Origin of the sequence: Streptomyces sp. NPDC007088 (assembly GCF_042869355.1) — a bacterium.
Classification (GTDB): Bacteria; Actinomycetota; Actinomycetes; order Streptomycetales; family Streptomycetaceae; genus Streptomyces.
This window is the reverse complement of the sequence record NZ_JBIAFO010000011.1, coordinates 1-56852: the sequence shown is the minus strand read 5'-3', so window position 1 is coordinate 56852 and position 56852 is coordinate 1. Positions and strand designations below refer to the sequence as shown.

General features: G+C 72.5%; 51 protein-coding genes, 1 tRNA gene, 1 pseudogene and 2 CRISPR repeat arrays (1 of these 55 running past the window's edge). Of the genes and pseudogenes, 28 read left to right on the top strand and 25 right to left on the bottom strand.

What is annotated here, in order from left to right; genetic code table 11:
* Window positions 1-360, top strand: partial view of a transglycosylase domain-containing protein gene (locus ACFYMP_RS18995; RefSeq protein WP_388858493.1) — the end only. Its footprint begins 1908 nt before the window's first position; only the last 360 of its 2268 coding nucleotides appear in the window; its start codon lies off the left edge, out of view; its stop codon occupies window positions 358-360.
* A 273-nt stretch (window positions 361-633) separates the two neighbouring features.
* Here ACFYMP_RS18995 and ACFYMP_RS18990 read toward each other — a convergent pair whose 3' ends face one another.
* Window positions 634-1098: a GatB/YqeY domain-containing protein gene (locus ACFYMP_RS18990; protein ID WP_363145573.1), complete on the bottom strand. Its 465-nt coding sequence runs from the start codon at window positions 1096-1098 to the stop codon at window positions 634-636.
* 126 nt (window positions 1099-1224) lie between these two features.
* On the opposite strand from ACFYMP_RS18990, the gene ACFYMP_RS18985 reads away from it, so the two are divergent.
* The 3 genes from ACFYMP_RS18985 to ACFYMP_RS18975 all read left to right on the top strand — a co-directional run bounded on the left by ACFYMP_RS18985 (window position 1225) and on the right by ACFYMP_RS18975 (window position 3187).
* Window positions 1225-2166, top strand: coding sequence for a metallophosphoesterase (locus tag ACFYMP_RS18985; protein ID WP_388858490.1), 942 nt, complete (start codon window positions 1225-1227; stop codon window positions 2164-2166).
* 254 nt (window positions 2167-2420) lie between these two features.
* On the top strand, window positions 2421-3023 hold the full coding sequence (locus ACFYMP_RS18980) for a Pr6Pr family membrane protein (protein WP_388858487.1): 603 nt from the start codon (window positions 2421-2423) through the stop codon (window positions 3021-3023).
* A gap of 90 nt (window positions 3024-3113) precedes the next feature.
* Window positions 3114-3187: transfer RNA gene (locus tag ACFYMP_RS18975), tRNA-Pro, on the top strand.
* Window positions 3188-3264: 77 nt separating this feature from the next.
* Here ACFYMP_RS18975 and ACFYMP_RS18970 read toward each other — a convergent pair.
* Window positions 3265-3372 (bottom strand): annotated as a pseudogene (locus tag ACFYMP_RS18970) (site-specific integrase); the annotation flags it as partial.
* A gap of 467 nt (window positions 3373-3839) precedes the next feature.
* On the opposite strand from ACFYMP_RS18970, the gene ACFYMP_RS18965 reads away from it, so the two are divergent.
* Complete coding sequence (locus ACFYMP_RS18965) at window positions 3840-7904, top strand: AAA family ATPase (RefSeq protein ID WP_388858484.1); 4065 nt, start codon at window positions 3840-3842, stop codon at window positions 7902-7904.
* Between the two features lie 474 nt (window positions 7905-8378).
* Window positions 8379-8924, top strand: a complete 546-nt coding sequence (locus ACFYMP_RS18960) for a carboxymuconolactone decarboxylase family protein (RefSeq protein WP_388858481.1) — start codon at window positions 8379-8381, stop codon at window positions 8922-8924.
* Between the two features lie 416 nt (window positions 8925-9340).
* Here ACFYMP_RS18960 and ACFYMP_RS18955 read toward each other — a convergent pair whose 3' ends face one another.
* Complete coding sequence (locus ACFYMP_RS18955) at window positions 9341-10447, bottom strand: glutamate--cysteine ligase (protein ID WP_388858478.1); 1107 nt, start codon at window positions 10445-10447, stop codon at window positions 9341-9343.
* A gap of 131 nt (window positions 10448-10578) precedes the next feature.
* On the opposite strand from ACFYMP_RS18955, the gene ACFYMP_RS18950 reads away from it, so the two are divergent.
* Window positions 10579-12486, top strand: coding sequence for a S9 family peptidase (locus ACFYMP_RS18950; RefSeq protein WP_388859016.1), 1908 nt, complete (start codon window positions 10579-10581; stop codon window positions 12484-12486).
* Window positions 12487-12581: 95 nt separating this feature from the next.
* Complete coding sequence (locus ACFYMP_RS18945; RefSeq protein WP_388858475.1) at window positions 12582-13433, top strand: SURF1 family protein; 852 nt, start codon at window positions 12582-12584, stop codon at window positions 13431-13433.
* Between the two features lie 214 nt (window positions 13434-13647).
* On the opposite strand, the gene ACFYMP_RS18940 is transcribed toward ACFYMP_RS18945, so the two are convergent.
* The 6 genes from ACFYMP_RS18940 to ACFYMP_RS18915 form a co-directional block, all read right to left on the bottom strand.
* On the bottom strand, window positions 13648-14832 hold the full coding sequence (locus tag ACFYMP_RS18940) for a hypothetical protein (RefSeq protein ID WP_388858472.1): 1185 nt from the start codon (window positions 14830-14832) through the stop codon (window positions 13648-13650).
* A 386-nt stretch (window positions 14833-15218) separates the two neighbouring features.
* Window positions 15219-15893 (bottom strand): SigE family RNA polymerase sigma factor, encoded by a 675-nt coding sequence (locus ACFYMP_RS18935; protein ID WP_388858469.1) that lies wholly within the window; start codon window positions 15891-15893, stop codon window positions 15219-15221.
* 622 nt (window positions 15894-16515) lie between these two features.
* Window positions 16516-17565, bottom strand: a complete 1050-nt coding sequence (locus ACFYMP_RS18930) for an aspartate-semialdehyde dehydrogenase (RefSeq protein ID WP_388859013.1) — start codon at window positions 17563-17565, stop codon at window positions 16516-16518.
* 119 nt (window positions 17566-17684) lie between these two features.
* On the bottom strand, window positions 17685-18953 hold the full coding sequence (locus ACFYMP_RS18925) for an aspartate kinase (RefSeq protein WP_388858466.1): 1269 nt from the start codon (window positions 18951-18953) through the stop codon (window positions 17685-17687).
* Window positions 18954-19328: 375 nt separating this feature from the next.
* A complete protein-coding gene (locus ACFYMP_RS18920; protein WP_388858463.1) occupies window positions 19329-19727 on the bottom strand; it encodes a hypothetical protein in 399 nt (132 codons plus the stop codon).
* A 199-nt stretch (window positions 19728-19926) separates the two neighbouring features.
* Window positions 19927-20799: an oxidoreductase gene (locus tag ACFYMP_RS18915; RefSeq protein WP_388858460.1), complete on the bottom strand. Its 873-nt coding sequence runs from the start codon at window positions 20797-20799 to the stop codon at window positions 19927-19929.
* A 420-nt stretch (window positions 20800-21219) separates the two neighbouring features.
* On the opposite strand from ACFYMP_RS18915, the gene ACFYMP_RS18910 reads away from it, so the two are divergent.
* Window positions 21220-22116 (top strand): helix-turn-helix transcriptional regulator, encoded by an 897-nt coding sequence (locus ACFYMP_RS18910; RefSeq protein WP_388858457.1) that lies wholly within the window; start codon window positions 21220-21222, stop codon window positions 22114-22116.
* 47 nt (window positions 22117-22163) lie between these two features.
* On the opposite strand, the gene ACFYMP_RS18905 is transcribed toward ACFYMP_RS18910, so the two are convergent.
* Window positions 22164-22400 carry a hypothetical protein gene (locus tag ACFYMP_RS18905; RefSeq protein WP_388858454.1) on the bottom strand — a complete coding sequence of 79 codons (237 nt, stop codon included), beginning with the start codon at window positions 22398-22400 and terminating at the stop codon, window positions 22164-22166.
* 145 nt (window positions 22401-22545) lie between these two features.
* Between ACFYMP_RS18905 and ACFYMP_RS18900 the strand changes: the two genes are divergently transcribed.
* A complete protein-coding gene (locus tag ACFYMP_RS18900; RefSeq protein ID WP_388858451.1) occupies window positions 22546-23328 on the top strand; it encodes a DUF4232 domain-containing protein in 783 nt (260 codons plus the stop codon).
* Between the two features lie 63 nt (window positions 23329-23391).
* Here the strand turns inward: ACFYMP_RS18900 and ACFYMP_RS18895 are convergent, their stop codons facing one another.
* Window positions 23392-24171, bottom strand: coding sequence for an alpha/beta fold hydrolase (locus tag ACFYMP_RS18895; RefSeq protein ID WP_388858448.1), 780 nt, complete (start codon window positions 24169-24171; stop codon window positions 23392-23394).
* 294 nt (window positions 24172-24465) lie between these two features.
* On the bottom strand, window positions 24466-25137 hold the full coding sequence (locus ACFYMP_RS18890; protein ID WP_388858445.1) for a TetR/AcrR family transcriptional regulator: 672 nt from the start codon (window positions 25135-25137) through the stop codon (window positions 24466-24468).
* A gap of 121 nt (window positions 25138-25258) precedes the next feature.
* Between ACFYMP_RS18890 and ACFYMP_RS18885 the strand changes: the two genes are divergently transcribed.
* From ACFYMP_RS18885 to ACFYMP_RS18860, 6 genes are all read left to right on the top strand, one after another.
* Window positions 25259-26419 carry an FAD-dependent oxidoreductase gene (locus ACFYMP_RS18885; protein WP_388858442.1) on the top strand — a complete coding sequence of 387 codons (1161 nt, stop codon included), beginning with the start codon at window positions 25259-25261 and terminating at the stop codon, window positions 26417-26419.
* A 447-nt stretch (window positions 26420-26866) separates the two neighbouring features.
* Window positions 26867-27520, top strand: coding sequence for a hypothetical protein (locus ACFYMP_RS18880; RefSeq protein WP_388858439.1), 654 nt, complete (start codon window positions 26867-26869; stop codon window positions 27518-27520).
* Between the two features lie 55 nt (window positions 27521-27575).
* The gene (locus ACFYMP_RS18875) at window positions 27576-28232 is read left to right on the top strand and encodes a class F sortase (protein ID WP_388858436.1); all 657 of its coding nucleotides are present in this window, start codon (window positions 27576-27578) and stop codon (window positions 28230-28232) included.
* Window positions 28233-28472: 240 nt separating this feature from the next.
* Window positions 28473-29312: a DUF4232 domain-containing protein gene (locus ACFYMP_RS18870; RefSeq protein ID WP_388858433.1), complete on the top strand. Its 840-nt coding sequence runs from the start codon at window positions 28473-28475 to the stop codon at window positions 29310-29312.
* A 293-nt stretch (window positions 29313-29605) separates the two neighbouring features.
* A complete protein-coding gene (locus ACFYMP_RS18865; protein ID WP_388858430.1) occupies window positions 29606-30442 on the top strand; it encodes an alpha/beta fold hydrolase in 837 nt (278 codons plus the stop codon).
* Window positions 30435-31016: a TetR/AcrR family transcriptional regulator gene (locus tag ACFYMP_RS18860; protein WP_388858427.1), complete on the top strand. Its 582-nt coding sequence runs from the start codon at window positions 30435-30437 to the stop codon at window positions 31014-31016. The genes ACFYMP_RS18865 and ACFYMP_RS18860 overlap by 8 nt, the downstream gene beginning before the upstream one ends.
* A gap of 305 nt (window positions 31017-31321) precedes the next feature.
* Here the strand turns inward: ACFYMP_RS18860 and ACFYMP_RS18855 are convergent, their stop codons facing one another.
* From ACFYMP_RS18855 to ACFYMP_RS18845, 3 genes are all read right to left on the bottom strand, one after another.
* Window positions 31322-31777, bottom strand: a complete 456-nt coding sequence (locus ACFYMP_RS18855; RefSeq protein WP_388858424.1) for a VOC family protein — start codon at window positions 31775-31777, stop codon at window positions 31322-31324.
* Between the two features lie 194 nt (window positions 31778-31971).
* Window positions 31972-32193 (bottom strand): DUF397 domain-containing protein, encoded by a 222-nt coding sequence (locus ACFYMP_RS18850; protein ID WP_388858421.1) that lies wholly within the window; start codon window positions 32191-32193, stop codon window positions 31972-31974.
* On the bottom strand, window positions 32193-33044 hold the full coding sequence (locus ACFYMP_RS18845; protein WP_388858418.1) for a helix-turn-helix domain-containing protein: 852 nt from the start codon (window positions 33042-33044) through the stop codon (window positions 32193-32195). Before ACFYMP_RS18845 ends, ACFYMP_RS18850 begins: the two co-directional genes overlap by 1 nt.
* 206 nt (window positions 33045-33250) lie before the next feature.
* On the opposite strand from ACFYMP_RS18845, the gene ACFYMP_RS18840 reads away from it, so the two are divergent.
* Complete coding sequence (locus tag ACFYMP_RS18840; RefSeq protein ID WP_388858415.1) at window positions 33251-33682, top strand: ATP-binding protein; 432 nt, start codon at window positions 33251-33253, stop codon at window positions 33680-33682.
* Entirely contained in the window at window positions 33670-34032 is a 363-nt protein-coding gene (locus ACFYMP_RS18835; RefSeq protein WP_388858412.1) for a hypothetical protein, read from the top strand. Before ACFYMP_RS18840 ends, ACFYMP_RS18835 begins: the two co-directional genes overlap by 13 nt.
* Before the next feature lie 284 nt (window positions 34033-34316).
* Window positions 34317-35870: direct repeats of the CRISPR family, unit length 29 nt; unit sequence GGGACCATCCCCGCACGCGCGGGGAGCAC.
* Between the two features lie 207 nt (window positions 35871-36077).
* On the opposite strand, the gene ACFYMP_RS18830 is transcribed toward ACFYMP_RS18835, so the two are convergent.
* Window positions 36078-36485: a Dabb family protein gene (locus tag ACFYMP_RS18830; protein WP_388858409.1), complete on the bottom strand. Its 408-nt coding sequence runs from the start codon at window positions 36483-36485 to the stop codon at window positions 36078-36080.
* A 134-nt stretch (window positions 36486-36619) separates the two neighbouring features.
* Here ACFYMP_RS18830 and ACFYMP_RS18825 point away from each other — a divergent pair, with 134 nt between their 5' ends.
* Window positions 36620-37276 carry a TetR/AcrR family transcriptional regulator gene (locus ACFYMP_RS18825; RefSeq protein WP_388858406.1) on the top strand — a complete coding sequence of 219 codons (657 nt, stop codon included), beginning with the start codon at window positions 36620-36622 and terminating at the stop codon, window positions 37274-37276.
* 145 nt (window positions 37277-37421) lie between these two features.
* On the opposite strand, the gene ACFYMP_RS18820 is transcribed toward ACFYMP_RS18825, so the two are convergent.
* Window positions 37422-38834: a transcriptional regulator gene (locus tag ACFYMP_RS18820; protein ID WP_388858403.1), complete on the bottom strand. Its 1413-nt coding sequence runs from the start codon at window positions 38832-38834 to the stop codon at window positions 37422-37424.
* Between the two features lie 237 nt (window positions 38835-39071).
* On the opposite strand from ACFYMP_RS18820, the gene ACFYMP_RS18815 reads away from it, so the two are divergent.
* From ACFYMP_RS18815 to ACFYMP_RS18795, 5 genes are all read left to right on the top strand, one after another.
* Complete coding sequence (locus ACFYMP_RS18815) at window positions 39072-39206, top strand: hypothetical protein (protein ID WP_388858400.1); 135 nt, start codon at window positions 39072-39074, stop codon at window positions 39204-39206.
* A 71-nt stretch (window positions 39207-39277) separates the two neighbouring features.
* Window positions 39278-41056 carry an asparagine synthase-related protein gene (locus ACFYMP_RS18810; RefSeq protein ID WP_388858397.1) on the top strand — a complete coding sequence of 593 codons (1779 nt, stop codon included), beginning with the start codon at window positions 39278-39280 and terminating at the stop codon, window positions 41054-41056.
* Entirely contained in the window at window positions 41050-41358 is a 309-nt protein-coding gene (locus ACFYMP_RS18805; RefSeq protein WP_388858394.1) for a hypothetical protein, read from the top strand. The genes ACFYMP_RS18810 and ACFYMP_RS18805 overlap by 7 nt, the downstream gene beginning before the upstream one ends.
* Entirely contained in the window at window positions 41355-41786 is a 432-nt protein-coding gene (locus ACFYMP_RS18800; protein ID WP_388858390.1) for a lasso peptide biosynthesis B2 protein, read from the top strand. Before ACFYMP_RS18805 ends, ACFYMP_RS18800 begins: the two co-directional genes overlap by 4 nt.
* Before the next feature lie 249 nt (window positions 41787-42035).
* On the top strand, window positions 42036-43868 hold the full coding sequence (locus ACFYMP_RS18795; protein ID WP_388858387.1) for an ABC transporter ATP-binding protein: 1833 nt from the start codon (window positions 42036-42038) through the stop codon (window positions 43866-43868).
* A 158-nt stretch (window positions 43869-44026) separates the two neighbouring features.
* Window positions 44027-44788: direct repeats of the CRISPR family, unit length 29 nt; unit sequence GGGACCACCCCCGCACGCGCGGGGAGCAC.
* A gap of 100 nt (window positions 44789-44888) precedes the next feature.
* On the opposite strand, the gene ACFYMP_RS18790 is transcribed toward ACFYMP_RS18795, so the two are convergent.
* The 3 genes from ACFYMP_RS18790 to ACFYMP_RS18780 form a co-directional block, all read right to left on the bottom strand.
* On the bottom strand, window positions 44889-45626 hold the full coding sequence (locus tag ACFYMP_RS18790) for a DUF5063 domain-containing protein (RefSeq protein ID WP_388858384.1): 738 nt from the start codon (window positions 45624-45626) through the stop codon (window positions 44889-44891).
* Window positions 45619-46218: a recombination mediator RecR gene (gene recR, locus ACFYMP_RS18785; RefSeq protein ID WP_363145516.1), complete on the bottom strand. Its 600-nt coding sequence runs from the start codon at window positions 46216-46218 to the stop codon at window positions 45619-45621. Before recR ends, ACFYMP_RS18790 begins: the two co-directional genes overlap by 8 nt.
* A gap of 379 nt (window positions 46219-46597) precedes the next feature.
* Window positions 46598-46942 carry a YbaB/EbfC family nucleoid-associated protein gene (locus ACFYMP_RS18780; RefSeq protein ID WP_388858380.1) on the bottom strand — a complete coding sequence of 115 codons (345 nt, stop codon included), beginning with the start codon at window positions 46940-46942 and terminating at the stop codon, window positions 46598-46600.
* Between the two features lie 646 nt (window positions 46943-47588).
* On the opposite strand from ACFYMP_RS18780, the gene ACFYMP_RS18775 reads away from it, so the two are divergent.
* On the top strand, window positions 47589-48329 hold the full coding sequence (locus tag ACFYMP_RS18775; RefSeq protein WP_388859010.1) for an SLATT domain-containing protein: 741 nt from the start codon (window positions 47589-47591) through the stop codon (window positions 48327-48329).
* 113 nt (window positions 48330-48442) lie between these two features.
* On the opposite strand, the gene ACFYMP_RS18770 is transcribed toward ACFYMP_RS18775, so the two are convergent.
* From ACFYMP_RS18770 to ACFYMP_RS18760, 3 genes are all read right to left on the bottom strand, one after another.
* Window positions 48443-49093, bottom strand: coding sequence for a hypothetical protein (locus tag ACFYMP_RS18770; RefSeq protein WP_388858376.1), 651 nt, complete (start codon window positions 49091-49093; stop codon window positions 48443-48445).
* Window positions 49094-49593: 500 nt separating this feature from the next.
* Window positions 49594-50310, bottom strand: coding sequence for a GntR family transcriptional regulator (locus tag ACFYMP_RS18765; protein ID WP_388858373.1), 717 nt, complete (start codon window positions 50308-50310; stop codon window positions 49594-49596).
* A gap of 378 nt (window positions 50311-50688) precedes the next feature.
* Window positions 50689-52053 (bottom strand): aspartate aminotransferase family protein, encoded by a 1365-nt coding sequence (locus tag ACFYMP_RS18760; RefSeq protein WP_388858370.1) that lies wholly within the window; start codon window positions 52051-52053, stop codon window positions 50689-50691.
* 289 nt (window positions 52054-52342) lie between these two features.
* Here ACFYMP_RS18760 and ACFYMP_RS18755 point away from each other — a divergent pair, with 289 nt between their 5' ends.
* Both ACFYMP_RS18755 and ACFYMP_RS18750 read left to right on the top strand, forming a co-directional pair.
* Window positions 52343-52594: a hypothetical protein gene (locus tag ACFYMP_RS18755; RefSeq protein ID WP_388858367.1), complete on the top strand. Its 252-nt coding sequence runs from the start codon at window positions 52343-52345 to the stop codon at window positions 52592-52594.
* A gap of 274 nt (window positions 52595-52868) precedes the next feature.
* Entirely contained in the window at window positions 52869-54413 is a 1545-nt protein-coding gene (locus tag ACFYMP_RS18750; protein WP_388859007.1) for a substrate-binding domain-containing protein, read from the top strand.
* Between the two features lie 35 nt (window positions 54414-54448).
* On the opposite strand, the gene ACFYMP_RS18745 is transcribed toward ACFYMP_RS18750, so the two are convergent.
* Together ACFYMP_RS18745 and ACFYMP_RS18740 are read right to left on the bottom strand one after the other, a co-directional pair.
* Complete coding sequence (locus ACFYMP_RS18745) at window positions 54449-55480, bottom strand: hypothetical protein (protein ID WP_388858364.1); 1032 nt, start codon at window positions 55478-55480, stop codon at window positions 54449-54451.
* Window positions 55468-56109 (bottom strand): hypothetical protein, encoded by a 642-nt coding sequence (locus tag ACFYMP_RS18740; RefSeq protein ID WP_388858361.1) that lies wholly within the window; start codon window positions 56107-56109, stop codon window positions 55468-55470. Before ACFYMP_RS18740 ends, ACFYMP_RS18745 begins: the two co-directional genes overlap by 13 nt.
* A 228-nt stretch (window positions 56110-56337) precedes the next feature.
* Here ACFYMP_RS18740 and ACFYMP_RS18735 point away from each other — a divergent pair.
* The coding region (locus ACFYMP_RS18735) for a putative T7SS-secreted protein (protein WP_388858358.1) at window positions 56338-56852 on the top strand (515 nt) is incomplete at its 3' end.

Below are 56852 nucleotides of genomic sequence, written 5' to 3'. Positions count from 1 at the left end.
GTCAAGATGCGCGACATCACGATCGGCGGCCGCTACAACGAGCTGGTCTTCGGTGGCGCGGTGCCGGGCCCCATCTGGCGCGACGCGGTGAACGGCGCGCTGGCCGGGCAGGAGGCTCCCGACTTCAACCTGATCGACATCCCGGACCCGAAGAAGAAGGACCCGAAGAAGCCCGGGAACGGCGACCAGCCCGACCAGCCGGACCAGCCCGGCCAGCCGCAGGACGGCGGCGACGAGCACCCCGACGGCGGCCTCGGCGGACTGTTCCCCGGGGACAACGGCGGGAACGACAACGGGAACGGCAACGGCAACGGCAACGGTGGCGACCGGGGCGACGACGGAGGCTGGTTCGGGCACTGAGACCGGGCCCCGGGACGGCGAGCGCGAGCGAGCCGACGCCGACGGCGCACCCGAGGACCCGTGACGAGGACTCGTGGGGGAGGACCCCTGGGGGAGGACCCGTGGGGGGACTCGTGGGGGGACTCGTGGGGGGACTCGTGAGCAGGGCCCCGGCTGGATGATCCAGCCGGGGCCCTGCTTTCCTTCCCGTTCCTCCAGGACGGCCTACCGCTTACCGCCCACCGCCCACCGCCCAAGGCTTGCCGCTGAGGGCGAGGGCTCACCGTTCGCGGCCTACTGGGCGAGGGCCTGCTTGACGGCGGCGGCCACACGGCCGCCCTCCGCGAGCCCCTTCACCTTCGGGTTCACGATCTTCATGACCTGCCCCATGGCGCGCGGCCCCTCGGCGCCGGCGGCCCGCGCCTCCTCGACGGCCTGGGCGACGATCCCCGCCAGCTCCTCGTCGCCGAGCTGCTTGGGCAGGTAGTGCGCGAGCACCTCGCCCTCGGCACGCTCCCGGGCGGCCTGCTCCCCGCGACCGCCCTGCTCGAAGGCGTCGGCGGCCTCGCGGCGCTTCTTCGCCTCCTTGGCGATCACCTGGAGCACCTCCTCGTCGGACAGCTCACGCGCCGCCGTACCGGAGACCTCTTCCTTGGTGATGGCGGTGAGGGTCAGCCGGAGGGTGGCGGAGCGCAGCTCGTCCCGCTTCCGGATGGCGGCCGTGAGGTCTTCGCGCAGAGTGTCCTTGAGCGTGGTCATGCCGCCAGTGTCTCAGGTGGCGGGGCCGATCGCCGCGCGGATTTCCGCTGCCCGGAAGGGCCGTTGCGGGGCGGGCGGCGGCTCCCTGCCGGTCCGTGCTCCCCCCGGATCTGACACGATGGCGCCATGCGCGCGCGATACGGAGTACCCCTGGGCATCACGGCGGGAATCGGGGCGACGGCGGCGGCCGGCCTCGTGTACGCGGCAGGCTTCGAGGTGCGGTCGTTCCGGCTGCGCCGGGTGACGGTCCCCGTACTGCCGGCCGGGATGCGCCCGCTGCGCGTCCTCCAGGTCTCGGACATCCACATGGTGAGCGGCCAGAACAAGAAGCGCCGCTGGCTCCAGTCGCTGGCCGGACTGCGCCCCGACTTCGTGATCAACACCGGGGACAACCTGTCCGACCCGGAGGGCGTCCCGGAGGCCCTGGACGCGCTGGGCCCGCTGATGGAGTTCCCCGGCGCGTACGTCTTCGGCTCGAACGACTACTACGGCCCCAAACTCCGCAACCCCGCCCGCTACTTGATGGAGAAGGCCCGGGGCGCCCACGGCCTGAACGGCAACCCGCCCGCCCAGAACGTCGTGCACAACCCGTGGGAGGAACTGCGGGACGGCTTCGACGCGGCGGGCTGGCTGAACCTGACCAACACCCGGGGCACCCTGAAGATCGACGGCCACGCGATCGCCCTGACCGGCCTCGACGACCCGCACATCAAGCGGGACCGGTACGCGAGGGTCACCGGTGGCCCCGACGCCACGGCCGACTTCTCGATGGCCGTCGTCCACGCCCCGTACCTGCGCACCCTGGACGCCTTCACGGCGGACGGCTACCCGCTGATCCTCGCGGGCCACACGCACGGCGGCCAGCTCTGCATCCCCTTCTACGGCGCCCTGGTCACCAACTGCGACCTGGACACGGACCGCGTGAAGGGCCTGTCGACCCACACGGAGAACGGCAACACCTCCTACCTCCACGTATCAGCGGGCTGCGGCACCAACCGCTACACCCCGCTCCGCTTCGCCTGCCCCCCGGAGGCGACGCTGCTGACGCTGGTGGCGAAGGAAGGATAGCCCTCCGCCCGCCCTCCCTCCCCACGTCTCTCGCCACCGGCCCCGGAACCGGTCCGGCGCTTGGGGACGAGGCGGAGGGACGAAGCGGGGAGGGACGAAGCGGTCCAGTCCCCGGGTGTCCGAGGGGTGTCCGATCAGGTTCAGAATCAGGATCAGGATCAAGAACAAGGTGGGGGCCGGGGGCGGGGCCCCTCGGCCCCTCGGACACCCCCGGGAGGTTCACCGCGGGTAGGTGTCTGCCTACGGTGGACCGCATGGTCGCCCCCTACCCCACCCGAGTCCCCGTGGAAGCGGTGGCCCCGCCGGTACGCCGGCCGGTCGTCGCGACCTGCCGAGCGCTGCTCGCGGCGGCAGCGGCCGCAGGAGTGGCCCTCGCCGTGGCGACGGGCCCGCCCCTGGAAGCGCTGAGCCGCCTCACGGTCCAGAGCAACCTCCTCCTGGCCCTGGTCACAGCGGTCTCGGCGGCCCGCGCCTGGCGCCCCCGCCGCCCGGTCCGCCCCGCCCTCACCGGCGCGGCCCTCCTCTACGTCCTCCTGGCGGCGATCACCTCATGGGCGACGACCGGCCCGTCCCTCTCGCTCCTGGCAACGGCCACTCCCCTGGCCGCCCTCCTCGACTGGCTCCTGTTCACCCGCCCCCGCACCCTGCACGTCCGCATACTCCCGTCCTGGCTCCCCTACCCCGCGGCCTACCTGGCCTTCACCCTGCTCAAGCCCGGCCGCCACCTCCACCCCTACCTGAACCCGGACACCCTCCCCGCCACGACACTGGCCGCCCACTCCGCCCTCCTGGCGGTGACGACGACGGCCCTGGCCCTGCTGCTGGTGGCCACGGACCACGTCCGCCCCACCCTCTGAGAACCGGATTTCGTCTACGGCCTCGGGTCCGCTAAAGTAATCGATGTCGCCACGACGGAATCACCTCCGAGTGACCCGCCAGGCCGACATCGGGGTGTAGCGCAGCTTGGCAGCGCGCTTCGTTCGGGACGAAGAGGTCGTGGGTTCAAATCCCGCCACCCCGACAGTGAAGCATCAGGTCCCCAACCTACTCACGTGAGTAGGTTGGGGACCTGTTTCGTTTGCGTGGCCATCTGGGTGACTACCGCTCCGGACCGCGCTTGAAGATGCCGTCCATGACCACCGCGCCAGTCTGGGTCACGGGGCGGATCTGCTTCCGGTGGACCTCCTCGGTCACGGCCGTGCCGGATCGAAGCCGAGGTTCGCCGTGGCGGTTCGTCGCTGTCTCTTCTGGTCCCAGTGGAGGCCGCCATCGGAGCCGGTTCCGGCCATCAACTGCCCCACGTCCTCCGGTGCCGGTCCCTCCCCTCGTGCGGACCGGTACCGGACGACGCGGGCTGTGCTGCCTCGTGCCGCGTCGGCGGGGCGGCGCGGGGCAGACGGTCTCCGGGGCCGTTTCTCCCAGGGGGAAGCGGTCCGGAGAAGAACGGTCGCGTGAGGCGGTCCGGGAAGGCGCGAGCGCCGGGGACGGTCTCTCCGGGCGGTGGGAGGATGGTGGCCCGGACGCAACGTGTTCGGTTCGCTACTGCGTCCTGATCCTGCCATTCGCGTAGCCCATGGAGGGGGCCGCCGCCGTATCCGGATGACATAAGTGCAGGTCAGGGCTATAGGGTGAGTTTTCCGGTCCGGACGCGCGGGTGTGGCGGAAGTGAGGGGGTGGAGGACTTGGGTGGCGACTCGGGGGCGCGGGCGGCCTTCGCGGAGCGTCTCGCCCTGCTGTACCAGGAGGCCGGCGACCCTCCTCTCAAGCGGGTCTCCGACGCGGTCGCCCGTCTTCAGCGGGTCGACGAGCGGGGGCGGCCCGTGCGGGTGTCCGCGCAGCGGATCAGCGACTGGCGGCGGGCCAGGAACGTACCCGCCCAGTTCGCCGCTCTGAGCGCGGTTCTGCACCTGCTGATCTCCGAGGCCCGGCGCAGGCGGCCGGTACCGGTCTCCCCCGGCCTCTACGACATGGCCCACTGGCTCGCGCAGTGGGAGAGCGCCGTGGCCGGCCCGGTGGCCGACGGCGGGGCGGCGGGTGTCGAGGGGGCGGGGCGGCGCCCGGCCGAGGAGTCGTCCGGCACGGGCGGCGCGGGCGGCGCGGGCGGCACGCCCGGCCCGGGGAGCGCGGCCGTGTGCCCGTACCGGGGGCTGTCCTCGTACCGCCAGAAGGACGCCCAGTGGTTCTTCGGCCGGGAGCGCAGTACGGCGACCCTCATCGGCCTGCTCCGCGCGGCGGAGGCGACGGGTGGGCTGGTCATGCTCGTGGGCGCCTCGGGGGCGGGAAAGTCCTCCTTGCTGAACGCCGGCCTGGTGCCGGCGTTGCGGAAGGGCGCGCTGGAACTGGAAGGGGAGGACGCCCGGGACAGGCCGGTGCTGCAACTCGTCCCCGGCGGCGATCCGCTGGCCGAGCTGACCGGGCGCGTCCCCGAGCTGGGTGACGTGTCGCCGGCCGTGAGGGGATCGCTCTCCGGCGTGTCCGGTACGCCGCCATTCGCCCGGGAGGTGCGGCAGGCCGTCGCCTCGTGGACCCGGCGGGCGACGACGTCCGGGGCCCGCCCCGTCATCATCGTGGACCAGTTCGAGGAGCTGTTCACGCTGTGCCCGGACGAGGCGGACAGGCAGGTCTTCATCCGGCTCCTGCACGCCGTCAGCTCGCCCGGGGACGACGGTGAGCAGGCTCCCGCCCTCGTCGTCGTCGGTATACGGGCCGATTTCTACGAGAGGTGCCTCGGGTACCCCGAACTGGCCGAGGCGCTGGAACGCCGGCACACCGTGCTCGGTCCGCTGACCGCCGCCGACCTGCGCAAGGCGGTGACGGGCCCGGCCAAGGCCGTGGGACTGGAGCTCGAACCGGGGCTGGCGGAACTGATCGTCCGCGAGGTGACCTTCGACGGGCCGCGCGGCGCACACGACGCGGGGGTGCTCCCGCTCCTCTCCCACGCCCTGCTCGCCACCTGGCAGCGACGCAGGTCGGGGCGGCTGACCCTGGCCGGTTACCGCGCGGCGGGCGGTATCCAGGGGGCGGTGGCGGCGACCGCCGAGCGCGCCTGGTCCGTACTCGATCCGGCGGCCCGCGTCGCGGCGAGGCAGTTCCTCCTCAGGCTGGTGCGGCTGGGCGAGGACACCCAGGCCACGCGGAGACGCGAGACGCGGCGCCAGCTGGTGGAGGAGTCGGCGGACCCGGCGAAGACGGAGCAGTCGCTCGAAGCGCTGGTCCGCGCCCGCCTGGTGACTCTGGACGCGGAGACCGTCGAGATCACGCACGAGGCGCTGCTGCACGCCTGGCCGCGGCTGCGCGGCTGGATCGACGAGGACAAGAACGACCATCTGCTGCGCCAGCGGCTGGAGGAGGACGGCCGGGCCTGGGAGGAGTCCGGACGCGATTCCGCGCTGCTCTACCGGGGGTCCCGGCTGGACCACGCCCGCGCCTGGGTGAGGTCCGCCGACGACACCGGTCTGACCCGCGTCGCGGCCGGCTTCCTCGCGGCCTCGGCCAAGCTGCGCCGGCGCACGGTCCTGCTCGGGCGTAGCGCGGTGTCGGCGCTGGTCGTCCTCGCGATGCTCGCCGTCACCGCCGCGGTGATCGCGTGGGAGCAGCGGAACGACGCCGTGTTCCAGCAGGTGGTCGCGGAGGCGGACCGGGCCGCGGACTCCGATCCGTCGCTGTCCGCCCAACTCGATCTGGTGGCGCACCGGTTGCGCCCGGACGACGAGGACACGAGGAACCGGCTGCTCTCCATCGTGAACGCGCCGCTGGCCTCCCCGCTGCTCGGTCACACCGGCGCCGTCTACCTCACCTCGTTCAGCCCGGACGGGCAGGTCCTGGCCACCGCCAGCTACGACCGGACCGTCCGGCTGTGGGACGTGTCGGACCCGAACCTCCCCCACCCGCTGGGCTCCCCGCTCACCGGTCACCGGAGCTGGGTGAGCACCGCGGTCTTCAGCCCGGACGGCACCACGCTGGCCAGCGCCTCGGACGACGGCACGATCCGCCTGTGGGACGTACGGGACGCCCGTCACCCGCGGGCGCTGGGCGCTCCCGTTCCCGGGCACGGGGGTGCCATCTACCTGCTCGCCTTCAGCCCGGACGGCCGCACCCTCGCCTCCGCCGACGAGGACCACACCGTGGGCCTGTGGAACGTGGACGAGCCGCGGCGGCCCAAGGCGCTCGGCAGGCTGACCGGTCATACCGCGGCCGTACGGTCCGTGGCGTTCAGCCCCGACGGGCGGACGCTGGCGGCCGGAGGCGACGACGGCACGATCAGGCTGTGGGACACGGCCGATCCCCGTCGCCCGAAGCCGGCCGGCCCGCGGCTGACCGGTCATACCGGCACGGTGCACTCCGTCGCCTTCGCCCCCGGCGGCCGTACGCTCGCCAGCGGCGGCACGGACCGCACCGTACGGCTCTGGGACGTCGCCGACCCACGGCGCGCGAAGGCGCTGGGCGCGCCGCTGACCGGGCACACCGGCCCGATATGGTCGGTGGCCTTCAACTCCGCCGGGACCATGCTCGCGGACGGCAGCGCCGACAGTAAGGCCAGTCTGTGGAACGTCAGCGACCCGGCCCACCCCTCACAGGTCGGTGAGCCTCTCGCGGGCGGCAGCGGGGAGATGTACGCGATCGGTTTCAGCCCCGACGGGAGGACCCTCGCCACCGGCAGTGGGGACAACAAGGTCCGCCTGTGGTCGGTCCCGACCTCGGACGTGATCGGCCGCATCGGGGCGTTCCGTCCCGACGCGAAGGTGCTCGCCACGGCCGCCGGGGACGACAAGGTCCGGCTGTGGCGGGTGGCGCGCCCCAGCCGACCGGTGGCCCTGGGCGAGCCGTTCACCCCCGGGAGCGGGGCGCCGCGTTCGCTGGTCTTCTCCCCCGACGGCCGCACCCTGGCGGTACTGACGGGGACCCACGCGGTACGGCTGTGGAATGTCACGGACCCCGCCCGGCCGGTGCCCTACGGGCCGGCGATGGCGCTGCGCACCCGGTTCGCGGGCCCCCGCGCCCTCGCGTTCAGCCCCGACGGGCGGCTGCTGGCGACCGCCTGGACCGACCGCACGGTGCGGTTGTGGAACGTCGGCGACCCGTCCCGGCCCCGCCCTGTCGGGCAGCCCCTCACCGGCCACAAGGGGTATGTCAACGCCCTCGCCTTCGGCGCCGACGGGCGGACCCTGGCCAGTGGCAGCGCGGACGGGACCGTCCGGCTCCGGGACGTGTCGGACCCGCTGCGCGCCGCTCGGCTCGGCGGTCCGCTCACCGGACACCTGGGGGCCGTCAACACCCTTTCCTACAGCCCGGACGGGCACACGCTGGCCAGCGGCAGCGACGACGGCACCGTCCGGCTCTGGGACGTGACGAAACCCCGCGAGGCGGCCCGGCTGGGCGCTCCGCTGACCGGGCACACCGACGCGGTGGTGTCCCTGACGTTCAGCCCGGACGGCCACAGTCTGGCAAGCGGCGGGAACGACAACTCGGTCCGGCTCTGGGACGTCTCGCACCCCTCCGAGGTGTCCGCCATCGGCCAGTCGATGAGCCCCAACGCCAAGACGGGCAGCTTCCTGTCCTTCCGCCCGCACAGCAACATGCTCGGCGTGTCGAGCGGCACCGACACCGTACGGCTGTGGAACCTGGACACCGACGCGGCGATCCGCCGTATCTGCTCCACCACCCGGGGGGTCCTGACCCGGGAGAAGTGGGAGGAGTTCCTGCCGCGCCTCTCCTTCGACCCGCCGTGTGACGAGTAGACGGGCAACGGTTCGCGCTCCGCGCCCCACCCCTCACACCGAGTGAAACCGGTCACATCGTGTCGGCACGTTCACCGGAGCCTGCCGCAACACTCCTACGGGCTAGTACCGTTGGTCACGGCCCGATCGCTGACGCATCCCCCGTCGCCAGCGGTCGGGCCTTCTCCCGCTCCCGGCCCGGTCGAGCGGTACTCCTCGCCGGGGCCCTCGCGGTCTCTCGCGGGTGGACGACGCCCGGCGTACGGGCACGGGCCCCGTCCACGGCCCGGCGTGCGGGCCATGGGTCAACTGGCACTACGGGAGTAGCCCGTTGGCCCCGGAGCGCCGAAAATGGCCTTGCTGCCGCACGTCACAGTCACAGTCACACTCGCACGTCACAGTCACAGTCACACTCGCACAGCACACGTCGCACGTCGCACGTCGCACGTCGCACGTCGCACGATTCCGTCATCCGCCTTACGTGAGAGGTCGGTTGTGCCCCACATCGAGATCAGCAACGACGAACCCGGTATCCGAGGGCTCATGGTCCAACGGCCCGATACCGCCGCCCCCCTCAACCACCTGGCCGAGACCCTGCTGCGTTCCCCCCTGTCCCTGGACCGCGGGGAACGCGAGCTGATCGCCGCCTACACCTCGCACCTCAACCGGACGCCGTACTGCTCGGGTTCGCACGGTGCCTTCGCCGCCGCGCAGTTGGACGGCGGTGACGCACTCGTCGCCGCGGTGCTCAAGGACCCGGACAGCGCGCCGATAACGCCGCTGCTGCGGGCGCTGTTGCGCATCGCCGCCGAGGTGCGGGGGGAGGTCGGGCCGGTGTCCGCCGAGGCCGTGGCCGCCGCTCGCTCCGCGGGCGCCGACGACCGGCGGATACACGACACGGTGCTGATAGCCGCGGCGTTCTGCATGTACAACCGCTACGTCACCTGCCTGGACACCCGCTACCCGGAGGACCGGGGCTACTTCGAGGAGTCGGCGAAGATGATCACCACTCGGGGCTATGCGTCCGTAGCGGGAGGCTGAGCCGGTCCGCCCGCCGGAACCACCGGAACCACCCCGGCCGCGCGGGCCCGCCGGTCGCCCGCCCCCGGCCCGGAGGCGGCGGGCGTCCTCGCCTCGCTCCGCCGGGCCGGTCCCCGTCTCGTCCGCTCCGAGCGGGAGGCCGTCCGGCTGCCGCCGGGGATCGGGTGGTGGACGCCGCCGACACTGCCGGCCGTGGGCTGAGGTCAGAGGGTGCGGGGGGCGTGATTCCGGCGCTCAGTGCCTGTCGTCACCGTGGCGGAAGCACCCTCCGACGCCCCGCGGACCAGCCCCCGTCCGCTCAGGAGACGCATCGACGGCAGAACGCGGCGCCGCCGGGGCCGCCCTCGCCTGCGGGGAGCACCCGCACGGAACCGGAGCGCACGGCGTTCGGGAGACCGGGAGTGGGGTGGGCAGGCTCACTCCCCCCTGCGCACACACTCCCCCACCATCTCCCGCAGGCTCCCCGTCTCCGCCAGCAACTCCCGTTGTACGCGGGCGCCGTTGCCGTCGCGCAGCAGCCTGGTGACGCCGTTCTCCACGAGCGTGAGGTCGTCGTTGCTCTTCAGGGCCGGGCGGACGTGGTCGAGGAGGGTGGTGAGCGCCTCCTCCGCGGGGACCGGCGTGTGGGCGGTGGGGTGGAGGAGGTCGCCGTCGAGGCCGGTGCGGGCGGAGCGCCAGGCGGCGAGGCGCAGGAGGGGGACTCCGGTGGTGGGGGCGGGGGTGCCCGCGCGCCACTCCTCGGCGGCCGTGTCGACCAGGGCGCGGGTCAGGGCGGCGAGGACGACGGGGGTGGAGGGGTCGAGGCAGACGTCGGCCACCCGGACCTCGACGGTCGGGTAGCGGTGGGAGAGGCGGGCGTCGAAGTAGACCATGCCCTTGTCGCGGATCACTCCGCTCGCCACCATCGCCTCGACCTCCTCGTGGTAGCGGCGGGCCGAGCCGAAGGGCTCCGTGGGGCCGGCCGAGGGCCAGCGGTTCCACACGCGGCTGCGGTAACTGCCGTGGGAGGTGTCCTCCCCTTGCCAGAACGGGGAGTTGGCGCTCATGGCCAGGAGCAGCGGCAGCCAGGGGCGCAGGCGGTCGATGACGGCCACGCCCTCCTCGTCGGAGTCGACGGAGACGTGGACGTGGCAGCCGCAGGTCAGCTGTTCCTGGATGGTGGGGCCGAACTGCTCGGCGAGCCAGCGGTAGCGTTCGCCGGTGCTCAGGCGGGGGCTGACCGGCAGCGGGGAGGTGGCGAGGGCGGCGACCGCCGTTCCGGCGCGCCGCGCGTGCGCGGAGACCTCGGTGCGCAGCCGCCGGATCTCCCGGGCAAGCTCCGCCATGTCGGCGGCCGGGCGGGTCGCGAACTCGATCTGCTGGCCGTGGAGTTCCCGTTCCAGGGACAGTTCCTCGGGGTCGCCGGGCGCCCCGACGCCCCCGTCCCGTTCCGCCGAGGCCAGAACGGCGGAGGACCGCGACTGGGCCTCCCCCGTCTCCTCGTCCACCAGCAACAGCTCTTCCTCCACACCGACCGTGCGCACGCCGTACCGCCTCTCCTGGAACGGTCGCGCCTCGTGCGGACCGGGTCATCAGCTCTCGTTCCCTCTCCTTACCCGCCCCGGCCCCGCCACCCCTGCCCCGCCCCATCGGGTTGGATGGCGGTATGAGTGACATGAGTGATGACGCGGCGGGACCCGCCCGTACGGACGCCCAGGCGAACTCTCGTACGGATGCCGGCCCGGACGCCGGTACGCACGGGGACGCCGGGGCCGCCGTGCCCGACTGGGAGAAGCGGTTCCGGGCTCCCCGGGTGTCCCTGCCCGAGTGGGCCGAGGACGCCCCGGACCGTTCCCTCTTCGTGTCGAACGCGACGGGGACCTACGAGCTGTACTCCTGGGACCGCTCCACCGGTGCGCAGCGGCAGGTCACGGACCGGCCCAACGGGACGACCGACGGGACGCTGTCCCCGGACGGACGGTGGATCTGGTGGTTCGACGACAGTGACGGGGACGAGTTCGGGGTGTGGATGCGGCAGCCCTTCCCCGGCGGTCAGGACACCGAGGCGGTGCCGGGGCTCGCGCCCTCGTACCCGGCGGGGCTGGCGCTGGGCCGGGGCGGGCGGACCGTGGTCGTGGGGCGGTCCACCGACGAGCACGGGTCGAGCGTGCACGTCGTACGGGACGAGGGCGAGCCCGTCGAGGTGTACCGGCACCGGGAGTCGGCCGGGGTCGGGGACCTCTCGCACGACGAGTCGCTGCTCGTGATCGAGCACACCGAGCACGGTGACGCGATGCACTCGGCGCTGCGCGTCCTGCGTCTGGACACGGCCGGGGCGCCCGCGGGGGCCGCTTCCCCGCAGGTCGTCGCCGAGCTGGACGACACGGAGGGCGGGACGAAGGAGCTGGGCCTGGCCGTCATGGGTTTCGCGCCCGTCGACGGGGACGCGCGGCTGCTCGTGGGCCACCAGCGGCGCGGGCGCTGGGAGCCGATGATCTGGGACCCGGTGGCGGGTACGGAGACCGGGCTGGCCGTGGACCTGCCGGGCGACGTGAGCGCCGAGTGGTACCCGGACGGTTCGGCGCTGCTGGTCGAGCACAGCTTCGAGGCGCGCGACGAGCTGTTCCGCTACGACCTGGCGACCGCGGCCCTGACCCGGGTGGAGATCCCGGCCGGCTCGGTGTCGGGGGCGACGGCGCGGCCGGACGGGAGCGTCGAGTACCTCTGGTCCTCGGCCGCCGAGCCGCCGGTGGTGCGGTCCACGAGCGGCCGGGTGGTCCTGGACCCGCCCGGGATGAGGGCGCCGCGTTCGGTGCCGGTGGAGGACGCCTGGGTGGAGGGTCCCGGCGGCCGGGTGCACGCGCTCGTGCAGCGGCCCGCCGGGGGCGGCGAGGGGCCGTTCCCGACGGTGTTCGAGATCCACGGCGGCCCGACATGGCACGACAGTGACGCCTTCGCGGCGGCGCCCGCCGCGTGGCTCGACCACGGTTTCGCCGTCGTCCGCGTCAACTACCGCGGTTCGACGGGGTACGGGCGGGCCTGGACGGACGCGCTCAAGCACCGGGTGGGCCTGATCGAGCTGGAGGACATCGCGGCCGTCCGCGCGTGGGCGGTGGAGAGCGGGCTCGCGGACCCGGAGCGGCTCGTCCTCTCGGGCGGTTCCTGGGGCGGCTACCTGACGCTGCTGGGCCTGGGCGTGCAGCCCGAGGCGTGGGCGGTGGGGGTCGCGGCGGTGCCGGTCGCGGACTACGTCACGGCGTACCACGACGAGATGGAGGCGCTGAAGGCGATGGACCGCACGCTGCTCGGCGGTACGCCGGAGGAGGTGCCGGAGCGGTTCCGGGACTCCTCGCCGCTCACGTACGTCGACGAGGTGCGCGCCCCGGTGTACATCTCGGCGGGCGTCAACGACCCGCGCTGCCCGATCCGGCAGGTCGAGAACTACGTGGACCGGCTCGCGGCACGCGGCGCCCCGCACGAGGTGTACCGCTACGACGCCGGGCACGGTTCCCTCGTCGTCGAGGAGCGGATCAAGCAGCTCCGCCTGGAGATCGACTTCGTACGCAGGCATCTCAAGCCCTGATCCGGGTCCGGCGGCCACCGGCCGCGGGCAGGGACGCGCCGTCGTGGTACGGGGCCGCCGCCGGGGAAACGGCGGTCGCCCCGTACCGTGGGGGTGTGTACCGGTTCCTGCTGACTCCCCGGTGGTGGGGAATCCACGTGTTCGTCCTGCTGGCCATCCCGTTCTGCGTGTTCATGGGTTCCTGGCAGCTCGGCCGGTTCGAGGACCGCGTCGACCAGCACAAGGACAGTGACGAGGCGCGGTCCGTCCAGCGCCACGAACGGGCCGTCCCGCTCTCCGGGGTACTGCCGGTGACGCAGGACACCGTGGGGGACCGCACGGTGGCGAGCGGCCGGTACGTCGGGCAGTATCTGGTCCCCGGGCGGGAGCTGGACGAGCGGCAGGGCTTCTACGTCCTGGGGCTGCTGCGCACCGACGAGGACAAGGTCCTGCCCGTCGTACGCGGCTGGCTGCCGGGCCGGGCGCGGACGTCCGCCGCTCCGCCCGTGCCGAGGGGCGAGGTCACCGTCACGGGCGCGCTCCAGGCGCCGGAGAGCACCGAGACCAAGGGCGCGCACACCGAGGGCGGTCTGCCCCGGGGGCAGCTCGGCATCATCAGCGCGGCCTCCCTCGTCAATCTGGTGCCGGACGACGTGTACGACGGGTGGATCACGCAGGAGCGGGCCGAGGACGGCATGAAGCCGGTCCCGGCCGAGGCGGCGCCGGACAGCGGGCTCGACCTGAAGGCGTTCCAGAACCTCGGGTACACCGGTGAGTGGTTCGTCTTCGCGGGCTTCGTCGTCTTCATGTGGTACCGGCTGCTGCGGCGCGAGGTCGAGGCCCAGCGCGACGCGCTGCTCGGCATCGGCCCCGAGGACGACGAGGACCCGGACGCGGACCCGGACGCGGAGCCCGCCGGGGTTTCCGGGGACGCGGGCACCGAGCGCGCCGGGGCCGGTTCCCGGTAGGACGGGCACCGAACACGCCCGGACCGGCTTCCACCGGAACAGGCGCCGAGTACGCCCGGACCGGCTCCCGACAGGGGCTCACGGGGCGGCGCGGTGGCGGCGAGGGGGCGCCTCGTCCCCTCCGCGAGGCGCCCCCTCTCTCACCGTGGCCTGCCGTACGGGCGGGCGCGGCCGGTGGCCGGCCCGCCGGTTCCCGGCTCGGCCCGTCCCTTGTTCAGCCCGTCGCGTCGGGCGTCTGGAGGATGCCCGTCCGGTAGACGGTGCCGCCGCCGCACGCCTCGGGCAGCGTCGTACCGGCGCTCGGTCCGCCGGGCAGCGTGGTGTGGGTGAGCGAGACGCCGCCCGGCTCCCCCTTGTCCTGGAGCAGCGCGGTCGTCAGGAGCTGGGTGGTGACCACGGTGTCCGCCGTCGCCGGGCCGCTCTTCGTGTCGCCCTGCGGGGCCCCGCCACCGGAGCCGCTGTCCACCACGGGGGAGGGCCCGGAGTCCGGCCCCTCCCCCGGGGCGCCCGCCGAGGTGGACGGGGTCGGTTCGGCGGGCTGGCTCGGCGGCGTACCGCCGCTCCCGCCGCTGTCGCCGTCGTCGTCCTCGCCGCCCGTGCCGCCGCTGCTCTCGCCCTCGCCCGGTACGGTCCCGGGGTCGCTCGGGCACTGGGCGTCCGGCACGAAGGCGAACCGCACCTCGTACGAGGCCCCCGGGGCGAGCACCATCGCGGGCACCGCGGCCGAGGGCGCGGGGAGCCGGCCCGCCGGGTCGCCCGGCGTGTGCTCCACGACCTGGATGACCGTGCGGGCCGCCTTCCCGTGGGCGGTCGCGTCGAGCTGCCCCGGGCTGTCGACCGTGCAGCCCTTGCCGGAGACGTTGGCGACGCGGAAGCTGCCGTAGACGGTCCCGTCCGGCCCCGGGGTCCCGGAGTTCACGACGGTGTCGCCCAGCTGGGCCGCCGAGCACGCGGGGGCGGCGGCGAGGGCGGCGCTGCTCGTCGGTTCCGGGGTGCCGCCGGTGGCGCCCTTCCCGCCGTGCTTCCCCTCGCCGCGCTCGTCCGCGCCGTCCTCGCCGGAGTCGCCGCTGTGCCGGGGCGCGGGACCGGCGCGGTGACCGTCCCGGGGGGTGCCGGAGCCGGCCGGGTGCTCGCGGGCGTCCTGGCTGCTGCCCGCGATCGCCGTGTCGTCCTCGCCGGCGGGGGCGCTCACGACGTGCACGGCGGCCGGGATCGCCGTACCGAGGAGGAGGGCGGCGGCCGCGACCCCGACCAGCGCCTGCCGCTTCCTGGCCCTGCGGGCCGGGACGGCGACGCGCAGCCGGTCCAGGGAGGCCGTCGAGGGTTCGACACCGACCACGGCGTCCCGCAGGAGGCGCCGCAGGGCCAGTTCGTCGAGGGCGTCCGCTTCGGGGGTCATGGCCGTCGGCCCGCCTTCGTCCGTAGCGGAAGCGGGTCGTTCCGGTCCGGGTCCCGGTGCGGGTCCCGGTCCGGGTCCCGGTCCGCGCTCGGCTTCCGGTTCCGGCCGGGGACGCGGGTGTGATCGTGATCGTGATCGTGATTGCGGTTGCGGTTGCGGTTCATCAAGCGTGTCCTGCGAAGTGTCCGCCGGGGCGGCGGGCCGCTCGGCGGCGGGCCCCGCTGCCGGGGTTCTTCCGGTGTCGTCCGTCCTCGGCGCGGAGGACGCGTTGGGTGCGGAGGATTCGTCCCCCGTGGAGGACGCGTTCGGTACGGGGGACTCGTCCCGCGGCGGGGACTCGGCCCGCGCGCCCGGTGTCTCCCCGTGCCGCGTGGGGGGTGTCTCGCTCACGCCGGGTCCTCCATCGCGATCCGCAGCGCGGCGATGCCGCGTGAGCCGTATGCCTTGACCGAGCCGAGCGATATGCCGAGGGTCTCGGCGACCTGGGCCTCGGTCATGTCCGCGAAGTAGCGCAGGACGAGGACCTCGCGCTGGCGGCGCTGGAGGCCGCGCATCGCCTTGATCAGCTCGTCCCGCTCCAGCAGGTCGTACGCGCCCTCCTCGGCGCTGGCCATGTCCGGCATCGGCTTCGAGAGCAGCTTGAGGCCGAGGATGCGCCGGCGCAGCGCGGAGCGGGAGAGGTTGACGACGGTCTGCCGCAGGTAGGCGAGCGTCTTCTCCGGGTCCCGCACCCGTTTGCGCGCGGAGTGCACCCGGATGAACGCCTCCTGCACGACGTCCTCGCACGAGGCGGTGTCGTCCAGGAGCAGCGCGGCGAGACCCAGCAGCGAGCGGTAGTGCGCGCGGTAGGTCTCGGTGAGGTGGTCGACAGTCGTGCCGGCCGCCGCGGTCTGCTCGGCGGCCGCCTCACGCTGTCCCGGGATACGGGCCGAGGGCCTGGTCAAGGGCATCGGCGCAATCACCGGCATCGTGCCGGAGGCACCGGGCGCGCGGGGTCGCCTGAGCGGGCGCAGGGGGGCTGTCGCAGCCCGCGCCACCGTGAATTCGAGAACCTCTGCCACGCCAGTTGGACACGCTTGCCCGCCGCAGGGTTGTACGGGTCCTCAAGCTCGTACGGCGCGCACGCCCCGCCCCCGCCCCGCGCGGCCCGCCGCGACCGCGGTACGGGCCCGCCCGGAGGGACCGCGCGGGCCTCCGCCACCGGGGCGCGCACCGGGGCGCTCCCGGCCGTGCCGGTCCCCGTTCCCCCTCCGGCGGGCTGTCGCTCGCCCTTGTTCCGGGTTCCCCGGGTGACCGCCCCCACCGCCCTCACACGCACCAGCTCAATCCCCCACCGCACCGAACGCCGCCCCGCGGATGCCACCTGACGGATGTCCGCATAGACGCCCCACATCCCGTGCACGGTTGCAGGGAAGTTCCCTCGCATCGTCCGTTGCGAAGGCAACCGCACACAAGTGGCCCCGGTCATGGATTTGAGCACACGGACATCACATTGATCACACAGGGAGCCTCGTGGCGCCGGGCGGCGCCGGGGCCGCCCGCGGATCGTCCGGTGTGCCCCGCCGAGTCCCCCACCAGGCGGTTTGGGAAGGGTTTCCCGACCTTCCGCAATGCGCGGAAGCGGCCGGGAAGGGCGGGAACCGAGGGTATGTCAGGCGCGGGTGCGGACGGTCCGGGACCCGGTCACGAGTCCCGGCCGCGGGACTCGGCGGCGACGAGCTCCGCGATCTGCACGGTGTTGAGCGCCGCGCCTTTGCGCAAGTTGTCTCCGCACACGAAGAGTTCGAGGGCGGTCGGGTCGTCCAGGGAGCGCCGTACCCGTCCGACCCAGGTGGGGTCGGTGCCGACGACGTCGGCGGGCGTGGGGAACTCGCCGGCCGCCGGGTCGTCGAAGAGCACGACGCCGGGCGCGGTGGCCAGGATCTCCCGGGCGTGGTCGACGGTCACCTCGTCCTCGAAGCGGGCGTGGACGGTGAGCGAGTGCGTCGTGACGACGGGGACGCGCACGCAGGTCGCGGTGACCCTCAGACCGGGCAGCCCGAGGATCTTCCGGGACTCCTCACGTACCTTCAGCTCCTCGGTGGACCAGCCGTCGCGGGCGTACGAACCGGCCCAGGGCACCACGTTGAGGGCGAGCGGCGCGGGGAAGGGCCCGTGGTCCTCGCCGACCGCGCGGCGTACGTCGCCGGGGGAGGTGCCGAGTTCGGTGCCGGCGACGAGGGCGAGCTGTTCGCGCAGGGCGTCGACGCCCGCGCGGCCCGCGCCGCTGACCGCCTGGTACGAGGAGACGATCAGCTCACTGAGCCCGAACTCGGCGTGCAGCGCGCCCACCGCGACGATCATGGAGAGCGTCGTGCAGTTGGGGCTCGCGAGGATCGAGCGCGGCCGGTTGCGGGCGGCGTGCGGGTTGACCTCGGGGACGACGAGGGGCACCTCGGGGTCCATGCGGAAGGCGGCCGAGTTGTCGACGACGACCGCTCCGCGCGCGGCGGCGACCGGCGCCCAGTGCGCGGCCACGGCGTCGGGTACGTCGAAGAGGGCGAGGTCGACGCCGTCGAAGGCGTCCTCGCTCAGCGCGACGACCTCGGTCTCGACCCCGCGCACGGTCAGTTTCCGTCCGGCCGAACGCGCGGAGGCGATGAGCCGGATCTCCCCCCAGATGTCCGCGTGCTGGGACAGGATGCCCAGCAGCACGGTGCCGACGGCGCCGGTGGCGCCGACCACGGCGAGCATGGGACGCCCGGTCACCTCGGCACCGCCCGGCGCGCGGGGAGGGCCGGGCCGCGCCCGCCGGTACGCGGCGCGGTGGCCGCCACAGCGGCGCGGGCACCCCCGGCCGCCGGAGGGGGACGTCATCGCCCGGTGCCCCCGTAGACCACGGCCTCGTCGCTGTCGCTGTCGAGCCCGAAGGCGGTGTGCACGGCGCGCACGGCCTCGTTGACGTCGTCGGCGCGGGTGACGACCGAGATGCGGATCTCGGAGGTCGAGATCAGCTCGATGTTGACGTTCGCCTTGGACAGCGCCTCGAAGAACGTGGCGGTGACCCCGGGGTTGGTCTTCATACCGGCGCCGACCAGGGAGATCTTGGCGATCTGGTCGTCGTAGCGCAGGGACTCGAAGGCGACGGTGGCCTTGAGCTTCTCCAGGGCGTCGATGGCCTTGCGGCCCTCGTCCTTCGGGAGGGTGAAGGAGATGTCCGTCAGGCCCGTGGAGGCCGCCGACACGTTCTGCACGACCATGTCGATGTTGACCTCGGCGGTCGCGATCGCCTTGAAGATCGCGGCGGCCTCGCCCGGCTTGTCCGGCACCCCGACGACGGTGATCTTCGCCTCGGAGGTGTCGTGCGCGACACCGGAGATGAGTGCCTGCTCCATCGCTTCGTTCCCTCGCGCTTGGCCGACCCACGTGCCCTGGAGCCCCGAGAAGGAGGAGCGGACGTGGATCGGGATGGTGTAACGGCGTGCGTACTCGACGCAGCGGTGCAGCAGCACCTTGGAGCCGGAGCTGGCCAGCTCCAGCATGTCCTCGTAGCCGATGTGGTCGATCTTGCGGGCCTTCTTCACGACGCGCGGGTCGGCGGTGAAGACCCCGTCCACGTCGGTGTAGATCTCGCAGACCTCGGCGTCGAGCGCGGCGGCGAGGGCGACGGCGGTGGTGTCCGAGCCGCCGCGCCCCAGGGTGGTGATGTCCTTCTTCTCCTGGGACACGCCCTGGAAGCCGGCCACGATCGCGATGTTGCCCTCGTCCACGGCCGTACGGATACGGCCCGGCGTGACATCGATGATGCGCGCTTTCCCGTGGGAGGAGTCGGTGATGACACCTGCCTGGCTGCCGGTGAAGGACTGGGCCTCGTGGCCCAGGTTCTTGATCGCCATGGCCAGCAGGGCCATGGAGATCCGCTCCCCCGCGGTCAGCAGCATGTCCATCTCGCGGCCGGGAGGCATCGGTGACACCTGCTCCGCGAGATCGATCAACTCGTCCGTCGTGTCACCCATCGCGGACACCACGACGACGACCTGATGGCCGTTCTTCTTGGCTTCCACGATTCGCTTGGCGACCCGCTTGATGCCTTCGGCATCGGCAACGGATGAGCCTCCGTACTTCTGCACGACAAGGCCCACGTGCGCTCCTCGGTAGTCAGTGTTGCGATCGGCTCAGTTTAACGAGCGGCGGGTTTTCGCCCGGCGGGTATCGACAGGTGAGACATATCGACCGGTACGGCATCGCGCCCACCACACCGGTCCAGCCCGTCGCGCCCACCGGCCGGACCGGCCGCCCCCGTACGGGCGACGGCCGCGGCACCCGGTGCCACTCTTTACCAGCCCTTGCCCAGTGGGCCGGGGAGCACTCGGATTGTGGGACAGGTCACGCCGGGCACGGGGTGCCGGGAGGCGGGAGGAAGCGGAGGGGGTGCGTCCGGGGGCGGGGGGAGGAAACGGAGGGGGTACGTCCGGGGCTGGGGGGAGGAAGCGGGGGGGGTGCGTCCGGGGCCGGGCTCACTGGAGGCCGAACGCGGCCAGGATCTCCCGTCCCCGCTCCTCCGACACCGGCGGCGGCCGGTAGTCCGCGCCGCGCACGTGGGCGAGGAAGTCCGGCGGGAGGGCGAGGTGGTACGCCGGGAGGTAGTAGGTGAGGTCCCTCCGCCACACCCACGTCCCGTCACCGCACAACGAGGAGCCGCCGAGCAGCACCGGGCCGCCGTCGTCCTCCCGGAGCACGTCGGGCGCGCCGCCCATCCAGCTGAACAGCTCGGTCCCCTCGTACAGGTACGCCAGGACCCGCGCCTCGTCCGGCTCGCCGTGCTCCCGCACCGCGTCCCGGATCGGGCCGTCGTGCGGCACACTCCGGTCCGGGTCCAGCTCCTCGTAGAACCCGGCCGTCCTGATCAGGGTCACGGCCTCGCCCCTCCGGCAGCTCCCCGGGCGGTCCGGACGGGGCAGCCGTGACCTCCGGCGCCGGTCCGGGGGGCCTTCGCCGTGATCGCCCGGCCCACGAGGGCGGTGCCGCCCGGTACGAGAACGCGCATGGGCCGGGACCTTACGGCAAGGGGCCGCTCGCCGTCCGCGTCGTCCCAGCCGGGCGCGGCTCCCGGCACTACCCGCCGATCGCGTCCAGCTCGGCGAGTTCGGCCTCGGGCAGGACCAGTCCGGCGGCGGCGATGTTCTCGCGCAGGTGGCCGACGGACGAGGTGCCGGGGATGAGGACGATGTTCGGGGAGCGCTGGAGCAGCCAGGCGAGGGCGACCTGCTGGTCGCTCGCGCCGAGCCGCCCGGCGACCTCCGTCAGGGTCGCGGACTGGAGCGGGCTGAAGCCGCCGAGCGGGAAGAACGGGGCGAAGGCGATGTCCTGCTCGGCGCACAGGGCGACGAGGGCGTCGTCCTCGCGGTTCGCGAGGTTGTACAGGTTCTGCACGGACACGACCGGCGCGACGGTCTGGGCCTCGGCCAGCTGCTCGACGCGGACGTTGCTGATCCCGAGGTGCCGGATCAGCCCCTGCTCACGCAGTTCGGCGAGGGCGGAGAACTGCTCGGTGAGGGGGTCCTGGGCGGTGCCCTCGGCGGTGCCGACCCGCAGGTTCACCACGTCGAGGGCTTCGAGGCCGAGGCGGCGCAGGTTGTCGTGGACCTGTGCCTTCAGCTCGGCGGGGTCGAGGGCGGGCAGCCAGGCCCCCGTGTCGTCCCGCCGGGCGCCGACCTTCGTGACGAGGTGCAGCTCCTCCGGGTAGGGGTACAGCGCCTCCCTGATCAGGTCGTTGACGACGTACGGCCCGTAGTAGTCGCTCGTGTCGATGTGCGTGATGCCCGCGTCGACGGCCGCGCGCAGGACGGCGAGGGCCTGGTCCCGGTCCTTGGGGGGCCCGAAGACACCGGGGCCGGCGAGCTGCATCGCCCCGTAGCCCATCCGCGTCAGGGTCAGGTCCTCGGCGAGGGTCAGGGTTCCACCGGGAAGCGTGGTGCTGCTGCTCATGGGGGCGCTCCTTGTGAAGTGCGTGGGCGGGGCCGGGAGGGGGCGCGGTGGTGACCGGCTGGCGGGCGGCCTTGGTGGGTGGCCTTGGTGGGTGGCCGTGGTCGGTGGCCGTGGTGGTCCGCCCGGCGACCGGCGCGTACGGCGACCGGCACACGGGACGACCGGTGTCCGGGGCGACCGGTGTGCTGGACGACCGGTGTGCAGGTCGACCTGCCGGTACGGAGTCCGCCGCTGGGTACGGCGTCCGCCGGGCACGGCTTCCTGCTCCCGTGTCTTCCACTCTCCGGCATCCGGCGGGGAGCGGCCAGTGCCCCCGTGTTCCTAGGACCGCGGGTCCCAGGCAGACGGGTTCTCCCCGGTGGGGCCCGCTGCCGGGGCGGGAGCCGTCCGGCGGGGCCGCCGCGGCATACCGTTGACCGCATGGAGCACACCAACCCTCTCGGCGCCTTCCTGCGGGCCCGGCGCGAGCAGGTGCGGCCCGAGGACATGGGCATCACCCCGCAGGGGCGGCGCCGGGTGGCGGGGCTGCGGCGGGAGGAGGTCGCGCTGCTCGCCGGGATCAGCGCGGACTACTACCTGCGTCTGGAGCAGGGCCGGGACCGCAACCCGTCCCCGCAGGTCGTGGACGCGCTGGCCCGGGTCCTGCGGCTGGACGCCGACGCGCGGGCCTACCTGGAGGGCCTGGCGACGGGCGGCCCCCGGCGGGCGTACGACGGGGGCGGGCCCGGCGGGGCGGGTGCGGCCGAGGACGTACCGGCGAGTGAGCGGGTCTCGGACAGCGTGCGTTTCCTGCTGTCCGAGATGCCGGTGCCCGCGTTCCTGCACGGCAGGTACTTCGACGTCCTGGCGGCGAACCCGCGGGCCGAGGCGCTGTCCCCGAACATGGCGCCGGGGGCCAACCGGCTGCTCGCGACCTTCCTCGACCCGGCCGAGCGCGCCCTGTACCGGTCCTGGGACACGGAGGTCGTCGGGATGGTGGCCCAGCTGCGCGCCTCGGCGGGGCCCGCCGGCACCGGCCCGAGGCTGGCTGAGCTGGTGGAGGAGCTGTCGCGGGGCAGCGAGGTCTTCCACAGCCTGTGGGCACGCCACGACGTGTCCCGCGCCGACTCGGTCCGCAGCCCCATGCGCCACCCACGGGCCGGCGACCTCGACCTGTACCGCGACAAACTCAACGTCAACGGGGTCGAGGGCCAGGTGATGGTCGTCTACCACGCGGAACCGGGCTCGGAGTCGCGACGCAAGCTGGAGGAGCTGACGACGGCGGTCACCGGGACGGCGAGGACTCCGACGACCGCACACGGTGGCAAGCGCATCTGAGCCCCAGGGGCCGCCACCGGACCCCGGCCGGGGTCACGCCCCGCGCGTCACGCCCCCTCCGCGGCGACCGGGTCGGCGGCCTCCGTCGCCTCCTTCCCCTCCCCCACCTCCTCGTTCCCGCCCCTGCGCACCGTCCACCGCCCGGGTACGGCGAGCAGCCCGGCGCCGGACAGGAACAGCAGGGCTCCGCACCAGGCCAGTACGTCCGGGGTGCCCGCGCTCCTCGCCGCCAGGCCGAGGACCACGTAGCCGAGCGGTACGGCCGGCTGCTCCCCGAGCGCCACGGCCGCTCCGCGTGTAACAGGAATGTCCTGACGGGCGGCCGGTCCGAACTTTCCGTGGGCCGGGCGGATCACACCTCCCAGATACGCACACCGGGCCAGGCGGACACCGCCGGCCACCACGAACCCGACCGCGAAGGAAGACACCATGCGCGCCAAGAAGCTCACCCTCGTCGCCCTGGCCCTCACCGCCGGCCTCTCGCTGACCGCCTGCAACGGCGGCGAGGACGCCGCGTCGAGCCCGCACGACAAGGGTTCCGCCTCCTCCTCCGCCGGTGACGCGGGCTCCTCGGCCGGTGACTCCAGCTCCTCGGGCTCGTCGGACTCGGCCTCGTCGTCCTCCTCGTCGTCGTCCGGATCGTCGGACTCGCAGGGCGGGACCTCGGGTTCCTCGTCCTCGTCCGGGACCTCCGGCGGTGGCGCGGCGGCGGGGACGGCGTCCGGCACCGGCACCGGCACCGGCACCGGCACCGGCGGCAGCGGCTCCGGCACGGGCGCCGACAAGGGCAGCGGCGGCGGCCAGATCACCACCGGCCTGTGCGAGACGGCGGACCTCGGCTTCAGCGTGTCCCACGGCATGGGCGAGGGCGACCTCCTCGTCAGCCTCAAGAACAACGGCGGCGACGCCTGCACGCTGAAGGGCTTCCCCGGAGTCGACTTCCTGTCCCAGGACGCCTCCGGCCCGCTCAGCGCCAAGCGCAGCGGGCTCGCCGCCCCGGCCGTCGCGGTCCGGCCCGGCGAGTCGACCCGCTTCACCGTGCACTACCCGCCGAACAACACCGGTGGCACCGGCGTGCACGTCAGCGCCATCAAGGTCACTCCGCCCAACGAGACCCACGCCAAGTCCCTGCCGGTCAGCATCAGCTTCCCGGTCAGCGCCGGCGCCGCCGACCACGTCGTCGTCGACCCGGTCGGCACCGGCAAGCAGTGAGGACGCCGCCCGGCGGGCCCCCACTTCTGGCCCCGCGCCGGCGTCCCGTACCCCTACCCCTCCTCAGCCCTGTTCCGGCTCCGTGAGCGCCGCCGCCGTCGCCCGGACGAAGCCCTCGGGGTTGTCCAGCATGATGTTGTGCCCGCAGTCCGGGACCGTGACGACGCGCACCCCGGCCCCGGTCAGCGCGTCGGCGCCGGGGAGCGGCCCGTCCGCCTCGGGCAGCAGGAAGGTGCGGGGGATGCTCAGGTCGAGCAGCAGCTCCCGCATGGTGGGGACGCTGCCGCGTACGAGACCCTTCGCGCTGCGGTACAGGGCCTCGCGCCCGGCAAGCCGCATCGTGGCCCACCAGTGCGGGCCGGCCTGCTCCCGGACCGCCTTCCACCCCTCGGCCAGGAACTCCTCCTCCGTGAACGAGGCGATGTGGCTGCTGCCCCCGGTGAAGGAGGCGACGGGGATCGGGTCGAGGTTGGCGTCGACCAGGACCAGCCGGGAGACGAGGTGCGGATGGCGCGCGGCCAGCACGATGGCCACCGAGCCGCCCATGCTGTGGCCGATGATCTCGCCGCCGCTGACACCGGCGGAGGTCAGGGCGGCGGCGAGCGCGTCCGCGTGGTCCTCCAGCGTGTAGCCGAAGCCCGCCGGCCGGTCGCTGATCCCGTGCCCCAGCAGGTCGACGAGGAGTGAACGGCGCCCGGCCAGCAGCGGGTTGACCGCCGACTCCGTGAAGTAGGCGGCCGCGGACGCCCCGAGCCCGTGCACGTACACCCGGGGCGGCTCCAGCCCCGGCAGTTCGGTCCAGCGCATCCGGTCACCCTCGGACGTCACCACGGCGTCGCGCACGGTCTTCTCCCCCCAGCCGTCCGTGGACGGCCCACGGACGGGGAGAGTATCCGGGCCCGCCCGGAACCGGTCCACCGGTTTTCCCGGCCGCCCCGCCCCTCCCCGCCCTTTGCCGCTGCCCCCGCCCTGTGCCCCGCCCCTCGTCCCCGCTCAGCAGGCGTTCGGGGAGGAGACGCCGCCGCCCGTGCCGTCGGGCACCTGCCGGAAGCCTCCGGAGGAGCCGGCCGCGTGTGACACCCGGACGCGGGCCCGGCCCCCGGCCCCGGTGCGGCGCGTCCTGCGGGCCTCGCGCGCCTAGCGCCCCGTCTCGACGCCGTTGAGGATCAGGTCGACACCGGCGAGGAACTGCACGCGGTCGTCGTGCTCCGGCAGTTGTGCCACCACCCGGTGCACGAACGGGTAGCGCGCGGGGTCGAGTTGCCTCCACTGTTCCGCGACCGCGCCGAGAAAGGCCGTCCGGTCGGGGCCGTGCGCGTGCGCGCGGCCGTTCGCGGCGTTCTGCCCGGCGGCACCGAGGACGTAGCTCACGAGCGCCGAGGTGGAGTCGAACTGGGCCCGCTCGGGGACGCCCAGCGCGTGGAGCTGGCTGCCGAAGCTCTCGAAGATCTGCGGTATCGCGGACAGCCACGGCGAGCGGGCGAGCTGGGTGCCCACCCAGAGGTGTGCGTCGATCGCGTCGAAGATGCCCAGGGCCACGGCGCGGATCGCCTCGCGCGGCTCCGCGTCCACGGCCACGTCCGTCACGACACGGGCGACGACATCGTTGGTGGCCGCCCCGAGCAGCTCGTCCTTGTTGGCGACGTGCCAGTAGATGGCCCCGGCCCCGGTGGACAGGCGCGCCGCGAGCGCGCGGAAGGTCAGGGCGCTCTCGCCTCCGGCGTCGAGGAGCTCGATCGCGGCCTCGACGATCCGCTGCTTGGAGAGCGCGTCCGTACGTCGTTCGCCGCGCTGTGCCCTGGTCGCCATGCCTCTAGTTTGACATGACTGGAACGATGTTCCAACATGAAGAACTGGAACAGCGTTCCAGATACGTCCCCCCTCTTCGGTCCACGTGCCTCCCGGGCGCGTACCGCGAAAGGAAACAGCCATGACGACCACACCTGTCACGATCATCGGCGCGGGCCTCGGCGGCCTCACCCTCGCCCGCGTCCTGCACGTCCACGGCATCGCCTCGACGGTCTACGAGTCCGACCTCTCGGCCGGGGCCCGCACCCAGGGCGGCCAGCTCGACATCCACGAGACCGACGGGCAGCGGGCGCTCGCGGACGCCGGTCTCACCGAGGAGTTCCGCGCGATCATCCACGAGGGCGCCGACGCGGCGCGCGTACTGGACGAGCACGGCGAGCTGCTGCTCGACGCCCCCGGCGACGGCTCCCTGGCCCGCCCCGAGGTCCTGCGCGGCGACCTGCGCCGCGTGCTGCTCGACTCCCTGCCCGCGGGGACGGTCCAGTGGGGCCGCAAGGTCACCGGCGTACGCGCTCTCGGCGAGGGCCGGCACGAGGTGTCCTTCGCCGACGGCCCGTCCGTGACCAGCGACCTCCTGGTCGGCGCCGACGGTGCCTGGTCGCGCGTGCGGCCGCTGCTCTCGGACGCGCGGCCCGAGTACGTCGGCACGACCTTCGTCGAGACCTACCTGCACGACGTCGACGTACGGCACCCCGCCACGGCCGCGGCGGTCGGCGCGGGAGCCCTGTACGTGCTCACTCCGGGGAAGGGCATCACCGCGCACCGTGAGGCGGGGGACATCCTGCACACGTACGCGCAGCTGAACCGTTCCGCCGAGTGGTTCGCCGGGATCGACTTCGCCGACGCCGACGCCGCGAGGGCCCGGATCGCGGCCGAGTACGAGGGCTGGGCCCCGCACCTCACCGCGCTGATCACCGAGGGCGAGACCGCACCGGTCGCGCGCATGATCCACACCCTCCCGGACGGGCACCGCTGGGACCGCGTGCCGGGGGTGACGCTGCTCGGTGACGCCGCGCACCTCATGCCGCCGTCCGGCGACGGGGCGAACCTCGCGATGTTCGACGGCGCCGAACTCGGCAAGGCGATCGCCGCCCACCCCGGCGACACCGAGGCCGCGCTCACCGCCTACGAGGAGGCGATGTTCCCGCGCAGCGCGGCCTTCTACGAGGACGCGCGCGAGATCCTGGACATCTGCCTCGGAGACGACGCCCCGCACCGGTTCCTCGCCTTCTTCAACGACGCCCCCGAGGGGGAGCGGGCGGCGGAAGGGGAGAAGCGGTAGCCGCCCGACGGACCGACGCGCGGGGCCCGGCGCGCGGAGCGTCCGTGCACGACGGCCCCGGCCGAAGGGCGCCGCGCGGCGCCCGGCGGCAGCCGCTCCGGCCCGCCACGACCCGCCACGGACCCCGTAAAACTCCGCCACGGACCCGGCAAAGCTCCGCCACGGACCCGGCAGAGCTTCTCCGCCACGGAACCCCGTAAAGGCCCTCCACGAACCCCGTAAAGGCGCTCCACGAACCGGCAAAGCTCGGCCACGGAACCCCGTAAAGGCCCTCCACGGACCTCTGAAGGCCCTTCGCGGAAGCCTGGGCGCCTCGCCCTGTGGGCCGTTCGGGTCGCTTCCGCGCGTTTCGCCCGTGTCCCGGCGCGCCCTTTCCGCGACTCATGGCATTCCTTAGGCGATCAGGTGATCAGTATGACAATCATCCCGGCTTGAAGGAGCCCAGCCATGCGCACTCCCGCTTCCGTCCGTTCCCGCAGAGCCCGTGCGGGCACCACGGTGGCCGCCGCGGTCGCCGTCGCCGGAGCCACCCTCGCCGTAGCCCCCGCCGCCCACGCCGCCCCCGGCGACAGCGGCAACCTCGAAGTCCGCTCGGTCGGCTGGCACTCGCGCGGCGACCGCAACGGGGTGGAGGTCTGCCACTTCGTGCTCGTGGCGACCAACTTCGAGTCGCTCCAGGCGGTCCCCTGGACGATCACCGCGCAGCCCCCGACCGTCCCCCCGGGCGACACGCTCCAGAGCACGCTGCCGCTCATCAACGGCGCGGCGCGCAGCCACGAGTACCTGCTCCCCGAGGGCACGTACCAGCTCGTGTGGACCGTACCGGCGGGCCCGAAGCAGCGGAGCTTCAAGGTCAACTGCGACCGGCCCGTCAAGCGCGGCAGCCACACGGGCCACGGCCGTCCCTCGACGCCGGGCTACGAGCGGCCCTCCGGCGCGGTGCCCGCGGGCGGCGGCGGCGTCCCGGACATGAAGAGCGTCAGCGCCGAGAAGGACGCGGACTTCGGGGCTCCCGTCGCGCTGACCGCGGGCGCGGCCGGAATCGCGGGGCTGCTCCTGGTCCGCCGATCCGCACGCCGTCGTGCCCGCAACGAGGCATAACGCCCGCAGACGACGGCGACGGCGACGGGGACCGAGTCGCGCGTGCCGTCTCACGATGACGCTGAGTGTGACCTTCTCGCTGGTGACCGGCATCGTCTGGGCGTGTTCCGACTCGCCCGACGACCCGCCGGCCGCCACCGCCCGCGGCGGCGACGCCGCGGGCGGCGGGGAACAGCCGCCCCGGCGGGCGCCGCGCGATCGGCAGCAGGGGAGGGCTCCGGCCTCGCACGCGCCCCTGCTGCCCTCCCGGCCCCTGAAGGTCACCGTCCCCGCCCTCTTCGTCGAGGCCCCGGTCATGGGCCTGGACCTCGACGAGAACGGCCGGCTCCGCACCCCGCCGATGAGCAGGCCGAAGCAGGTGGGCTGGTACGAGAAGGGCCCGTCGCCCGGAGCGGCGGGCACCGCCCTGATCGTCGGGCACCGTGACACCAAGACGGGACCGGCGGTCTTCCTCAACCTCAACGCGCTGCACCGGGGCGACACGGTGAAGGTCGCCCGCGCCGACCGGCGTACCGCGGTCTTCACCGTCGACAAGGTGAAGACGTACACGAAGGACAAGTTCCCGGACGACAAGGTGTACGGGGGCGCCGGCGGGCGCCCCGAACTCCGGCTCATGACGTGCGGCGGCCGCTTCGACAAGAAGAGCGGCTACTCGGCCAACGTCGTCGTCTTCGCCCACCTGACGTCCATGAAGAAACAGGCGGCGGCCTGAGAGACACGCGTACGGCACGCGGCCGGTGTCCCCCAGGCGGGGCACCGGCCGCCCGCCGTACCGCGCGCCGCCCCACCGCGGGCCCTTCGGCCGAAGGGCCGCGAGGACGGCCGGGCCCCTGTTACACGCTCCGGACATTCTTCCGCGAACTCCCTCGCGAAAGGCCGCATCACACCTCCCGTAAGACGCACTCGACACGGGGAGCGCCGGGCGGACACCCGGCGCCGGAAATGAGGAACCATGACCGCGAAGCTCAACCGCGTCGTCCGCTGCACCGCCGCCGTCCTGGCCGCCGCCGCGATCGGCGCCGGTGCCACCGCGTGCGACTCGTCCGGCGACTCCTCCTCGAAGGCCGCGGGCTCGCACTCCGACGCGGCGCTGAACCTGTCCTCCTCCGGCCAGCGGGACGGCGGCCAGGACAAGGCCGGCACGGACGCCGGGTCCGGCTCGGACAAGGCCGGTACGGACACCGGGTCCGGCTCGGACGAAGCCGGTACGGACGCCAAGTCCGGTTCGGGCGCGTCCGGTTCGGGCCAGACCGGCGCGCGGGACTCCTCCGGGGCCGGGGCGCGCACGCAGACCACCGCCCAGCAGGGCTCGCGCACCGACGCGGTGAACCCCGTCTCCGCCACCAGCACCACCAGCCGCTGCCACACCGGCGATCTCCGCTACACCTGGGGCGGCCCGCACGGCGGACGCCCCGACATGGACACCACGGACCAGCAGCAGGTGTCCATCCGGCTGACGAACAAGAGCACGCGCACCTGCACCCTGCGCGGCTTCCCGGGCGTGCGGCTGGTCAGCACCACGGGCGAGGCGTGGGACCTCCAGCGCTCCGGTGTCACCCCGTCCACGATGACCCTGAAGCCCGGTGACGACACGGCCATGGTCAGCATGAGCATCCTGCCCGTCCAGAAGAACGACCCGGACGTGCGGCCCTTCGTCCCCGCGAAGATCCTCCTCACCCCGCCGAACGAGACGACCCACGTGACCCTCAAGTGGCCGTACGGCGGCGCCATTCTGGACCAGTCGGGCGCCACCCACCCCGGCACCTTCGTCGACCCGATCGTCATCGGCTGACCGCGCCGGGACTCCCCCGCGCCGCCTCGTCGGCCCCACCGTGCGCGACACGGTGGGGCCGACGTCGTACGTGCCGGGACTCTCACCCGCCGTCGCGTGCCACCACCGTCGTGTGACAGCGCCGTCGTGTGACACCACCGTCGTGTGACACCACCGTCGCGTGACAGCGCGGCCCGTGACAGCGGAGGGACCCGGCTCCGCTCGCCCTTGACACAACTGGCTAACACCCATAGCTTTTAGCTAACGCAGTTAGCCGCCAGGTGGCTGACGGCTCACCGAAACAGGGGGAAGCCATGACCGAGTACCTCACCGTCGACGGCGGCACGATCGCTTACGAGGTGACCGGCTCCGGCCCGCTCGTCGTCCTCGCCCACGGCATGGGCGACAGCCGCGCCGCGTACCGCGCGATGGTCCCGCGGCTCGTGGCGGAGGGCTACCGGGTCGCGGCGGTCGACCTGCGCGGCTGCGGCGAGTCCAGCACCGACTGGCCGTCCTGGAGCCGTACCGACATCGCGGGCGACCTGATCGCCGTGATCCGCCACCTGGGCGGCCCCGCCGTCCTCGTCGGCCACTCCGTCTCCGGCGGCGCCGCGACCATCGCCGCGGCGCGGGAGCCCGCGCTGATCACGGCGGTCGTCGAACTCGGACCGTTCACCCGCAAGCAGTCCGTCCGCCTCGGCGACCTGCGGGTGAAGCGCTTCCGCCAGGGCATGCTGCGCCTGCTCGGCACGGGCGTGTCCGGCAGCACGCGCCTGTGGCGCTCGTACCTGGACGTGGCCTACCCCGGCGTGAGACCGGCCGACTGGACGGACCGCCTCGCCCGTATCGACAGCTCGTTGCGCGAGCCGGGCCGGATGAAGGCGATGCAGGCCATGGGCCGCAGCGCCCCGGCCGACGCGGGCGCGCGGCTCGGCGATGTCCGCTCCCCGGTCCTCGTGGTGATGGGCACGCTCGACCCCGACTGGGCCGACCCGCGCGCCGAGGGCGCGGGGATCGTGGAGGCCCTGCCGCCGGGCCTGGGCCGCCTTGAGATGATCGAGGGCGCCGGGCACTACCCGCACGACCAGTTCCCCGATCAGGTGGTTTCGCTCATGCTCACCTTCCTCCGCTCGGACGCCGCCCGTGCCTAGGGCCGGGCTGGACCCGGCGACCGTCGTCGCGGCCGGCGCCGCCCTCGCCGACGAGGTCGGCATCGCCGGGCTGACGATGGGCGCGCTGGCGGAACGGGTCGGCGTCCGCCCCCCGTCCCTGTACAAACACGTCGGCGGCCAGGAAGACCTGAACCGCCGCATCGCGGCCCTGGCCCTGTCGCAGGCCGCCGACGCCGTGGGCGGCGCCATCCAGGGCTACGCGGGCCGCGACGCCCTCGCGGCGGCCGCGCGCGCCTTCCGCGCCTTCGTCCTGGAGCACCCCGGCCGGTACGCGGCGACGATCGGCGTGGAACCGTCCGGCCCCGACGACCCCCTGGCCCTCGGAGCCCAGCGCCTGCTGGAGGCGTTCACGGCGGTCCTGCGCGGCTACGACATCCCGGCCCCGCAGGTCAACCACGCCCTGCGCACCGTCCGCAGCCTGTGCCACGGCTTCGCCACCCTGGAGGCGGGCAACGGCTTCCAGTGGAGCGACGACAACGACCAGAGCTTCGCGTGGCTCATCGCCTTCACGGACCGCGGCTTGCGGGACCTGCCCGACCCCGGCGCCGGCTGATCGACGGCATACGGTCCGGGGTACGCAAGCCGGCTCTTCTGACGGCGGATGACGGCGGATGACGGCGGACCGCCGCGTTCCGACGCGACGGACGTCCGCGAGGGCTACGCGGCCGAGCGCTGGAACACGGGAGCGCACGCGATCACGGGATCACGGGATCACGCGATCACGGGATCACGGGAACAATCGAGGCGCACGCACTGGGCGGTGGCCAGCAGGTACGACGAGGCGCCCGCCGGTGCGGCTCGCTACCGTGACGAGTGGGTGCGCCCCGAGCGGCCCGCCACGAACCAGGACCGGCCGCCTCAGACGACGTCGAACTCGTTGTCCTCGGGGTCCCGCATGGCGGCGGCGTAGAGCCCCGCGTCCGGCTCGTCCCTGATCCGCACCACGGTGGCACCGGCCGTGACCAGCCGCTCCACCGTGGCCCTGACCCGCTGTGCGCGAACGTCCAGTGGGACGTCACGGCCCCCGCCGGCCTTCAGGTCGAAATGCCACCGGTTCTTGCCGGCCTTCGCCTCCGGAACCTGCTGGAACCACACCCTCGGCCCCCGCCCCGACGGATCGACGACCGACTCCGGAACATCCCCGGCCCCGTCCGGCAACTCCGCCTCGGGCACCCCCGCCGCCACCCAGTAAGCGCGCCACGTGGCGTAGCCGCCCGGCGGAGGCTCCGGCACGTAGCCCAGAGCCTCGGCCCAGAAGGCCACCATTCTCTGCGGATCGGAACAGTCGATCGTCAGCTGCACGGTCATCTCCATGCCCGGAGCCTTCCAGGCAGGTCTGACAGACGCCCCACTGTGCGGCGACGGGCGGCGATGGCAGGGGACGGCCGGGGACGGGCCCGGGGACACGGGGAAGGACCGGGGACATACGGAAGGGCCCGACCCCGGTTCACGAGGTCGGGCCCACAAGCCTGTCCGGCCGGGCACGGTCGCTCCCGGCTCAGCGCGGCTCAGATCTGGTCGAGTGCCGCCCCGAGGAAGTCCTGCCAGGTGTCCGGGCTGAACAACAGCACCCCGCGCGCCCGGTCCTTGGTGTCACGGACCGCCTGACGGCCGGAGGGGAGGGCGGCGTGCTCAACGCAGTCGTTCGCGTTACCGCTGCGCGAACTCTTGCGCCAGTTCGCACCCTCCAGTTCACTTTCCGACCAGTCGGGGGTGGCGCGCTGGATCACTATCCACGTTCCTTGATGAGGTCGCGCATATAGCGCTGGGAGGCCGACGGGGACATCGCGGCGGCCGTGAGTTCATCCCAGAACCCTGCGTAGACCTGCACTTGAGACCGCTGCTCCAGCAACGTACCACCGGTGAGGTGCTCCAACCAGGCGATATCGACCGGGGGATCGCCACGTTGACTGAGGATGCTGTACGGCACGTGCTGATCCATGGGCAGCGCGGCGTCCAGAGGCAGAACTTGGATCGTGACGTTGGACTTCTTCCCGACTTCGATCAGGTGACTCAACTGCTCGCGCACGACGTCCGACCCACCCGCGATGCGATGCAGGGCGGGCGCGTCGATGACCGCGCGGAACCGGAACCCGTTCGCGTCCTCCAGCAGCTCCTGCCGCTTCAGTCGCGTGCTCACCAGATGGTCGACCATGTCCGGGCGTTCATTGGTCGAGAAAATCTCCCGCATATACGACTCGGTCTGAAGCAGGCCGGGAATGAGGTCCGACTGGTAAGTACGCACCAGCTCGGAGTCGACCTCCAAGGTCAGGTAGTCCCGGAGCGAGTCGTCCAGGATCGGGCCGTCCCCGCTCCACCAGTCCACCTTGTGGATCTGCTTGGCGAGGCGCCGGAGATTGTTCCGGTGCTGTTCGTCCTCCAGCTTGACGAGGTTGAAGAACGTCGTGAGGTCGAGCGGCCGTATGCCGCGCTTGCCGTTCTCGATCTGACTGATCTTGGGCTGACCGCATTCCAGCGCATCGGCTACTTGCTGGACCTTGAGTCCCGCTTCGAGTCGGAGCCTGCGCAGTTCGCCCCCGAGCCTGCGACTTCGCATGGTGGGCATGTCGTCCTGAGCCATGTCCACATGATGGCGGCGCCAGTTACAGCGACACAAGCTTTCCTCGCCAAGTCACCCTTTCGAGCTACTAGCACCCCGGAATAACTTGCCAGCGCGAAGCGCGCCGGGCACTCTCTTCCTCACGGCGAACGACGCGGGTCGGATGCGCGAGGCCGTGAACACCCATGCCTTCCGCCTGCGTTGGAGGAGCCGTGTTACGTACGCCGATGAGCACCCCGAACCGCTTTCACCTGCGGGCACTCGCACTCCCCGAGGAGTTCGCGAAGGTGCGCCGGGCCGCGCTGGACTGGCTGGAACCGCGCTGCGAGCCGACCATGTCGGCCGAAGTGGTCCTGTGTCTGAACGAGTTGCTGGCCAATGTTGGCCGCCACGCACCGAGCCCCGAGTGCCTGGTCGAACTGACGGAACTGACGGGAACGGAGGACGACGGCCCGGCCCTGCTCCTCGTACTCAGCGATCGTGGCGTCACCCGCCCCCGGCTGAAGGAGCCGGACGGGCGGGCGGAGTGCGGCAGAGGCTTGGTCCTGGTGAACGGACTCGCCTCGTCGTGGGGCAGTGAACTCCGCCCGAACGGCGCGGAATGGGCCAAGGACGTATGGGCCGCCTTCCGGAAGGCGGCCCCACCGTGCCGGACCTGAAACCACCCCTCGCGTACTGGTGCCACCTGGACCAGCCCGGAGACCGGGCCGGCCGTCCGCCCACGGACCTGATGGCCCTCACCGCACCGGAGGCGGTCGACTGGATGCGGGAGGGCGTACGCGCAGTGGTCGCGGACCTCGACCGAACGGAGTTCTGCCGAGCCTGGTCCTGGCTCGGCAACCACCGCGACATGCATGGCATCTGCCGCAGCCTGCGCGGGGGATCGCCGTACACCCTCACGGTCAGCACGTCATCCCGCACATGGAACTGGACGGTGCACCCCGTCCGCACCCTCCCGACCCTGGACCTGGGCCACAAACCCCAGTGCATCCCGTGGACCCGGGACTGACCACCACCGAAGTCCTCAGACCAGAAAGGCAGTTCCCCCATGCCCGAAACCCAGAAACCGACACCCCCACCGCCACCCTGCCCGGTCTGCGCCACCCTGGACACAGCGGAACGCGAGGCCCAGCAAACCTACGACTGGAGCCGCCAAACAGACATCCGCGTCTTACGCCGCAGACACGAACCCCGCTGCCCCACCCCCAGGGACCAGCCGAAATAACCCCACAGAGCCCCCGAGGGCCCGGCGTGGGGAGCAGACCACCACCAAGGTGAACCTGACCACCGGGTGGAACCATCCCCGCACGTGCGGGGAGCACGGTGGAGGATCCTCCTCGCTGATGAGGTGCTCGGGACCATCCCCGCACGCGCGGGGAGCACACCGCGATCAGCTCAGGGGTGAGAGTGTCGCGGGGGCCATCCCCGCACGCGCGGGGAGCACATGTGTTCGACGGTGTCGGCGACCATGGGCCCGGGACCATCCCCGCACGCGCGGGGAGCACGCCGAACGTCTGGAGAATTCGCCCCTCAATCCGGGACCATCCCCGCACGCGCGGGGAGCACTGGACGGTCGGAGAGGCGTGGCCGCTGGGGTCGGGACCATCCCCGCACGCGCGGGGAGCACCGTCGCTTCGGACATCGCTCGCGCCCTCATGAGGGACCATCCCCGCACGCGCGGGGAGCACGTGCGCTCGGACAGGCGGCGCGCGACGATGCCGGGACCATCCCCGCACGCGCGGGGAGCACCATCTCCGCCGCCCGCTTCGCGCGCTTGTGGAGGGACCATCCCCGCACGCGCGGGGAGCACCGGAGCACGGCGGCGCGGTCGGTGGGCACAGGGGGACCATCCCCGCACGCGCGGGGAGCACTTGCGCAGGTCCACCCTGGCCATATTCGCCTTGGGACCATCCCCGCACGCGCGGGGAGCACGCCTTCGTGCCGAACAGGGCGACCGCCGCACTGGGACCATCCCCGCACGCGCGGGGAGCACGGCAGCGGCTGCGCCCCGATCTTTGAGTGCCTGGGACCATCCCCGCACGCGCGGGGAGCACCGCTCGGTCCCCATACGCGTAGCGGCAGCACGAGGACCATCCCCGCACGCGCGGGGAGCACGGAGTGACCTTGAGGTTCCGCCAGTGAGCCATGGGACCATCCCCGCACGCGCGGGGAGCACTAGTTGGTCAGCATCTGTGTAACGAGGTCGCGGGGACCATCCCCGCACGCGCGGGGAGCACGGCGTGCCCAGTCAGGACGCTCATCCATCGCCGGGACCATCCCCGCACGCGCGGGGAGCACGGCGCTTCCCCGAGCTTGAGCGTCATCCGCTGGGGACCATCCCCGCACGCGCGGGGAGCACGGTCCGTGTCCAGCGGCCCGGCGCCGTCCTGCGGGACCATCCCCGCACGCGCGGGGAGCACACCGTCGTCATCGTCCAGGCCGCGCCGAAGTCGGGACCATCCCCGCACGCGCGGGGAGCACCACGGCACCAACGCCCTTGACGCCCTCGCCCCGGGACCATCCCCGCACGCGCGGGGAGCACCCGGCGCGCCTTCGCGGCCGTGGTGCGGGCCTGGGACCATCCCCGCACGCGCGGGGAGCACTTCGAGACCGTGGGCGTAGTCCTCCGCAGCCCGGGACCATCCCCGCACGCGCGGGGAGCACGAGTTCGGGGCGCGCGCCTGGAGGAGGCGGAGGGGACCATCCCCGCACGCGCGGGGAGCACCCCCTCCGGTGACTGGAGGGGGGCTCGCGCTCAGGACCATCCCCGCACGCGCGGGGAGCACCACGCTCCGATGGTCATCTTGCCGTCGCGCGGGGGACCATCCCCGCACGCGCGGGGAGCACTCTTCCTGACCTGCGGTTTTACCCCGTCAAGGCAGCAGTTTTTGCAAGTATCGTGGAAACGAACTTTTGCCACATTTCACCCACCGCCGTTGCCCGGAAGGCGTAAGCAGCTTCACTTCCAAGCCCCCCCACACATGCCTCTCGACGCTTCGGGCCCCGCGCACCCGCACACGAGGGCGACGGCCGACCAAGGGCACCGGACAAACCCTAATCTCCGAACGATCCCTCCGCTCCGGGGATCGCGTCCAGAAGCCGGCCCCACTCCGGGTACATCTCCACCTTCCGCGCGTGCAGGGCGAGGATCTTGGCGTCGAGATCCGGGTCGGGGTCGTCGGAGAAGCGGAACGCGTCGAGCCGTTCAAGGCGCGGGATGATCAACCAGTCGCCGTCGATGTGGACCGGCTCATGCAGGTAGCGCTCCAGCGCCGCCAGGTCCGCCACGGCGGCGCAGTACGTGTGCGTGTACCCCTCGGCCGGGTCGCCCAGATAGCGGCCGACGGTACCGAAGACGACCGGTTCAGTGCTCGCCGTGCGTCGCATCGCGGCGAGTACGGCTGCTTGTTCCCCGTCGGACGTGCCTGCCTTGAAGCTGAACCGCAGGGTGTTCACGATCATGTGGCTTTCCCCTCACAAGGCTTCTCTACTTGAACCAGCGGGTTCAATTTAATGTCTTGGTCAGTCGAGTGCGAGGGTTTCAGAAAATGAACTCACACGTTCAACTACCGGCAACCGCGGGGTAGTCTGCCGAGGTGACACCAGCGAAGACCGCCGCTGCCGGACGGCCCGCCCCCCGGGGCCGCATCGACAAGCGGCAGGCCATACTCGACGGCGCGTTCGCCGTGTTCGCGCGGCGCGGGTACGCGGGGGCCTGCGTGCAGGAGATCGCGGAGGAGGCCGGGGTCGCCAAGCCGACCGTCTACAACCACCTCAGCGACAAGGAGAACCTGTTCCGGCACGCGATGACGGCCGCCGCCGATCTCGTCATGGCCGAGAACCTTGCCGTGGTCGAGCGGCTGCGCGAGCCCGGAGACGATCTACGGGCCGCGCTGGAGGACGTCGGGAACCGGTTGCTGCACACGTGCTGCGGTCAACGTGCGCGCTCGCTGCGGGCGTTGACGTACGCACAACTCGCCGCCTTCCCCGACCTCGCCGAGGTCGTGCAGGGCCGGACGTCCGAGCGGATCGGGGAAGCACTGGGAGACCGGTTCGCGCGGCTGGCCCTGGCCGGACGTCTGGACACCCGGGACCCGGCACGCGCCGCCGAACAGTTCCTCGCATTGCTCACAGGCCCAATGGAGGCGCGCTCACGTCTCGGCACCCGGAAAGTCGGCGCGACCGAGACCCAGGAGATCGCCCGAGCAGCCGTCCACACCTTCCTCCGCGCCTACGCCCCGGGCAACGCCTAAACGGACCATCCCCGCACGCGCGGGGAGCAGTCCGCCGTCACGGACGCAGCGCAAAGGCGGGGCCGCGTCTCCTCCTGAACTGTCCCAACCCCTGCCGGGCGCCCCGCTGGGCAGTGGGCGACGGCCCCTCGCGCCAGCGAGCGGCTCAGCCGAGCGCCTCCGACAGCACATCACGCAGTTCCCCACCCGCCCGGCTTGCCTCGAACGGGGCGGCTTCCTGTTGCAGCTCGATCAGTCGGTCTCCGACGCGCGGCGAGCCGAGACTGCGGAAGATGTGGAGAGCCCGCCTTGCTTCCGTGAGGGCGCCGTCCACCTCCCCGACGGCGAGGTGTGTCCGGGCCAGGCCGACGTGGTCGAAAGCCGCGCTGCGTACACGGTGTTCCGGGCGGAGTTCGAGGGCGCGCCCGAGCAGGCGCACAGAGTTCTCGGCCCTGACCGCGCGGCCGGGTCCGGCATCGTGCTTCGCCGCGATCTGATGGGCGACACCGATGGTCGCGCAGAGTTCCGCTTCGTCGAAGAAGGCCATGTGGGCCGGCTCGTTGTCCTGATCGACCGCCGCGAACAGCTCCTCGGCAGTTCCTGCGGCGCGCTCACTTTCAGTGACCTGGCCGAGGATCGCGTGGAACCGCGCTTCGAGGGCGGCCAGCATGGACCGGGTGGCGGGGGTGGCATGGCGACGAGCGCCGTACTGGGCGAGGTTCACGAGGTCCAGGGCTTCGTCGTAGTGCTTGAGGTGTGACATCTGGCGTGCCATGCACTGGAGGATGTGCGCGCCGAGCACTTTGTCTCCCGCCTCACTCGCGGCGTGCAGGGCGGCGAAGAAGATGTGCTGGGCCTGCTTGTGCAGGCCGACGTCGAAGGTCATCCAGCCGGCCACACTGCCGAGGTCGGCCACCGCGGCGAAAAGGGCGCGGCCGGTGGCCTCGTCGTAGGAGGCTGTGCTGAGCAAGGCGTTCGCGTCGGACATCTGCGCGATGACGGCCTTGCGGGAGAGCGCACCGCCATGGCGGTTGTCGGCGTCACGGAACATGTCGGTGACAGCCCGGATGCCGTTGATGTCGCTGGCACCGAGGCGGCCTCCACCGCGTGCAGTGAGCGCGGACGGGGAGGCGGTTGTCCAGTGCTGGAGCGGGTCGAGAAGATCGTGGCCGGTGTGGACGGAACGGGCGTCTACGCTGTCGCGGCTGTGGGAGACCATGATCTCGCTCCGGGTGAGGTGTGCGATGGCGGCGATGGCCGCCGCGGGTTTCCATGAGAGGTCCGGCCCGGCCGTCACCGGTGTCGTGCGGTCGGGCAGCCCAATGTCTGCGCAGTTCAGGGGAAGGCCGGTTCGGTCCGCGAGGAAGTCGGCGATGATCTGCGGGACGGGGTGACGTGGAGTTTCCCCGCCTCTCCAGGCCCTTACCCGTCCTTCGCTGGGGTTGATGCCCCGTTCCCCCAGAGCTCTCGCGCGACGCGTCACCTCGCGGGCGAGTTCCGCGTTGGAGACGCCTGCCCGGCCGAGCCAGTAGTGCAGTAACTCGTTGGGGTGCTTCACGGTTCGGGGCCTGCCTGCCATGCATCCTCCAGCGCCGTCCAACTTCTCACCCTAGGCGCGCTATGGGGAGCATGGCCCGCCGTCGCGTTTTTCGGCGGATTTCGGCGCGGCCACGCGGCGGGCACACGGCGGACGGTGTGGGCGCGAGCGGCGGATCTCGGCGACTACCCAGGTCCGCCCGCACCGCGGTGTTCTGGTGACGCACGGCGAACCAGCGCCGCGCAACACAGGCACCGACGTCATCAACGGAGGTACACCATGCGCTCCACGATCATTCCCGCCGAGTCCGCCCCCGAGATCGAACTGCCGGACAGCTTCGACGCCGAGGCGGCGACGCTCGGCCGCCAGCCGAACAACGACGGCGACAACTCCGGCGCGATGTGGTTCGAGTAACCACCACAGGAAGAACCCCGGGGGCCGGCCAGACACCGGCCCCCGGGCCCGCTCCGGAGAAGGGGAGGCTCATGCACGAGGAATGGATCACCGGTGGCACGTCGAGCTTGCACTGGAGCGCCGGCGGCCGGGCGGCCGAGGGACTGCCCGGCGTACGGGTGGGCCAGGGCTGCCGCGCACGAGTGGTCGCCGACGACCGGGCCCGCATCGCAGTGGTGGGTGACGTCGTCCTGCTGCCGGGCGAGGAGGAGGGACTGCTTCGCTCCGCCGCCGAAGGGCAGTGGGCGAGTCTGACCCGGTTGACCGGCTCGTACTGGGTAGTAGCGCAGACCCGCGCACACAGCTTCGTGTGCGGGGACCTGTCGGGTCTGCGCGGTGTGTTCTACAGCGGCTCGCACGGCCCGCACATCCTGTGGTCGACCAGCGCTCGCCGACTCGCTCAGCACCTCGGAGCGGCGCCCGACCTGGCGATGGTGGCCGCCCGGCTCGCAGCAGGCCCCGAGCACTGGCCCGACAGCACCGCCTACGAGCACGTACTCGCGGTGCCCCCGGGGAACGGGCTGCTGCTGGGCGCAGACCGTCCCGAACTCGTGGATGTCGTCGGTACAGAACCGGTGTCGACGCTGGCGCAGGGCGCCCCGGCCTTCGGAGACGCGCTGCGGCGCGCCGTCGCCTGGCGGATGCGGGAGGCGGGCGGCCTGGCGAGCGCCGATGTATCCGGCGGCCTGGACTCCTCGGCTGTGGCCGTTCTCGCGGCCCGGGAGGGAGAGGTCCGCGCCGTCACGTACGCGGACGAGTTCACGAGCACCGAGGATCTGCACTTCGCGCGTAAGGTCGCCGAACACATCGGTACGCGTCTGCACGTGGGAAACGGTGGCCCCGGTGAGCTGCCGTTCGGCTGGTCCCCGAGTCAGCCGGTGACCGAGCAGCCCGCGGCGCTGAGCCTGACCACCGCACAGCACGCCCTCTATCTGAAGCCGGCGGCGGGACTGCCCCTGCACTTCACTGGCAACGGCGGAGACATCGTTCTCGACTCGTGCAGCGCCGCCTGGATCGGAATGGTGCAGCGTGGTGACCGCCGGGCCGCACACCGGCAGGTGACGGACTGGGCCCGCGCCCGCAATCTGGCGCCGCGCGAACTGTGGCGGGCTGTCACCCAAGCCGCGGGAAACAGTCACCCCGGCGCCCTGGAGAACGCCGCCGCGCGTCTGATCCGGGGCGAGATCGAAGGTCGTCGGCCAGGCGTGTGGACGTGGTGCCACATGGGGCAGTTCGCGGCCTGGCTCACCCCGCAAGGCCGCGAAGAGGTGGCCATCCTGCTGCGCGAGGCCGCTTCCCGCTCCGACGCGTACGCTGAGGCCGACCTGACCGAACAGCGCTCCTCTCTACGACTGGTCGGGGCGGACGCCCGGGAAACGGCCCCATTGGCGGCGTCGTGGCGGATTCGCCAGGTACACCCCTACCTCGACAACCAAGTCGTACGAGCGGCGTTCGCCATCGCTCCGGCCGAGCGGCACGGTGTCGCCACCTTCAAGCCGTTACTCGCCACCGCACTGCCGTTTCTGCCTCCCTGGCTGACATCTCGAACCTCCAAGGGCAGCTTCTCCCGTCAGCTCACCGCCGGCCTGCTGCACCACCGGCCTGCCCTGGCCACCCTGATCAGCACCAGCCCTCTTGTCGCCGGCGGCCTGCTGGACCCTGATCCCGCCCTGCGAGCACTGGCCGGCATCGGCGGAGCCCGTTCCGACGCTCTCTATGACATCCAGAGGTTGATCATGTCGTGCCAGTGGCTCGCTCGTATCCGCCCGGTCGAGTCGGAGTCGGAGTCGGAGTCGGAGTCGGCATGCTGAGCATCCCCGCGCACGTCCGCTGGGGCCGCTGCCGGGGCGGAACCGCCGTCTTGGACCTGCGCGCCGGACGCTGGCACATGTTCTCCGGTACGGGTGCGAGGGTCTGGGACGCCGTCGCGCTGCGCGGAGGTCTCAGTGGGCTCGCCGAAGAAATCGCCGTACCAGGCGGCTTGAACGTAGCCGCGGCCCGGCGAGCCGTGGACGCCTACCTCGCAGCGCTGCTCGACATGGGCCTGCTGACTCGCTCGCAGGCCACGACCGGAGGGCCACGAGCCAGGGGCTGCTGGAGGCGACGCCGATGACACAGATGGTCCATGCGCCCCACCGCCCACCGTGGCGCCTACGGCTGCCCGCACACCTCGCGATGGCACTGGCCGTCGCCGTCCGTCTCGTCCCCGGCGACCGGCGCCGGTTCCGCCTCCGCCTCCGCCTCGCGTCTTCGGTGCGTCCTCTCCCCGCTGCCGATCTCGCACACGTACAGGACGTCTACCGCGCGGTCGTCGCCTGCCAGCCAACGTGGTGGCGGGGGCAGATCGACTGCAAGGAGCGCTCCTTGGCCACCGTCCTGGCCACCGCCCTCACTGGCCGCCGCTGCCACCTCGTACTGGGCGCCCGCGCCCTGCCCGCCGCATTTCACGCCTGGGTGGCCACGGGCGACGGCACTGCGGTCGGCGACGACGAGGCCGGCGGACATGACCATCCATGGACTCCGGTCCACACCACCCCGTGATTCGCCGGGGCCGAGCACCATGGCCCTTTGCCCGACCCCGGCAGCCACCCTTTCGAGTGAGCCGCCCCATTGCGAAGTTGACCCTGTCCGGGTGTGAACTGCCCTGATCGCAGGCACTCCACGTTATGTAGTTGAAGCCGCACGTCGACGTCCCCGCCAATGTGACGGGTGACTTCCACCGCTGCGGCCCCTGGCACCGTCCCGGCCGCATCCGCCGCTTCCCCAACCGGTCCCGGGGCGCCGCCCGTCATGCGATTGTCGGACGACGGCCACACCGGCGCCGCCACGCGAATCAGCACACGAGCCATCGCCACCCGGCTCCCCGCCGCCCTGCGGCGCGCCTGGCTACTGAGCCGACAGGCCGATCCCCGGGCCACCTTCGCCCTCGCCGCCTGCGCCCTGGGTTGCGCGCTTCTCACCGCCGGCGCGTTGCGCGCCACCTCCGCCCTTCTCACAGCGCTCCTTGCCCCGGGGACCGCCTCGCACCGCCTGGACCAGGCTCTGCCCGCTCTGGTGACCGTGACCGTGACGGTCTGCGGGAGCTACCTGTCCGACGCCGCCACTCGCTTCTACGCGAACCGGCTCGCCCCGCAGGTCCACAGGGAAGCCGACCTCGCCGTCATCACCGCGGCCACCACCGCGGAGCTGACCGCCTTCGAGGACTCGGCCTTCGAGGACGGCCGGTTCGCCGCCACGCAAGGCGCCGAGAAGATGCCCGAGCTGATCGGGGGCGCACAGAGCCTGATCTCCGCGTGCGCCCAGTTCCTGGCCGCCTCGGTCGTCGTCGGCACCCTCAACGCAGCGCTCCTGCCCCTGCTGCTCCTGGCCGTACTCCCCCGCGTGTGGGGTACGGTGCGTGCCGCCCGGCTCGACCACGAGGCCGCGCACCGCAATGTCGCCGACACCCGGCTGCGCAGGGTCCTGGCCCAGTACACAACCGATCGCGGGACCGCCGCCGAACTGCGCTCGGGCACCATGGGCGGCTTTCTGCTGGAGCAGTACCGCATCATCTCCGGCCGTCTGGAGACCGAGCAGATCACCGCTTCCCGCCGTGCCGCCCTCACCCAGGGCGCGGGCGACTTCCTCGCCGCACTCGCGACGGCCGTCGTCTGGGCGGGCATCCTCTACCTGGCGCTCACCGGGCGAATGGACGTCGCGACCGCCGCCACCACCGTCCTCGTGGTGCGTACCGCCAACGCCTCACTGTCCGGCGGCGTCCGCGCCTCGGCGCGTCTGTTCTCCACCAGCCTCTACGTCAACGACTGGGCGCACTTCCTCGATCACGCCAACGCCTGGGCCATGCGACGCGGCACCACAGCGCCCCCGGCCGGTGGACCGCGGATGATCCGGGCGCGCGAGCTGACCTTCACTTACCCGGGCAAGAAGTCCCCGGCCGTCGACTGCGTCAGCCTCGACGTGAAACGCGGTCAGGTCGTCGCACTCGTCGGTGAGAACGGCTCCGGCAAGACCACCCTGGCCAAGCTACTGACCGGCCTGTACCTGCCCACCTCCGGCTCCGTCACCTGGGACGGGCAGCACCTGGCGGAACTCAGTCCCGAATCGGTCTGGCGGAACACGGCGATGGTTCCGCAGGACTACACGCGCTGGCCGCTCGCGGCACGGGAGAACATCACACTGGGCCAACCCCGCCCCGAGGGCGATCACGCCGTGCACGCGGCGGCCGAACTCGCCGGTGCCGACGCGGTACTCGCGCAGCTCCCCCACGGCCTGGACACCTCCCTCGCCCGCTCCTGGTGGGGCGGCCACGACCTCTCCGGAGGGCAGTGGCAGCGCATCGCGATCGCCCGCGCCTTCCACCGAGACGCCCCGGTCCTGATCCTCGACGAGCCGACCGCCGCCCTCGACGCCCGCGCCGAACACCAGATCTTCCAGCGCCTCCGCCAGCTCTCCGAAGGGCGGGCCGCACTCTTCATCACCCACCGACTGGCCAACGCCCGCCTCGCCGACATGATCGTCGTCCTGCGAAACGGCTCCGTCACCGAGACCGGCACCTACAACGAACTTCTGTCATCCGGAGGCTTGTTCGCCGAACTCCATCGTTTGCAGGAAGGCGGGGAGTGAGCGGCGCGGCCGTACCTGCCCCCGGCTAACTTTTGCGAGCAACGGCCGACCGGACCGCGGGAACAGCCGAGCAGGATCTTGCCTGCCTGTAGGGGTTCGGGTTATCCCCGCAGACACGGGGAGCAGGGCAGAGTGGCCTCGGCGTTGTAGGCGTACGCGGGACCACCCCCGCACGCGCGGGGAGCACCCTGCGGCCAGTCGCTCGCCGCAGGGCCGAATGGGACCACCCCCGCACGCGCGGGGAGCACCTGCCGGGGCCCCTCCGTCTGTCTGCCCGCAGGGGACCACCCCCGCACGCGCGGCGAGCACACGATGTCGGCAGCCTGGGTGGGGTCGGTGGAGGGACCACCCCCGCACGCGCGGGGAGCACCGGTGCGGCCGTCGATGGACAGTCCCTTCGGGGGGACCACCCCCGCACGCGCGGGGCGCACCCGACCGGTCTGCGCGCGACCGCGCACCGGGCCGGGACCACCCCCGCACTCGCGGGGAGCACTGATCCTCCGCGCTGATCAGGTCGAAGATGTCGGGACCACCCCCGCACGCGCGGGGAGCACATTGAGGAGCCTGGCCCCCGTGTCCCGGTCGAGGGACCACCCCCGCACGCGCGGGGAGCACGTGCTGGCGGAGGTCTACGCGCTCGCCCAGCAGGGACCACCCCCGCACGCGCGGGGAGCACGTGGACAACGAGGCCGCCAAGTGGACGGCCCGGGGACCACCCCCGCACGCGCGGGGAGCACCGGTGCGGCCGGTGCCCAGCGGGCGGCGGGGTGGGACCACCCCCGCACGCGCGGGGAGCACTCAGTCTTGAGGAGCTTGAAGTCGACGCCGTGCGGACCACCCCCGCACGCGCGGGGAGCACGTACATCGCCGCACAGATGGCCGCACAGGGCGGGGACCACCCCCGCACGCGCGGGGAGCACTCTCCCTGACCTGCGGGTTTCCCCTGGCGCCAGGGCGTTTTCTGCAACTTCCGCAGAAAAGGACTAGTGGCGCATTGCGCGCCCGCTCCGCTCCGTGCGGTTACTTCCCCGCCCCCGACCGCGCCCCCGGTTCCCCGTTCGGTGTGGTTGTGCTCAGGCCCAGGGGGCCCAGGATCTCCGCTGCCATGACGCGGCCCGCTTCCTCCGCGAGGTCGTCCTCCTCGCCGAGGTCCTGGTCGGTGTCGAGGCCGTCCAGGGGGGTGAGGGGCTGGTCCAGGCGGACGTGGGTGACGAGGGACTGGAGGGCGCGCAGGGAGGCCGAGGCCATCGGGCCCCAGTTGGTGAAGTAGGAGAACTGCCACCACCACAGGGCCTCCGAGGTGCGGCCCGCCCGGTAGTGGGCCATGCCGTGGCGCAGGTCGGTGACGACGCCGGAGAGGTCGTCCGAGAGGCGGTGGGCGACCGGGGCCTGGCGCGGCTCGTACGGGTCGAAGACCTCGGAGAAGACGTCGACCGGGTCCAGCAGCGTGGCCAGGCCCTCCCGCAGGGTGTCGAAGTCCGGTTCGGCGCCCAGGTCCGGTTCGTAGCGCTCGTCCGGCAGGATGTCCTCGTACGCTCCGAGCCGGCCGCCCGCCAGGAGCAGCTGGGAGACCTCCAGCAGGAGGTACGGGACGGCGCTGTCGGGGTCGTCGCCCTTCGCGATCTCGGTGACCGCGACGATGAAGCTCTCGATCTGGTCGGCGATCTGGACGGCGAAGTCGGAGGGGCCCCCGGCCCCGTCGTGGCGCAGTGTCGCTTCGGTCGCGTCGCTCGCGCCCGGCACGTCGGACTCAGACATCGAGAAGTCGTCTCCCTTCGAAGGCCCGGCCCAGGGTGACCTCGTCCGCGTACTCGAGGTCACCTCCGACCGGCAGTCCGCTGGCCAGGCGGGTGACCTTGAGGCCCATGGGCTTGATCATGCGGGCGAGGTACGTCGCCGTCGCCTCGCCCTCCAGGTTCGGGTCGGTCGCGAGGATCAGCTCGGTCACCGTGCCGTCGGCGAGGCGCGCGAGCAGTTCCCTGATCCGCAGGTCGTCGGGGCCGACGCCCTCGATCGGGCTGATCGCCCCGCCGAGCACGTGGTACTTGCCCCGGAACTCCCGGGTCCGCTCGATCGCGACGACGTCCTTCGGTTCCTCCACGACACAGATCACCGTGGGGTCGCGGCGCTGGTCGCGGCAGATGCCGCAGCGCTCCTCCTGGGCCACGTTCCCGCACACCGCGCAGAAACGGACCTTCGCCTTGACCTCCATCAGGGCGTTCGCGAGCCGCCGTACGTCCGTCGGCTCGGTCTGGAGGATGTGGAAGGCGATCCGCTGCGCGCTCTTCGGACCGACGCCGGGGAGCCTTCCCAGTTCGTCGATGAGGTCCTGGACCACGCCTTCGTACAACGGATCAGTCGCCTTTCCTGACCGCCGGCCCCGGTGACGGGGACGACGGGATCTCTTCGGTCGTCAACGTGCGGTATTCAGTGATTCAGTGTTCGGCGTTCGGCGTTCGGCGTTCGTTACTCATCAGTGCTTAGAGAGCACTGCTCACTGCTCAGTGTTTCAAGTTCGGTGTTCGGTGTTCCAGGACGCCCGTCCTGGCCCCCGGCCCCCGGATTCACGGTAGGGCGAGCGGCTGCCCCGGGGAAGGGGCGACGGGCGGGGCCCGCCGCTCTTCCACAAGCTCCGCGAGGACTCCGCACACCCCGGCCCCGGAACCGCGCTCTCCCCCCGAGGTCCACGAGACGGGCCGGAGAGCGACGAGGGGCCGGACAGGGAGAGGTCAGAACGGCAGGCCCGGGAGGCCGCCGCCTCCGCCGAGGCCCTGGGCGAGCGGGCCCAGCTTCTCCTGCTGGAGCTGCTGCGCGTTCTCGTTGGCGGCCTGGACCGCCGCGACGACCAGATCGGCCAGGGTCTCGGTGTCCTCCGGGTCGACCGCCTTCGGGTCGATCACGAGGGAGCGCAGCTCGCCCGAGCCGTTCACCGTCGCCTTGACGAGGCCGCCGCCCGCCTGGCCGTCGACCTCCGTCGCCGCCAGCTCCTCCTGGGCCTGGGCGAGGTCCTGCTGCATCTTCTGGGCCTGCTGAAGCAGCTGCTGCATGTTGGGCTGGCCACCACCGGGGATCACGATCAGCTCCTGGCTCTTCGCTCTTCGACACCGCCGGACTGCTCTCCGGACGGCTACGGGTCACAGTGTCTTCGTCCTGCCTGCCGCTGGGTACTGCCGGTACTGCCGGTACTGCTGTGGGCGTACGCCTGCGGGTCCTGCTCGGGCGGCGGCGGCTTCACCATTCCACCCGCATCGAGCGTACGTGAGCCGGGTACCCGATGCCCCGGCACTCTTTCGAGTGATGCCGGACACGGTCCTATACCTGATCACACCCCTCGTCCGGGCGGAAAGCGCGGGAAACCGGGCCCGCCCCCACCCATTGGGCGGTAGGAAGATGCCTTCCGCCAAAGCGGCGCGCGAGGGCCTGACCGCGTACGTCGGGACGGAAGAGACCCGACCCGCGCCCCGGAGACGCGACCGGTACGCGTACGGGAGCGGCGCGCGGAACCCGTACCGGACCCGTACCGGCGCTCACGGACCGCTTACGGGCGCGTACGGGGAAGGCGCGCGACTGTGCGTAAATGGGCGATCCGCAAGGTCGCGATCCGTGCGGGCGCACGGAGCCCGCGGGACGCGCGGTCGTGCCGGGACGCGGGTCACCGGGACGCGCGGTCGCCGAGATGCAGAGGCAGGCAGAGGGAGTGGACGGGTGAGTCAGCCGGACATGCAGCCCGAGGGTCCTCCCCAGGACCCCCGCGAGGAGCGGCCGGGCCCCGGTGAGCCCGATGAGGCGCGGCCGGACCTGACCGGGCGCCCCTTCCCGCTCGGCGACTGGGGCGAACCGGCCGAGCGGCTGGACGAGCTGTACCAGTGGGTGGAGGCCGGGGCGCTGCGTACCGCGCAGTGGTACCTGTCCGACCGCTTCCGGAAGCGGCGCGCGGCCCGTGCCCTGCGGGCCGGTGCCGCCACCGGTGTCGTGACGGGCGCCGCGCTGCCGGTACTGGACCTCGCGGGGCGGCTGGAGGGCACCGCGCAGTGGGGGTATCTCTCCCTGCTCGTCGCGGGCGCCTGCGTGGCCTGCGACCGCTACCTCGGGCTGACCTCGGGCTGGATGCGGGACGTGGCGACCGCGCAGGCCGTGCAGCGGCGCTTGCAGACCCTCCAGTTCGACTGGGCCTCCGAGAGCGTCCGGGAGGTGCTCGGCCCGGCCGAGGGCACCGCGAGCGAGGCCACCGAACGGTGCCTGACGGTGCTGCGGCGCTTCACCGAGGACGTCACCGAACTCGTCCGGTCCGAGACCGCCGACTGGATGGTGGAGTTCCATTCGGGACCGGCCCCGCTCGCCGCGCAGTCCGCCTCCGCGGCGGGCGGTCAGCGTCCCGAGATTCCCGTGCAGGGACGTTTCTCGATGCCTACGGGAGCCCGGCCCAACATGCCGAGGCAGCGGCCGCCCGACGCCCGGTGAGGGGCCCCGGACGCTTCCCTCACGGTGATCGCCGGAGCGTGGCGGCCGCCCGTCCTCCCGGCGGCCGCCCGCTCCCCCAGCCCGGCCCGGCTCAGCTCACTGAAATCCATCGCTCAGCTGAACACGATCATCGAGCCCTGGGCCAGGCTCCTGGTGGCCGCCGTGTGCAGGCCGAGCCACACGTGCCGTTCCCTGGCGAAGGGGCCGTCGTCCCGGACCATCGGGGCGGCCGGCTCCTCCAGCTCGGTGGGACCGGCGGGCGGGGCGGGCGCGGGCGGCGGGTTGGCGGGGTCGATACCGAGGGCGGGCGCGACGAGTTCCAGCTCCCGCAGCAGCCCGTGCGAGGAGCCCAACGGGCCACCCGCTGCGAGGAGTTCGTCGTTGGCCAGTGGCACGGAGAAGTCGAGCGGCACGTAGGCTCCCGCGTGGTCGTAGTGCCACACGAGGTGCGACTGCTGCGCGGTCGGCTCGAACATCTCCAGCAACTGCTCGTAGTCACCGCCCAGTTCGTCCACCGGGCTCACGTCGAAGCCGCACAGCTTCAGCAGGTAGGCCCGGCGCAGGAAGTGCAGGGCGTCGTAGTCGAAGCCCGCGACGGGCGCGACGTCCCCGGACAGGCCCGGCATGTAGGCGTAGACCGGCACGGGCGGCAGACCGGCGGCGCCGAGCGCCTGGTCGTAGGTGGCGATCTCCTCGGCGAAGGGGTTGTCGGGGCTGTGGCACAGCACGTCGACCAAGGGCACCAACCACAGGTCACAGGCCAAGAGGGCGTCTCCTCAAGCGTCTCGGCGTTTCAGTGGGCGAACGTCGCGCGTCCTCACGTCCGGGCCACCCGGTCTCGTGGACAGGCCCGGCGGGCGGACGGAAGGGCTCGGCGTACGAAGGGAACTCGGCGTTACGGACGGGCTCGGCGTTACGGGCGTCCGCCGATCCGGTGCCACAGGTCCCGGTGTCACCCGTTCCCGTGCCACTGGTCGCGATGCCACACGTTCCGGTGTCACGCGTTCCGGTGTCACGCGTTCCGGCGGTGCGGACAGCGTAGTGCGGGCGCCCGCACTGGCGTAGATCCCGGCCGGTGACGGTTCGGACGCGGTACACCCCCGGAACCTCCAGGACACCGGGGACACCGGGGACACCGGGGGCCGGGGGGCCGGGGACACCGGGGGGCCGGGAGGACCGGGGACACCGGGCCCCGGTCCTCCCGGCCCCCCGGTGACCGCCGGCCGCCGGCGCGCCGAGCCGCGGTCGCCACCGGCCGCCCGCCTCAGAACGCCCCACCGCTGCGCGCGGCCGGGCCCTCGCCGCCGCCCGCGAGGTGTTCGATGAGCCGCAGCGAGTCCCGGTTGTACGCCGTGACGAGGGCCTGCGCGGCCTGCGGGTCGCCGCTCAGCATGACCTCGACCAGTTCCCCGTGGCCCGTCCACAGCAGTCCGCGCAGTTCGGGCTGGCGGCGCAGGAAGGGGACGGCCCCGACCCAGGACTGGACCCGCAGCCGGTGCAGGAAGTCCGACAGGTACGGGTTGCCGAAGACCGCGCTCAGCTCGCGCCAGAACCGCAGGTCGTAGCCGATCAGTACGTTGAGGTCGCCGGCCGCCGCCGCGCGCTGGGCCTCCTCGCCGCGCCGCCGGATCGAGATGAGGGCGCCGGGCGCGGAACGCAGCAGGTCCTCGGCGGCGATCCCGCCGAACACGGCGTCGGAGACGAGGCAGCGGGCCTCGATCATGTTGCGGAAGTCGTCGAGTGAGAAGGTGTGGACGCGGAAACCGCGGTGCTGCACCGAGTCCAGGAGGCCCTGGGCCGAGAGATCGACCAGCGCCTCACGCACGGGCGTCGCGGACACCCCGTACTGCTCGGCTATCTCCTTGACGGTGAACTCCTGGCCGGGGGCGAGCCGGCCCGCGAGGACCTCGTCGCGCAGGGCGTCCGCGATCTGCTGCCGCAGGGTGCTGCGGGTGACAGCGCTGCTGTCGGTACCGCGCATCGTCGGTCTGCCTCCCTGGGCCGCGTTCGCGGTCGCCGTCGCCGTCCGTCCTCTTCCGTCCTCGTCCGTCCGCTCCTCGCCGAAGCGGGAGCGGGAGCACGACACCTTACGCGCCCGCTCCGCGCCCGGAGCGATTCACATGGTAACGATTGAGGTCAGGGCCCCGAGAGGGGACCCTGACTTCAGCGTACGGCACCCACCTGACGGGCCGTCGGGAACGGGTCGGCCAGTTTCCGGAGACGGCCGGTCCACAGCCCTCGGACGGCGAATCCGTCCGCGACGCCGGTCCAAGGCCCTCAGGCGGTTAATCTGTCCGCGCGACGCCGGCCCAAAGCCCTCAGACGGCGGAACCGTCCGCGCGACGCCGGTCCACAGCCCTCAGACGGTGAATCCGTCCGCGACGGTGAGCGCCTCGTCGAGCGCGGCGAGGCCCTCCTTCGCCTCCGCCTCACTGATGTTGAGCGCGGGCACGACGTGCGTGCGGTTCATGTTCACGAAGGGCCACAGGCCGTTCCTCTTCGCGGCGGCGGCGAAGGCGTTCATGGGCGCGGCGGCCTCCCCGCTCGCGTTGTACGGCGTGAGCGGTTCGCGCGTCGAGCGGTCCCGGACGAGTTCCAGCGCCCAGAACATGCCGAGCCCGCGCACCTCCCCGACGCTCGGGTGCCGCGCCGCGATCTCCCGCAGCCGGGGGCCGATCAGCTCCTCGCCGAGCCGGGCGGCGTGCTCCACGACGCCCTCCTCCGCCATCGCGTTGATCGTCGCGACGGCGGCGGCGCAGGCGAGCGGGTGCCCGGAGTACGTCAGCCCGCCCGGGTAGGGGCGGCGCGCGAAGGTCTCGGCGATCTCGCCGTTGATCGCGACCCCGCCGAGCGGCACGTAACCGGAGTTGACGCCCTTGGCGAAGGTCATCAGGTCCGGTACGACGTCGAAGTGCTCGGCCGCGAACCACTTGCCGGTCCGCCCGAAGCCGGCCATCACCTCGTCCAGGACGAAGACGATGCCGTGCCGGTCGCACAGCTCCCGCACGCCCTGGAGGTAGCCGGGCGGCGGCACCATGATCCCGGCCGTGCCGGGGACGGTCTCCAGCACGATCGCGGCGATCGTCCCCGGACCCTCGTACGCGATCGTGTCCTCCAGGTGCGTGAGGGCGCGCTCGCACTCCTGCCGCTCGTTCTCGGCGTAGAACGCGCTCCGGTACAGGAACGGCGCCCAGAAGTGCACGACCCCGGCCGCACCGGTGTCGGAGGCCCAACGGCGCGGGTCGCCCGTGAGGTTGATCGCGGCGGAGGTCGAGCCGTGGTACGAGCGGTAGGCGCTGAGGACCTTGGCGCGGCCGGTGTGCACGCGGGCCATGCGGACGGCGTTCTCGACCGCCTCCGCGCCCCCGTTGGTGAAGAAGATCTTGTCGAGGTCGCCGGGGGTGCGCTCGGCGATGAGCCGGGCGGCCTCCGAACGGGACTCGATCGCGAAGGCGGGCGCGAAGGTCGTGAGCTTCCCGGCCTGCTCCTGGATCGCGGCGACCACCTTCGGGTGCTGGTACCCGATGTTGGTGAAGACGAGTCCGCTGGTGAAGTCGAGGTAGCTGTTGCCTTCGTAGTCCCAGAAGTAGGAGCCCTCGGCGCCGGCGACGGCGAGCGGGTCGATCAGCTCCTGGGCGGACCAGGAGTGGAACACGTGCGCGCGGTCGGCTGCCTTGACGGCGGCACCGAGCTGGGGGTTCGGCTGAGCAGGCTGAGGGGTCATACCGTCCAGGCTAGGAGACGCCCCGGGTGTCCGGCATGGGCGTTCCGTCAGCGGGCCGGGGCGGGGGGACGACAGAGTGTCGGGGACGACGGACACCCGGGCGCCCCCGCACCGCCGCACTCCGCGCCGCCCGGTGTCCGCCGCACTCCACACCGCCCGGTGTCCGCCGCCCCCGACCCCCTGCCGTCCGCCGTCCGCCGTCCGCCGTCCGCCGTCCGCGACACCCTGTCGTCCGCTGACCGCTGACCGCCGTCCGCTGTGCGTCCGCCTTCCCGGAAGGGGACGAGACGTGGCCGCGTCCTTCCACCTCGTACGCGTACCGCTCGCGCCGCCGGGCCCGGGAGCGCCCGGCAGGCACCTCTACCGGGCGTGGGCCGACGGGACCCGGGGCACGTACTCCGTCCACCTCCTCCTGGACGAGACCGAGCGCACGGTGCGGCCGTGCGACGCCTCCGGCAACCCCCTCGGCACCCTCCGGCTGGACCTCGGCGCGGGAGAGGTCCGGGGCACCGCGACCGCCCTCGAAAGCCCCTGGCAGTAAAGGGACTTCACCCAGCTCTCGGCCTCTTTCGGCGGGCACTTCCTACGGCACGGAACCCCGCCCGCGCAGCTCACGAAGCACTTCTGGTGACGAGGGCGGGCCGTGAGTGAGAGCGGGCGGGCGGGCGGGCGGAACCGAACATTCCTCCCGCCCCCGCAGAACGGCACGCGAACACTCCCCGGCCACTCCCCCACCGGCCGCCACCACCCCCTCCCCCCGCCGTACGGTGACCGCACCCCCACGCGTCGAGGCCCAGCCGAGGGAGTACGCGGTCGTGGAATGGCTCAGCGCGGAGAACGTCGTGGCGGTGCTCACCGCCGTACTCGGTGTCATCGCCTCGGTCGTGCTGCTCTGGTACGAGAGACGCGTACCGCGCCGACGGCACATCGGCTACCGCGTGCAGGTGGACATGCCGATACGCGCGCGGGACGCGGGCCGCGAGCAGGGCCGGGTCCCGGCGACGCTCGGACTGTTCGACGGCTTCGGCGACGACGCGCCCGCCGGCCCCGGTACGAGCCTGGTGCTGCTGCGCGTGGAGAACGACGGTTCCCAGTCCATCGACGCCAGCCACTACACGGGCCACGAACTGCACGGTCTGACCGCCGAGTTCACCGGCCGGACGGTACGCGGACTGGACGTGACGCAGCGCCCCGGCTCGGAACACCTGCTCGCGCACTTCGCGCCGAGCGGCGGACTGTCCTACTCGGGCAGCGTCCTCGACATCCCCCGGGTGCCGCTGAACCGGGGCGAGTACTACAAGCTCCTGGTGCTGCTGGACGGCGGCGAGGTGGGCGGCGAGGTGAAGGTGAGCGGCGGCCTGCTGGAGGGCCGGGTCACCCCGAACCGGGCGCTGTCCCCCGACGAGACCCCGCCCCTGCTGTCCCGCGCGGCCCGCATCAGCCTCGCCGTGCTGACCGCCTTCGTCCTGACCCTGGCGACCCTCATCCTCCTGCCGGGCGACGTACCGCCGCGCGGCTGCGCGACCGGCACGCTCACCCTGACCGGCTCGACGGCCTTCCGCCCGGTCGCCGGGGAACTGGGCCAGAAGTACGAGGCGGAGTGCCCCGGTTCGCGGATCAGGGTGGAGACGCGGGGCAGCACGGAGGGGATCAAGCGGCTCACGGAGACCGGGAGTGCGACGAAGTCCGGCTCACCCGCGACGATCGCCTTCTCGGACGGCGCGAAACCGGCGGGCTACCCCCGGCTCCAGGGCCACCGCGTCGCCGTCTCCGTCTTCTCCCTCGTCGTCAACGACTCGGTGCCGCTGAAGGACCTGAGCAGCGAACGGATCAAGGCCCTGTACTTCGGCCGGGCCACCAACTGGAAGCAGGCCGACGGCCCGGACCTCCCGGTGGTGCTCGTGAGCCGCGACGCGAGTTCAGGCACCAGGAAAGTGCTCCAGGAACGCGTCCTGCACGGCCGGGAGAAGGCCGTCTCGGCGAGCGTGTGCGGCGTCAAGGACAACCCGAACGTCAAGATCAACCGCTGCGAGGAGGAGGACACACGGCACGTCCTCGACGTCGTCGCGCGAACGGAGGGCGCGCTCGGCTACGCCGACCTCGGCACCGACCAGCACCTGCCCGCCGGCCTCCACCCGCTCTCGATCGACGGCCACCGCCCCTCCGCCGACGACCTGACCGCCAGCCGCTACCCCTTCCGCGAGATCGAGTACGCCTACACCTACGGCAACCCGCCCAGCAGTTCCCTGGTCTCCGACTTCCTCACCTTCATGATCCACGGCGCGGGCCAGGAGATAGTCCGCACCCGCGGCCATCTCCCGTGCTACACCCCGGAGGGACTGAAACTGTGCGGGGGATGAGGGCGCCCGCCGCACCGCCCCGGTGTGGTGTGGTGTCACCGGTTGACGGCCTGGACTTCGCGTACGACGACGTCCTGTGCGGCGCCGAACTCCCCGTCGGGCAGGTCCTGGGGCTGGGCCACTCCGGTGCCGGTCCAGTGGATCTTCCAGGTGAGGGTGGCGCGCAGCGGGTAGCTCCCGCCGTGCGAGGCGCGCAGGTAGGTGACGCCGCAGGGCGGAGTACGGTCGGCTTTGCCCGGGGCGTACGCCTCCCCGATGTGCCCGTCGGTGATCGGGCAGACCCCGGAGGCGGGCAGGGTGCGCGCGTCGTCCGTACCCGGCTCGATGCGCAGCGACACGGGTTCGGCGACGGTCGTGGCCTCGATCCCCAGGCGTGGCACGGAGGCGGTGACGGCCACGGGCTCGAACTTGGCGCCGTCCAGCCAGGCCCAGGTCGGCAGGTTCACCTTCGACTCGGCTTCCGGCGCGAGTTCCACCTCCGTGGAGGGCACCCGGATCTCCGCGTACGCGAGCTGCGCGAGCACCTCGGGTGTCACGGCCTGCGGAACGTCGGCCGGCGGCGGGTCCCCGGTGTCCACCCAGAAGATCGGCTTGTCGCAGGCCAGAGCGCCCGGGTCCCCCTCCCGCCCCGGCGTCACGAACGAGTCCCAGAAGAACCCTTCCCCCGCCTTGGCCTTGTTGAAGTCCTTGTACTCCCCGCCCTCGACATACCGTTTACGCTGCGCGGCGTCCCACTCGGGCCCGGTGGAGTCCACCGCCCAGATCGGCTCCAGGTACTTTTGCAACTCGTCGGGCGTGTACTTCGGCGCGTAGTAGCAGGCGGGCGGCTCCCAGTCGGAGGCGGCGGCCACCGGCCCAGCCCCCTGCCCGTGCCCGTTACGCGACCGGTCGATGACGACCCCGGCCCCGGCGGCGGTGGCGGACAGGTTGCCGGACTTGTCGGCGTTGCCGGAGACGTGTTGGTCGCCCTTGTCATCGCCGAGTACCGCCGACGCCTGCGTCGGGCAGAGAAGGATCAGTGCTGCCGCACATCCGGCCCACGCCCAGCTTCTCCTCACGGCTGGCACAGGTCGCTCCCCGCATCGGATACGAGCTTCTCCGTGACCCATACGCCCTTACCGTTGAGCCGGAGCCGGGCGTTGTAGAGGACGTAGCCGTCCTTGGTGGCCGGAGTCACCTTCGTCTTCCCGGTCTTGACGTTCTTGCGGTACGCCTTGCTCTGGTCCTCGCAGTACGTGAACCCAGCGGTGTCGTCGTCGTTGATCTGCACGTTCGGCTTGGAGTACCGCATGACTCCGGTGGTCCGGTCGTGCGTGTCGACGAAACGCTGTACATACGCCTGAGCGCCGGCCGCCGATTCCCCGGCCGTGTAGAAGCGGAAAGCCGGATCGTCCGGGTCCTGCCGGGCAATGGCCATGTCCACGGCTTGGAGGTACTGACGCGTGTCCGCCATCACCGCGTCCTTCTTCGCGTCCCCCGTCTTCGGCCACTCGAAGTCGTAGGTCAGATCGGCGGGCAGCTCGATCTTCGGCCGCCCCGCAGCGGTGGAGGCGCTGGGACTGGGGCCGGCGGAGGCAGAACTCCCACCGGACGTGTCCGCCCCGGCGACCGGCTTGTCGGCCTTCTCGTCGGACGCGTCATCACCGCCCCCACAGGCGCTGAGCGAGAAAGCTGCGACAGCACACAACGCGGTCACGGCGAGCAGAGGACGACGACGGCGATTCACGGACGGACAACTCCCGGTGGGGCGAGACGAGACGGAACCAGACACAGGCCGCCCACGCTACCGACGGCACCGAATCAGCGCCACGAAACAGCCGATCGACGCCGGGCCGGCACCAGCGTGCAGCCCTCACGGTCACCGCTGTTGCTCGCCCCCGGCGCATGGCAGGGTAGTCGCGGACGACACGGGGGAGGGGCTTCGGTGGCTGCGTACCGTCCGACGGACTGGCACATCCTGGACCTGGACAAGGACCCGGTACCGGGTGACCCGCAGCGAGTGAAGAAGCTCGCGGCCTCACTGCACGACTTCGCGGACGACGTGGCCCAAGTCCTGCGCGACATCAAGGGGATGGCGGGCGAGGACACGATCCTGTCCTGGGCCGGGAAGACAGCCGACTCCTTCACCGAGGAGTTCCAGGAAGCCCCCGGCAAACTGAAGAAACTCAAGAAGTCCTACAACCTCGCCGGCGACGCACTCGCCTCCTACTGGCCCGACCTGGAGAGCGCACAGGACCAGGCCGACAAGGCACTGCGCGACGCCCGCACCGCCCGCGCCGACCTGGCCGCCGCACACACCGCCCTCGGCACCGCCACCGAGGGCGTGCGCACGGCGGACGCGAAAGCCGACTCCTACGACCCCGCCAAGAACCACGGCCGCGACGTCCCCAAGCCCGACGAGGCCGAGGTCCGCCGCGCCACCCGCAACGCCACCCACGC

Bases quoted from the DNA above. Each gene is read 5' to 3' on its own strand.
- ACFYMP_RS18800 (WP_388858390.1), top strand. From the start codon at position 41,355: ATGACACAGATGGTCCATGCGCCCCACCGCCCACCGTGGCGCCTACGG.
- ACFYMP_RS18910 (WP_388858457.1), top strand. From the start codon at position 21,220: ATGGAGCACACCAACCCTCTCGGCGCCTTCCTGCGGGCCCGGCGCGAG.
- ACFYMP_RS18900 (WP_388858451.1), top strand. From the start codon at position 22,546: ATGCGCGCCAAGAAGCTCACCCTCGTCGCCCTGGCCCTCACCGCCGGC.
- ACFYMP_RS18810 (WP_388858397.1), top strand. From the start codon at position 39,278: ATGCACGAGGAATGGATCACCGGTGGCACGTCGAGCTTGCACTGGAGC.
- ACFYMP_RS18820 (WP_388858403.1), bottom strand. From the start codon at position 38,834: ATGGCAGGCAGGCCCCGAACCGTGAAGCACCCCAACGAGTTACTGCAC.
- ACFYMP_RS18845 (WP_388858418.1), bottom strand. From the start codon at position 33,044: ATGGCTCAGGACGACATGCCCACCATGCGAAGTCGCAGGCTCGGGGGC.
- ACFYMP_RS18985 (WP_388858490.1), top strand. From the start codon at position 1,225: ATGCGCGCGCGATACGGAGTACCCCTGGGCATCACGGCGGGAATCGGG.
- ACFYMP_RS18760 (WP_388858370.1), bottom strand. From the start codon at position 52,053: ATGACCCCTCAGCCTGCTCAGCCGAACCCCCAGCTCGGTGCCGCCGTC.
- ACFYMP_RS18950 (WP_388859016.1), top strand. From the start codon at position 10,579: ATGAGTGATGACGCGGCGGGACCCGCCCGTACGGACGCCCAGGCGAAC.
- ACFYMP_RS18915 (WP_388858460.1), bottom strand. From the start codon at position 20,799: ATGAGCAGCAGCACCACGCTTCCCGGTGGAACCCTGACCCTCGCCGAG.
- ACFYMP_RS18990 (WP_363145573.1), bottom strand. From the start codon at position 1,098: ATGACCACGCTCAAGGACACTCTGCGCGAAGACCTCACGGCCGCCATC.
- ACFYMP_RS18890 (WP_388858445.1), bottom strand. From the start codon at position 25,137: ATGGCGACCAGGGCACAGCGCGGCGAACGACGTACGGACGCGCTCTCC.
- ACFYMP_RS18865 (WP_388858430.1), top strand. From the start codon at position 29,606: ATGACCGAGTACCTCACCGTCGACGGCGGCACGATCGCTTACGAGGTG.
- ACFYMP_RS18790 (WP_388858384.1), bottom strand. From the start codon at position 45,626: ATGTCTGAGTCCGACGTGCCGGGCGCGAGCGACGCGACCGAAGCGACA.
- ACFYMP_RS18775 (WP_388859010.1), top strand. From the start codon at position 47,589: ATGCAGCCCGAGGGTCCTCCCCAGGACCCCCGCGAGGAGCGGCCGGGC.
- ACFYMP_RS18885 (WP_388858442.1), top strand. From the start codon at position 25,259: ATGACGACCACACCTGTCACGATCATCGGCGCGGGCCTCGGCGGCCTC.
- ACFYMP_RS18795 (WP_388858387.1), top strand. From the start codon at position 42,036: ATGCGATTGTCGGACGACGGCCACACCGGCGCCGCCACGCGAATCAGC.
- ACFYMP_RS18930 (WP_388859013.1), bottom strand. From the start codon at position 17,565: ATGCTCGCCGTGGTCGGCGCCACCGGCGCCGTCGGCACCGTGCTGCTG.
- ACFYMP_RS18815 (WP_388858400.1), top strand. From the start codon at position 39,072: ATGCGCTCCACGATCATTCCCGCCGAGTCCGCCCCCGAGATCGAACTG.
- ACFYMP_RS18805 (WP_388858394.1), top strand. From the start codon at position 41,050: ATGCTGAGCATCCCCGCGCACGTCCGCTGGGGCCGCTGCCGGGGCGGA.
- ACFYMP_RS18855 (WP_388858424.1), bottom strand. From the start codon at position 31,777: ATGGAGATGACCGTGCAGCTGACGATCGACTGTTCCGATCCGCAGAGA.
- ACFYMP_RS18830 (WP_388858409.1), bottom strand. From the start codon at position 36,485: ATGATCGTGAACACCCTGCGGTTCAGCTTCAAGGCAGGCACGTCCGAC.
- ACFYMP_RS18870 (WP_388858433.1), top strand. From the start codon at position 28,473: ATGACCGCGAAGCTCAACCGCGTCGTCCGCTGCACCGCCGCCGTCCTG.
- ACFYMP_RS18875 (WP_388858436.1), top strand. From the start codon at position 27,576: ATGACGCTGAGTGTGACCTTCTCGCTGGTGACCGGCATCGTCTGGGCG.
- ACFYMP_RS18980 (WP_388858487.1), top strand. From the start codon at position 2,421: ATGGTCGCCCCCTACCCCACCCGAGTCCCCGTGGAAGCGGTGGCCCCG.
- ACFYMP_RS18940 (WP_388858472.1), bottom strand. From the start codon at position 14,832: ATGACCCCCGAAGCGGACGCCCTCGACGAACTGGCCCTGCGGCGCCTC.
- ACFYMP_RS18840 (WP_388858415.1), top strand. From the start codon at position 33,251: ATGAGCACCCCGAACCGCTTTCACCTGCGGGCACTCGCACTCCCCGAG.
- ACFYMP_RS18880 (WP_388858439.1), top strand. From the start codon at position 26,867: ATGCGCACTCCCGCTTCCGTCCGTTCCCGCAGAGCCCGTGCGGGCACC.
- ACFYMP_RS18765 (WP_388858373.1), bottom strand. From the start codon at position 50,310: ATGCGCGGTACCGACAGCAGCGCTGTCACCCGCAGCACCCTGCGGCAG.